Consider the following 57137-nt stretch of genomic DNA (forward strand, 5'->3'; position numbering starts at 1 on the left):
TTCACCGAACGCTGTGGCCGAGCCAACCGAGCGACATCAGCCATAGTGGACCCACCTCTTCTGGACGCGGAACTGGAACAGGGTGATGATCAGGATCAGTGCGAGGAGAACGAAGGCGATGGCGGCCGCGTACCCGCCCTGACCCTGGATGATTCCCTTCTGATAGAAGAGGAAGACCACCGTCTCCGATTTCGCGAGCGCAGGGCTGTCCTTGCCGATCATCAGATAGATCAGGTCGAACGCCTGGAGCGAGTTGATCACCGTGATCACCGTCACGAAGAACGTCGTCGGCGTCAGAAGGGGAATCGTAATCCGGAAGAATTGGCGGATCTTCCCAGCCCCGTCGATGGACGCTGCTTCGTAGTAGTCGGACGGAATCGACTGCATCCCCGCGAGGAACAGCACCATGTTGTAACCGACGGAACTCCAGATCGAGACGATGCCGATCGCGTAGATCGCGGTGCTCGAATCGGACAGCCAGTGCTGACCTTCGATGCCGAACAATCCCAGGAACCAGTTGATCAGGCCGTAGTCGCCGTTGTACAACAGTCGCCAGATCAGACCGATCGCGGCGGGCAGCGTCACCACGGGCAGGAAGTACAGCGTGCGGTAGACGCTGACGCCCCGCAGACCCTTGCGGTTGAGCAGCGCCGCCAGCCCGATCGACAGCGGCACACTGATCAGCGTCATCGCCGTGAAGATGAACGTGTTGATCAGCGATTGCCCGAGTTCAGGGTCCTGAAAGACCTGCAGATAGTTCGTCAGGCCGCTCCAGGTGTGCCCGCCGAACGATCCCCACGTGGTGAAGGAGAAGAAGAAGGTCTGGAACGTCGGCCAGATGGAGAAGACGCCCAACCCGATCGCTGTCGGTGCGATGAGGATGAATGCCCAGAAGGTCTCCCCCTTGCGGAGAGCGTTCCTCTTCTTCCGAGGTCCGTCCGGGCGGAGCACCGGCGTCGTGGGCCGGTGCTCCGGTGCCGTGACGAGTGTTTCCGTCATACGGCGTCACGCCCTATTTCTGTTCCGCGGCGAGTGCCGTGTTCATCATCGCGGTGACGTTCTTGGCGGCGGTCTCCACAGACTCGTCACCGGTCCACGCCTTGTCGAACTCCTTGGTCGCGGCGTCCTGCCAGACAGCGGTGTTGAGCGAAGCAGGGTAGGCCGTCGCCGTCTTCAGCGCGTCGACGAAGACACTGAGGTTGTAGTTGGGCAACGACTTCGCCCAGACTTCCGCGGTGCCGTTGTACGCCGGGATGACGGTGCCGGTCTCAGCCTGGATATCAGCCGCCCGCTTGGACCCGAGGAACTTCAGGAAGGCCCAGGCCTGGTCGGGGTGCGCCGTCTTGGCAGACATAACGTTTGCCAGTCCGTTGGTGACACCGCCGGCCTGTGAACCCTTGGGCATCGGCGCGACCTGCGCGTTCGCCTTCGCGTACGGCACACCGTTGAACTGTGTCGCCGCCCACGACCCCTCGTAGATCATCGCGACCTTGCCCGACTGGAACATCGTGTCCGGGTCGGTGTCCGTCATCTGCTGGAGGGTCGGCGAGACCTTGTACTTGTTGATCAGGTCGACCCAGAACTGCACGCCCGCGATCGCTTCGGGCGTGTCGTAGCCGGACTTCTTCTTGTCCGGCGAAATGACGTAGCCTCCGGCCTGGGGAATCGTCGAATAGTAGCTCTGCTGTGCCGCATCCTGTGCTGCGATGCCATACACGCCCTTCGCCGGATCGGTCAGCTTCTTCGCCGCCGTGATGAGATCCTGCTGCGTCCAGTCCGCCGTCGGCACGGGAACTCCCGCGTCCGCGAAGAGTTTCTTGTTGTACCAGAGGCCGATCGCATCGACATCCTTGGGGATGCCGAATACCTTGCCGTCCCAGCTGTCCGCCTTGACCTGAGCCTGCACGTAGTTGCTCATGTCCATCTTGTCTGCGTCGATGCGGTTCTGCAGCGACGCGATCGCGCCGCCGTTCGCGTAGTTCGGCAGGTTTGCATCGTTCATCCAGAACACGTCGGGCGCACTCCCGCCGGTGGCGGCCGTCTGGAGTTTCGTCCAGTAGGTGTCCCACGGCGTGACCTGGATCTTCACCTGGATGTTCGGGTTCTGCTTCTCGAACTCGTCCACGATCTTCTGCATGGCGGGCTTCTGCGGCGCATCCCAGATCGCATAGCTCAGCGTGACCTTGTCGGAACCTGCGTTCCCGGAGCATCCGGCCAGGGCGAGCGAGACGGATGCCGCGGCGGCCAGCACGACCACGATTCGCCTTCGGGCAGAGCGGCTACGCATTGGATGCTCGGGGTTCGAAAGTTTCATGATCTTGAGGTCTCCTTTGATTCGCAAGAGGGCGCCAGCGAGCCGCGCGGGTCTCTCTGAAATGAGAGCCCGACACGACGATGGGCGGCTGTTCGGGTAATCCTGAGGTGCGCCGACAAACGTTGGCAAGCGATTTTGCCTAAACACTCAGTTCATGTGATCACTTCGATGTTCAAAGCGCGCAGTCCAATTGAGCGATCTCGCACATTCCGTTGCGCCGCCAGCGACGGGTGTCAAAGACTGTTGCCACATCCACCGTCGGCAAGGAGAACGCAGTGTGAACAATCCGCTCGCCGACATCGCGCTTCGTGACTTTCGCCCACGCCCCGCCGTTCGTCTCGCCGCACATCACCCTGCACGTGCGACGGCACCCGTGGTGGACATCCACAACCATCTCGGCCGCTGGCATGACGGCGACTGGCGCGTGGCCGACATCCCGGCACTGGTCGGACTCATGGACGACTGCAATGTCGCAACCATCGTCAATCTCGACGGCTGCTGGTCTGATGAACTCGAGCTGAACCTCGACCGGTACGACCGGCAGTATCCGGGTCGCTTCCTGACGTTCGCGCGACTGGACTGGACGGACACCGCCACGGCGGGCTGGCCTGAACGCTTCGCCGCGTCCATCCGCGACTCCGCTCGCCGGGGGGCGAAAGGTCTGAAGCTGTGGAAAGACATCGGCCTTCGTGTGCGCGATGAGAACGGCGAGCTCATTTTCCTCGACGACACCAGGCTGGAGCCGGTCTGGACCGCGATCGCCGAATGCGGGCTGCCCGTTCTGGTTCACACCGCGGACCCTGCTGCGTTCTTCGAGCCCCTCGACGAGACGAACGAGCGCTTGGAGGAATTGCTCGAGCACCCGGATTGGCACTTCTACGGCCCCGACGTGCCGACCCTCTCGCGTCTTTTGAGCGCTCTCGAGAACGTGGTCGCCGCGCATCCTTCGATCACCTTCATCGGAGCCCACGTCGGCTGCTACGCAGAGGACCTCGACTGGGTGGACCGGATGCTGACCGACTACTCGAACTTCTTCATCGACATCGCCGCGCGGATCGCAGAGTTGGGCCGTCAGCCCCGCCGAGCGAAACAGCTGATCGAACGTCACCCTTCCCGGGTGCTTCTCGGAAGCGACGTCTCACCGCCGACCGCAGAGGCCTACGCCACGTACTTCCGGTTTCTGGAGACGGCCGACGAGTATTTCCCCTACACGAATGAGGATCCACCTGACACCGGTCGCTGGAACATCTCCGCTCTCGACCTGAACGAGGCTCAGATCGAGGCTGTCGAGGGCGGCAACGCGCGAGCGCTCCTCGCCGAACAACTCGTGTCCGGGACTCCGCACGGTGTCGGAGTGGACGTCTAGAGGAACAGCGAGCGACGGCGAGTCTCAGCGGATCCGAGGTCAGGCTTTCGACGTCAGCCAGTCGGCGGCGATCCATTCTGCGACCGCGTCGGTGTCGTGGTGATCGAGCACTCCGGTGGCGATCGCCTTCAGCTCCGGCACCGCGTTCGCTATCGCGTAGCCCTCGTCGGCGATCGTGAACATCGGGACATCGTTGTGGCTGTCGCCGAAGACGACGATCCGGTCGGCTGCGAGTCTGGCGGCGAGTCGGGTGATCGCTGCCGCTTTCGTCCCGTCGGGGCTATGGAACTCGAACCAGTCCAAGCCCGGGGTGTGCGCATCCTCGCTGAGGAAGTGCGCCGCAAGATCGAGCACGGGCGCCAGACCCGACCTGTAGGCGACGAGCGCCGGCCGCGGCGCGAGCGTCGCGACGTAGAACACCGAGCGGTGATCTGCCGGGTCGTCCGGCGTGATCGGCCGGAGTCGTCTGTCCCCTTCGCGGTAACCGACGAACCGCGCCGTGCCCGGTGTCATACCCGAGGGATCCCAGCGCAGCCAGTCCCGGCCGTCCTCGAATGTGTGGAGGATCGGCTGCACGCCGTCATGGCGCTCGCTCTCCGCGACCGCGTGTTCGACGACTTCTGCCGGTAGCAGCCGCACGTCGATAGGCACGCCCGTCTCCGCGTCGGCGACGATCGTGCCGCCGTAAGTGATGACCGGCAACGCGATGCGGAGCGATTCTGTGGCCTTCCGCGAGGATGCGAAGGAGCGGGCGGTCGCATAGGTGATGAGTCCGCCCTCGGCGATGACCTCGTTCAGCAACGCTGCTGAACGCGCACTGACGGAGTCGTCTGACCGCAGAAGCGTTCCGTCGAGGTCCGAGACGTAGAGCGTCCGCCCCGTTTCGCGAGTATCCATAAGGCTCCCCCTCTGATCGACCAGTAAACACCTCGCCTCAATGTGTTGTCGTCCAGGCGTTGCAGTCGGATTTGAGAATCGATGGAGGCGTGCAATCACTCAGACGGCAGTCGAGCCAATTCTCCGAGTCCAATCACCGCCGCAACAGGTTTGAGCAGCGCGATCTCCCCACATCGGTAATCTGCCCCACGTCGGAGCCGCGCGGCGAGGTCCGGCCGAAGCTTCCGTCATCCCCGAATGTTGGTCGATCACGTGCCGGCCATAAGCCAATCCTCGAAGCGCCGACGTCGTCGAACTCACGCCGCAGGTACTTCGGAGCCTGCACACGCCACGCCTCCGTGACGAGTTCGGCGAGATGGTCCTCCTCGATGCCGGCCATGCGGAATGCGACCTTCGGCTCGCCCCAAGGGGTCGTGGTGCGCAGGAACACGTTGGGCGCCATTTCGACAAGGGCGAGCGCGTCCAGGCTGTCGGCGACCTTCACGCCGACGACGAGCTCGGTCGCAACTATCTCGCGTATGTCTGCGGGGATGCTCGGCCAAGGATGGCACTCCCACGCATACAGCTTGCCGCGAACGAACCAAGCGGCACCGCCTGTCGTCGCGCGCTCCTCGCTACCGGGCAACCCAACGGCGGTCCGGCGCAGGTCGTCGAGGGTAGCCACACTGTGAGCCTATGGCGCACTACCGACATGAGGTCGCGAGCAGGTCCGTCTGCGTGAGTATCTCGGGCCTGAGAGGATGATGGACCCATGCCCGCTGTTCACCGTCCCGGCCTTCGGGTCGGCCCCGGACTCACGATCCCTGAGTCCGAGTTGGCTTGGCGGTTCTCGCGGTCATCGGGTCCCGGCGGGCAGGGTGTCAACACTGCCGACTCTCGGGCGGAACTCGTGTGGGATGTGTCAGGCTCCGCCGTTCTCTCGCCGTCCCAGCGGGAGAGACTCCTCGAGCGTCTGAGCAGTCGCCTCGTCGACGGAACGCTCGCGATCGCGGCATCCGAGCACCGCGCGCAATTGCGCAACAGGGAAGCTGCCCGCGCCCGGCTGGCCGAAATCGTGGCAGACGCCCTCCGGCCGCCAGAACCGTCGCGAAAACCGACGAGGCCGAGTCGCGGTGCCGAGCAACGGCGTTTGGACGCGAAGAAGCGGCGCACCGACGTCAAGCGACTGCGTCGCCCTCCTCACGACTGACCACGTGCTGGTGCAACCAACTCCGTAGCGGTGCAGGTGACCCCCTATGGGGCGGCACTAGTTTTAGGTATTTTGTGGCTTCGTCCGACGCTGGATACTGATGTGATCGAACGCAGTCACATGAGAAGACGCCAACCGCGCCGCACCCGAGCCGCCGAAAGCTGAACCGAAATGCCGACAACCGACACCATCACCGCCGACCCGAACGTCGCCGTCGCCGAAGACCTCTGTGGCTTCTTCGCCTCACCTCACCCGCACCTGTGGGAGTACACGAACGGGCATCTGGTGTGTGCGTACTGCGACTTCAAGCAGTCGCTCTCGTCGTAAGCGTTTGTCAAAGAACTCGACCGGCAAAAACGGGCTGAACAGTGTCTCTCGACAGCGCCGCGGAATCGTGTTCGCGATGGGAGATTGCACGTGTAGTGCCACGACGCATTGCTAGGAGAAACCCTCGGAGCCCATCGAGACAGGGTTCACGGGGCTTCACTATGGCGGTACCGGTGGGATTTGAACCCTGATTCGGGCGCCTGATGCCGTTGGTTCTGGTCGAACTTCCGCGGAAAATCAGCGAAGGAGCCCACTCGATCTCAGATGGTTGTAGTCAAATACAACAACCAGTGGAGGTGGAAGTTTGAATTCCGTCGTGATAACGTTAAATCGATTTACTGAATCATAAGAATCAGGTATCTATCAATGAAGATCACCGAGATCGAGATCCGCGCCTGCAGAGATCCTCTGAGCGTGAGGGCGCGGTATTAGACCTGGCCATCTGGTCGCCGGCACACTGACAAACGGTTAGGCCCCCTGTCGACGGCGACCAGATGGTCAGCAACGCTACCGTGTTGGGGGTGCGGAGGTCGACTTTCGAAGGATGAGCTCGGGTGCCGGTGAATCTATCGTGGCGTGCGAGACGGTGCCGGAGCCGTTGGAAAGTGCAGTCACGGCCGAGGTCCCCAGGCGCCGGAGGGGCATCCTGACGGTCGTGATCGGCGGCCATGTCGCGTCGGCGTACCACACATCGTGGAGGGCGACGATGGAGATGTCGGAGGGAACGCGCAGTCCGTGTGCGTGGATCTCTGCGAGTACGCCGAGTGCCGCGTTGAGGTTGGCAACCACGAGTCCGGATGGCATCGGCCCCCGCTCGAGAAGGTCGCGCACCGCCTCGCGGCCGTCCTCTCCCGCATAGCCGCGGTCGGTCATCCAGGTTTCGCGAACGGCGAGGCCCGCGTCATGCATTGCAGCCCGGAAGCCGGCCTGTCGGCGGATGCCTGTTGCGCTTCCGACCGGGCTGCCCACGAACCCGATCCTGGTGTGACCAAGTGCGATCAGGTGTTCGACCGCTTTTGCGATACCCGCTCCATCGTCGAGGACGATCGTGCTCACCGGTCCGTCGGAAACTGAGTTGATCAACACGAGCGACGTACCAGGGACGATAAGCGCCTCCACGTCCGCCGGGGTGGTGCCGTCTGGTGGCTGCAGGATCGCACCGTCGATCCGGCCTTCGCCGACAAGGCCCCGAAGCCACCCGCGGTCCTCGTCGAGGCGTTCGGCGCGTCCGAGCACGATGGCGAGGTCTCTCGACGCCGCTTCCTCCTCGACACCCCGAGTGAGCTCTGCGAACACGGCGCTCGTGATGTCGGGCACGATGAGCGCGATTGTCCGCGTACGCGATGTCCTCAGCGATTTCGCTGCGTAGTTCGGGATGTAGTTGAGCTCCCGCGCCGCGGTGACGACCCGCTCGCGTGTTTCAGCAGATACTCGCAGGGCCGTATCGCCGGAGAGGATGCGCGAAACGGCGCCGGGAGAAACTCCGGCGCGCGCCGCGACATCACGCATCCTGACCATGACCAAATCACACCCTTACTGACGAAGGCCTGTACCGAGTTGCACGACCTCGTTGGTCTCCATCGACCGATAGAGCGCGTCGACGAGCTCGATCGTTCTCACGTTATCAGCGACGGAACTGCGCGGCTCGGCACCCGATCGGATCGCCTCGAACACCGAACCCATCGACCCGATGAACGCGTTCGGAAACCACCGCTGGGTCACGGGGTAGGGGATCCAGCCGTCGGTGCCGACTATCGAGCTGGTGACGTCGAGTGTGTCTGGGCGGCCGTTCGGGTAGTCGTACAGCAGGCCGAGCGTGCCCCTGATTGCTCCGTGTGAGCCTTCGATGCGGAACTCGGCGTAATTGTCACCGCCGCTGTTGGTGTGGTTTGCATGAACCAGGGCTGAGGCGCCGTTGGCGAAGGTGTACATGCTCATCGTGCGCGTCTCCCCAACGGGGAACTGCCCTGGCTTGCGACCGGCAACCGCGTAGACGGATGACGGCTCGCCCATGAACCAACGGACCGCGTCGTGATAGTGGATCGAATGGACCATGATCTCGAGCCGTTCCATAGAACGAGCCCACTCCCATTGCGTCCAGTCGGTGTCGATGTTGACGATGATCGAAAACGAGGTGAGCGATCCGAGCCAGCCCAGTTCGATCATCCGGTGGGCGGCGGCGATGCCCTCGTCGAACCGCATCTGTTGGTTGACCGCAGCTACGAGCCCGGACCGTTCCGCCAACGAGGCGAGTTCGCGTGCCGTGACCGGGTTGTCGGCGAACGGTTTCTGCGCGAGCACGTGCTTGCCCGCCGCGATAGCGGCAGAAAAGATCGGCGGCTGGGCGCTGACCGGGACCGCGATATCGACGACGACGGCATCACTGGCCAATAAGTCCTCGAGCGTTGCGAAGACCCGCGGAATGCCGTGGCGATCAGCCACCCGCTGCGCCCTATCGAGATCGGTGTCAGTGATTCCGATCACCTCGAGCCCAGCGATCGCATAGGCGGGCAGGTGGGCACCGTCTACGATGCCGCCGGCGCCGACGATCGCGATCGGTTGGCGATCCTCCGCCGGGATTTCAAGGCGGCAGTAGTCCGAGACGTCGGCGAAGAGGTCGATCATGCTGAAGCCTTCGCAACGAGGGGGTCACGATACTTGACGGTCTGGAGGTGTTCGCAATAGAGCACCAGTTGTTCGTCGTCGGCACGAAACACTTCGTACGAGACGACGAACAGGCCCATGTCGTCGTATTTCGGCTCCTTGCGAAGCAGAGTGCGCATCGTGTAAATGGTGTCGCCGACGAAGACCGGCTTGATGAACCGCAGCCGGTCGTACCCGTAGCTGAACGTGTTCACGTTGTTGTGTGCCATCAGGCCCATGCCGTAGCTGAAGACGAGTGCGCCCGGGACGATCCTCTTGCCGAAATGGCCTTCTTCACGCGCGAAGATGTCATCGGCAACGTACGGGTGGAGGTCGACGAGGAGGCTCGAGAACAGCATCATCTCGCCCTCTGAGATCGTGCGTCGAATGGAGCGATCGACCTCGCCGACTTCGTAGTCCTCGTAGAGCTGGACGTCTTGATTCCAGACCGGTACGGCGTTTCGGGCGGCGGGGTCGGTGTTCGGATTCTTCACTGGGTTCAGCCTTTCTCTGAGAACTCGGCGCGGATCGCGGCGGTGTGCTCGCCGAGCCTTGGCGCGCCCTTGCGGTGCTTGATCGGGTGCCCGTCGAAGCGCACCGGTGTCCGGGTCGTCTGGATGGCGACCGGGGCGCCGCCCGCGGCGTTCGGTCGTTCGGTCTCTTGAGCCATGTCGAGCGCCATGAAGCCGGGGTGCGAGACGAGTTCGGGCAGGCTGAGCACCGGAGCGCACCAGATATCGGCGGCATCGAGGATGCAGAGCCAGTGCTCGGTCGACTGCGTCGCCAAATGAGCTGCGAGTACTTGGGTGATTGCTGCCTGGTCGGTCCACCAGCTTTCGGGATCGGCGTACTCGTGGAGATCGAGACCGACGAGTGTTCCGAGTTCGGGCACCGGTGTCATTGCGATCGCGAGGTACCCGTTGGAGGTGGGATATACGCCATAAGGCGCTGGCAGGAACGCGTGCGCGGTGTTCTTCGCTCCGCGTCGAACCTCGATCGACGAATCCCCGAGGCGCGAACTCAACAGTTCGAACTGAAGGTCGAGCAGCGACTCCAACAGGCTCGTGTCGACGCGACCGCCGACACCCGTACGTTCACGTCGAAGCAGCGCGGCCGTGACACCGCTGGCCAGGTGGATGGATGCCATCACATCCGCGAGCGCGATACCTACTGGAACCGGCGGGTCGTCGGAGCTGCCGTTGAGCCAGGGAAGCCCCGATAGAGACTGGGCGAGCAGATCCTGCCCCGGCCGATCCTTCCACGGGCCCTGGTCCCCGTACCCGCTCACGCTTGCGTACACGACGCGCGGGTTCACAGCGGCGACGGCCTCATAGCCGAAGCCCAGGCGTTCCATGATTCCCGGCCGGAAGTTCTGTACGATCACGTCGGCCTTGGCTACGAGCGCACGAATTCCTTCAAGGTCGTCCTCATTCTTGAGGTCGGCGGCATAGCTTTCCTTGTTCCGGTTGGTGATGTGGAAGGAGAGGGTGTCGCCGTCCTCCACGATGCCGGCGAACGCGAGACGGCGACCGATGTCGCCGCTTTGAGGACGCTCGATCTTGATCACGCGGGCGCCCAGGTCGCCGAGGCGCATCGCCGCCATGGGCCCGGAGAGGAACTGGCTGAAGTCGAGTACGAGCATCCCGTCGAGGGGAAGCGCCGGCTGTGTCATGCGATGTCCAAGTTGTAGGCGCGGATGGCAGTGCGGTAGAAGATGTCGTCCTGTTCGTCAGGGCTGTAGCGGCCGATCACTTCGCGCTGCGCGAGCCAGACACCCTGGAAGTCGCCGGCCAGCGTGGACACGGGCCAGTCACTGCCGAGCATCATGCGATCGGAACCGAAAGACGCGAGGGCGTGGTCGACGTAGGGCTTCCAGTCCTGCCACGTCCAGTTGGCGGCGGAGGCGGTGTTCAGGCCGGAGATCTTCACATTCACGTTCGGTCGGCGGGCGGCGTCAGCGAGCAGCGACGCCCATGGCTCCCAGCCCTTATCCGCGATTGCCGGCTTTGCGAGGTGGTCGATCACGATCGTGAGATCCGGATGCCGGTCTGCGAGCTCGGCGACGGTCTCCAGGTGCTCCGGAACCACGCTGACCACGTCGAGAGCCAGCGAATGCTTCGGAAGCGCATTGATCGTCGCCTCCACGTCGTCGCGCAGCAGCCAGCGCGGGTCTGCATAGGTGTGGTTCAGCACGCGGACGCCGCAGACGGCCGGGGACTCAGCGTACAACTCGAGCGCTGCCGTCGCTTCGGCTTCGCGGTCGAGCGGCACCCAGGCCACGACGCCCTTGACCACCGGGACGCGCGCAGCGACACTCAGCATGTAGAAGGTGTCGTCATAGGTGTCAGTGGCCTGCACAAGAACGGTGTCGGTGATTCCAGCCGCGGCTACGTCGTCAGCGACATCCTCCGGGCCGAAGTCCGCATCGAGCGGCGCTCCGAAGGCGTCCAGCCATTCGTAGCGGCGCTCCGACGGTTTCCAGAGGTGCTGGTGAGTGTCGATCATGCGTGCCGGTTGATAAAGCGCGCTCATTGTTGTCTCTCCTTGCTGTGGGTACTGACCAGGTAACAATGCACAAAGGCGAGAACGATCTCGCCCCGTTGATTTCGGACTTCGACGGTCTCCTCGACGATGCCGAACTCGTCCGGGCGCTTCGGATACGGGCGGGTTGCCGTGATGGCGCTGCGCGACGTGATGGTGTCGCCGATGTGGACGGGTTTCACGAATCGGACACGGTCGTATCCGTAGCTCACGGCGTTCTCATCGACTTCCCCGGCGAGCAATCCGACCGCGATCGACAGGATGAGAGTGCCGTGTGCGATCCGCTGACCCCCGGGAAGTGTCTTCGCGAACTCGGCATCCATGTGGTGGGGGTAGAAATCTCCGGATTGCCCCGCGTGCAACACGATGTCAGCTTCTGTGACGGTCCGCCCTCGGCTGCGTCGCGCCGTTCCCAACTCGAACATTTCCATGATGGTCATCGGATGTCCTCCCTCAGGTGCACTCCCGGAAGACGTTCGATACGGTCGAGGACTGTGTCGTCGACTTTGCGGGCAATGATGGCGTCGCGCACGATGTGCGACAACGCGAATTGGAGATCGGGCCAGCCCAGGACACGGGGTCGCACCCATGCGTTCTCCAGCGTCCTGAGCGTGTTCCGGAAGAACCCGTGGGTGAGCTGGTTGGTTCGATCGCTCTTCCACGCCCGAAGGTTTCCGGGCTGCCCGCCGCCGATGGTGTACTCGTTCGATTGCAGTTCGGATCCGGCGAGTGCGGCGGCGACGGCAATGGCCTGCTCCGGGTGGGCGCTCGACGCGGACACTGCAATACCCGCACCTCCCAGCGTGGAACCGGTTGCTCGGCCGTCGAACGAAGTGATGTCGTCGTAGGCGAGTAGACGTCGTCGGAACCCGCTACGTGAGTAGTTCGAGTATCCGTAAAGCCCGATGCCGACGCTGTAATCGTCGCCGTCGATGAGCGCTTCGGCCACATCGATAGGATTCGCATCGGCACACCACCCGGGCACGGAGTCAGCCAGCCGGATCATGAATTCGAGCACGTCTCCGGCGGCCGCGCGATCGACGAATCGCTTCCGGGTGGCCAGAGGTTCGCCCCATTGAGCGAGCAGTGTTGCGAACGTGCTGAACGCATCCACCGGCTTCCACGGCCACAGCAGCTTGCCCCGCCTGGCGAGCTCGAGCACATCCGACCAATATGTGGGGCCCCCGTCGCACAGGTCCGGCCGGAACGCGCTCACCTGCGCAGCTGCGTCGATCGCGAAGGCCCACTGCGCCTCGTGGTATTTGTACGAGTCGTGGGACGCGCCGACGCTCTCGAGCTCCAGCGCCTCGTTCTGAGGGGAATCGGTGAGAGGGAGGAGAGCTCCGGCTGCGACCGCATCCGCAACGTGGGGGTGGTCGATGACCATCAGGTCGAAGCCCGGGGCGAAATCGGCGATGTGCTGGTCACCGAAGGCGAGCAGTGAGCGTGCCTCCCACTCGATTACCACATTGTGGTGGTCGAGGAGCTGCAGTCCGGACCGGCGGAGCCCGCCAACGCCACGTGGGTGATCCCACGTCATTCCTTTGAGCACCAGCGGAGGTGCGATCGTCGACTTCATCGTCATGAGAGGGACCTTACGTTAAATCGATTTACCATGTCAAGTCGAGATAGATAACGAAGCGGCCACAATCAGTCCAGGTGGAAGATCTCGGGAAGCTCTTTCCACCATTCGCCCTCGAGGCGGTCGTCGACCGGCCTCTGAAGGGGCATGCAGACCGCCCACCATTCCTGGGTCACCGGGTCTGCAGCCATCGAGGCCATGTCACGATCGAAGTCGCTGCCCGCGTACTCCATGTACGAGAACAAGAGCTCGCCGTATCGGTAGATCGAGTAGTTGACCACGTTGTTCGCTGACAGGCACGCGAGAACGCTCGGCCACACATGCGCATGTAGGCGCTCGTACTCCTCAACGCTCTCGGCGGGCAGTCCTATGACCGAGGCGATCCGTTTCATCAACGTTCCTTTCTGGCGGCTGACATCAGGTCGGCGAGCGCTTGCGGTGGCCCGTCCAACCATTCACCTTCCCACCCGACGCCCGGGAGGGTCGGTACGTGCACGAAACCGTCCGCATCGACTTCGCTGGGCCGGCGAACGGGATTCGAGTCGATGAGGGATTCGTAGTATGTGGTGTTGCTGATCGACATGCAGAGGTGGCGGTTGGCGATGCCTCCGCCATGCACCTCGGCACGCAGAAGGAAGGACTCCGCAAGGTGCGCTGTGCGCATCGCGCCGGTGAAGCCGCCGCGAAGGTGGGTTCCCGTTCGCACTGCTGCCGCGCATCCCGCAGCGATGAAATCGGCCGTCTTCATGTGGGCTCCTTCAGCGACTTCAGCGACGATCAGCGGCACGTCGACCCGCTCGGCGAGCCGCTGATAGGCCGTGACGCTGAATTCGCGCATCGGCTCCTCGTACCAGAGGTAGTCCGCAGAGCTGAGAGCCCTACCCAGGTAGGTGGCGTCGAGCAGGTCGAAACCGGCCGAGCCGTCGTACATGAGCGGCACCTCCGCGCCGACGTGCTCACGCAGCGCTTCGGCGAGGCGGGCGTCTCGCCGTACATCCCCCCACGCGTGGAGCTTGATCGCCGAATATCCGAGTCCAAGGCACTGGTCGGCGACAGCGAGATACTCTTCGATCGAACCGAAGGTCACTGTCGACGCGTAAGCCGGCAATGATTCGCGGAATGAACCCAGCAGCTTGTAGACCGGCAGACCGACATCCTTTCCAGCGAGGTCCCACAGCGCGACGTCGACGACACCCTGCACCCAGACGGGGAACCGCTCGATCCTGTCGAGCTCCCAGACACGGTGCCACAGGAACTCGCGTGCGATCGGGTCCTGGCCGAGCAGTTCCCCGCATAGCCTTCGGTCGACGACATCCTGGAGGATCGCGCCGCGCAGGGTGAACCCCAGCCCTGCCACCCCTTCATCAGTGCGGATGACAAGCCAGGCACCGTCGAGTTCCGGCTCGGATCCTGGCAGGCCGTCGCGCCAGATGAACGCGGGGCTGTGGGCCGGGATGGTGACGCGCACGACGTCGACTGCAGTGATCTTCACAGAGAATGCTCCGATCAGCTCTTGACGGATCCGGCAAGTACGCCACGCACAAGCAGCTTCGACGACGCCAGGAAGACAATCAGGATCGGGATGCTCAGGATCAGACCCGCGAGCGCGATCTCCGGTCGCCCGATCACGCTCTGCTCGGCCCCGTTGCCCGGGTTCAGTGCGGGCGTGGAGCTGAACAGCACGCCGAGTCCGACCGGGAGGGTGAAGTTGCTGGCGGAACCGAGGAGAACGTAAGGGAGGAAGTAGTTCACCCACGTCGCGCTGAAGCTGAAGAATGCGAGCATCCCGAGCAGCCCTTTGGACAGGGGCAGGGCGACCCTGAAGAACGTCGCGAACTCCCCCGCGCCGTCCACGCGCGCAGCCTCGTACAGTTCAGTGGGAATCGAGGTCGTGAAATAGATGTACGCGAGGAAGACACCGAACGGGTAGAACGAACTGGTGAGGATGACTGCCGCGGGCGTGTCGAACAGTTGCAGGTTCGAGATCTCGATGAAGAGCGGGAGCACCAGCGCGACCGGTGGAATGATCATCGCGATCAGCGTGGTGACGAGCAGGGTCCGCTTGAACGGCAGTGCCGTCGCAGCGAGCGCGTACCCGGCGAGGATCGCGGTGATGCAGGAGATTCCGACGATCGCGACCGTGTACAGCACAGAGTTGAGGAGCCACTGCAGCACGACGCCGTCCTGGAAGGTGAGCAGGTGCTGCCACGCGACCCCGTAGTTGCCGAAATCGCCGAAGGAGAAGGGGTTGTCGTCGTTGAGCTGCGTGGCGGACTTCGATGGCGCGAGGAGCAGCCAGATCATGGGGATGATGCTGAAGAGGCTGTAGAGCACCAGCACCACCCATACGCCGGCGCGTCCCGCGTTTCCGGCTGGGGTTCGCTTCTGTCTTTCCCTGGGCCGAGTTGTTGGCCGCTGGGCTGATGGGGCTTCGTCGAGGATGGTGGTTGTCATTTCTCTTTCACTCCTACGCCGTCGAAGAAATCTGTGCGGAAGATGACGACGAGTGCGCCGACGAGGCAGACCAGAAGGAGCATGAGCGACAGGGCGGCTGCTCCGCCGAGGTTGTTCGACTGGAATGCGAAGGTGTAGCTGAGCTGGTTGAGCGACCAGTTCGAGGCCAGGCCGGGATACACCGACGCGGAGATGAGCTGCGGTTCGACGAACACCTGCAGGCCCGCAGCGAATACCAGGATGCCCATGTACACGAGGTATTTGCGGATCAGCGGCAGTTTGATCCGCCAGCCGATCTGCCAGGCATTCGCCCCGTCGATCCGCGCGGCCTCGAGGATGTCGTCAGAGATCGACTGCAGCGACCCGTACTGAACGACGATCCAGTTGCCGGCGCCCGTGAAGAAGGCCATCAACACGAAGATCCAGGCGAGGTTCTCAGCGCGCCAAATCTGGCCGCCCTGGGTGATGCCCAGTGCGTGGAGCACGTCGCGGTACGGGCTCAGGTTCGGCTCGAGAAGGAAGTACCAGACGAGAACGGACGTGGCGCCGGTGAGGGATGCGGGCACGATGTAGACGAGTCGGAGCGGGAGGTTCCAGCGGCCCTGCACAGTGTCAAGGAGGAGAGACATGAGAGCGACCACGATGAGCATCAGTGGCACGTAGAGGAGCAGGAAGATACCGACATTGACGAGTGCGGGCAGGAAACGGAAGTCCTGCAGGACGTTCAGAGAGTTGAGGATGCCGCCGTCGGGGTTGATAGGGGTCGCTTTTACTGAGGTGGTGGCCGATACGACAATCGGAACGACACCGAACGCCACGAGCAGCACGAGGTACGGCGTGAACATGATCGCCCCGGCGAGGAGGCTCTTCTTCGTTGCTTTCGAGCGCGACACTGCGACCCTTTCGTTGAGGTAGAACTGTGCGGCGCCGGGAGCCCGACCCCCCGGCGCCGCACGGTCGATCTATTCGGTGACGACCTTGTACCCGGACTGCGGGGCGAGTTGCTGCAGCGAGGTTGCGAAATCATTCAGCGCGGTTTCGAGGGACTTTCCGCTGTTGATGTCCGCCTGCAGCTTCGTCCCGACCTGAGCCTCGAACGCGAAGCGGACTGGGCGGTTGACCTGGTCGATCTTCGGCGCCTGCTCCGACATCGGCGTGTAGACGTTGCTCGCGTAGTAGGGGTCGGCCGCGATGCGCGTCTCCCACAGCTTGTTCGCCGGTCCGTAGGCCGGGAACGTCGGTGACGGGGTGGTCGCCGCAGCCGATGTGGTCAGCCATACCGCCGCGTCGGCGGCAGCCTGCGGGAATTTCGAGTGCGAGGAGACCGTGAAGACTCCGCCGCCCCACGCGCCGGACGTGTTCGTGTCTGCGCCATCCCATTTCGGCTGCGGAGCAGCGGCGATCTCGCCGGCCGGAACGCCCCACGACGTCGGCGCCTTGATGACGAAGTCACCGAACCACGACGGGCCAAGCGTCATCGCCACCTTGTCCTTCTTGGCGACGTTCTTGATGAATCCAGCGTCGAAGCTCGAGCGCTTGTCTAGAACCCCCGCATCGAGAAGGGGCTGGGCCAGTTGCGCGACTCGCGTGCACTCCGGAGCGTTCGGGGCGATCCGCACGGTGTTCTTCGAGGGGAGTGCCGACAGCGGGCACGAACTGGACTGAAGGAACGATGCCCAGTAGTTCTCGTCGCCGATCGCGCCTGCGGAGTATCCCGTGCCCTTCAGCTTCATCGCGGTGGCCGCGAATTCGTCCATTGTTGTCGGCACCGTCAGGCCGAGCTGTTTGAAGATCTTGGTGTTGTACCAGAGCACCGTCTGGGCCAGATCGTTCTTCAGGCAGTAGAACTTTCCGTTGAACTTGCAGTAGTCGTTTGCGACGCCGAAGCCGTCCATGACCTTCTTCGAGACCAGGTGGGTCAGGTCGGCTGCATAGCCGTTGCTGGGATCGACGAACTGCGCCGTGTCCGAGGCCGTGCCGAAGATCACGTCGGGCCAACCGCTCTTGGTCTGGTTGTGGAGGGCGATTTTGGTCTGCGCGTCGGCCTGGGCGATGACCTCGATCTTGATGTCCTCTTTGCCTGCCATGAGCTTCTTGTAAGCCTGGGCCTGTGGGACACGCGGCGTGTCCACCCAGAGCAGGAGGCTCGGCTTGGCGCCGCTTGTTCCTGAGGTTGTCGTCGGTGCGCACGCCGCGAGGCTTAAAGCCAGGATCGCAACGAGCCCGATGGCCAGTTTCTTCATAGGTGCTCCCGTTCGTGCTGTGAAGGAACGAAAGAAAGCACCTTCGCTCCGATTCGTAATACTACATGATTTCTCGAAATCCTATAGTCTTTTGTTTATCGACCGATCGTGAGCGTAACTCTGCGATCTACGAATCGCGCGATAGCTTTGATGATGAGAAGTGAGACAGGAGACGCATTGGCTACCGATTTGGCCAGACGCACCGCAGCCGGCCCCCGCCGCCAGGTTTTGGCCGACGGCACCTACGGCGCGATCAAGGCGATGATCCTCGACCACGAGATCGCGCCAGGCGAACACGTCGGTATCGATGAGCTGGCCCGCGACCTGTCCGTTTCGCAGACGCCCGTGCGGGAAGCGCTCGCACGGCTCGAATCCGACGGGCTCGTGACGAAGATTCCCCTGCGCGGGTATGAAGCGACGAATCTTCTCTCGGTTCAGCAGTTCGACGAACTCTTCCACTTTCGCACTCTCATCGAGCCGTGGGCCGCTGCCGAGGCGTCTCATCGCAGCACCCGTCTCGAAATCGAAGCCATCAAAGCCGAACTCGATCGCGCCCAGCGCGGCTCGATCGATCCTGAGACAGCCACCTACGCTTCATTCATCGAACACGACACCCGGTTCCACACCCTGGTGGCGAAGGCTTCGGGCAATCCATTCGTTGAAGACGCTTTCATCCGAACTCACTGCCATCTCCACTTGTTCCGGGTGTACAAAGCGGCGATGAGCGAAGACCAAGACCGACGCAGCGACGCCAGCTTCGTGAGAAACATGTTCGAGGAGTATTACAGCGCAGGCAGGTTCCCGCTTGCGCTGACAGAGCACGCGGAGATCGCCGCTGCGATTGCAGGAGGCCGCGCTGACACGGCGCGCGATCTCATGCTCGACCACATCGAGTCATCCCGGCTCCGATTCATTCCGGCGGTCGAGGCGCTCAACGCACGAGGCTGACTACAGGACGCGGTGCCGATCCCACACCGCACGCAGTGATGCACCTGCAAGGAGTTCGGCAAGGACCGTGGATTCGCTCGACGCTCGCGCACGAGCGATCGCCAGGACCTCCTCCTCTTGCCGCTGTGGGATCACCACTGTTCCGTCGTCGTCCGCCATCACCAGATCGCCATCGCCGATCGAGACCCCTCCGATGGTGACCGCGGCGCGCGTCTCGATGATCCCCATTCGACGGCGGTAATCGATCGGGCGACGGGAACGCGAGAAGGCCGGAAAGCCCATCGCCGCGATCTTTTCCGTGTCACGCAGGTTTCCATCGGTGACCACGCCGAGCGCGCCGGCGCCGATCGCTGCTGCACTGAAAAGCTCCCCCAGAAGGCGGACTCATTGCTTTCTCCGGTTGCGATCACCACGACTTGTCCGGGTCCCAGTGAGTCGATGAATTCGATCGACGTACCGTATGGGTCGTTCGGCTCATCGTGCTCGCTCGGCCCGAACCGCGCTGTTGCCGCACGTCCGAAGGTGCGCGATCCGGCCACTAACGGGGCGAGGCGAGTCTCGAGCACTTGGGTTCGGAGTCCGCAGCTGTCAAGCGCATCGCTCACCATGGCCGTCGTCAGGCGAGCATCGCGTATCTGGTCTTCAAATTTCTTCATACGCCCTCCAGAGACAATCGATTTAACGACAAACATTGCAGTCGTCGAGTTGTTTCCTATAGCTTTAGCCAAAATCCTATAGCAATGCTGAGGATGTCACTACCGCACTGTTCGAACTACAAGGGGGTAGCTCATGAAGAACCATCCGCGCACTCGCGCATTGATCACCGCAGTGGGGCTTGTAACCGCACTGACCGCGATGGCTTTGGTGGGAGCCTCGCCCGCCATCGCCTCAAACGCAGTCCAGGTCACCTATTACGCTTCTCCGTCCGGATCTGGAACGGCATGTGCGAGCGCCCACCCGTGCTCGCTCGAGGGCGCTCGAGACCAGGTGCGCTTGGTCGACTCGAACATGACAGGCGACATCGTCGTGAAGCTCGAAACCGGCACCTATCTGGTTGGTTCGACCTTTCAGCTGGCCGAGAGCGGAACAATCCACGACTCCGGGACGAACGGTTTCACCATCCGCTATGAAGCGGATGCCGGAGCCACCCCGTTATTCAGTGGCGAACGATCAATCACGAATTTCACGGTCTCCAGCGGAACCGGGACGTCGACGATCTATCAGGCGTCACTTCCCTCCGCCGATTTTCCGTCGAACTTCAATTCGCGCGACCTGTACGTGAACGGAGTGCGAGCGATCCGGGCGCGTTCCAGTATCAATCCCGCCGGATTCTCTGTCGGTGACGATATCAACACCCCGGCCTGGACCGTTGCGACGACCGGCGAGTTCACTGGCATCGCATCATGGTCGAATCAGAGTGACATGGAGATCGTCAGCCAGCACTCGTGGAAGCTCAACCGCTACGAGATCTCCTCGATAAGTGGTTCTACGGCCACGATGGCGACGGCAGGTTGGACTGACGCGTTCACGCAGGCCGGGTACCACCCCGACAACTCAGGAGTCTCCTGGGTGGAGAACGCGAAAGCCTTCCTCGACGCTCCCGGTGAGTGGTATCTGGACCGAACCGCGCACACGTTGTACTACATGCCTCGGGCAGGCGAGAACCTGTCCACGGCGAATGTGGACTTCGGCGGCACGCCCGAGCTCGTCGACGGCGCTGGCTCCTCCGCGACCCCCCTGCACAACGTGACGTTCGACGGCATCACCTTCGAATACGACAGCTGGATCGGTCCGAACGACGGAAGCGGTTACGCCGACTTCCAGTCGGGTGCGATCTATCACGCCCCTGGTGACTGGGCGAACGCGAACTACGAGACACCAGCCGGCGTCAGCTTCGAATACGCCGCCTACGTCACTGTGAAGAACTGCACATTCAGCCACATGTCGAACGCGGCAGTCTCCTTCGGCGCCGGCGTGAAGGACAGCCGGATCGACTCCAATGCATTCAGTGACATCGGTGGCAACGGTATCGATCTCGGAGGAATCACTGTCGCTGACCACACCCCAACGGATGCGGCGGCAATTACTCGGAACGACACCGTCTCGAACAACACGATCACCACCGTGGGAGCTGCCTACTACGACAACTCGGCGATCGCCGTCGGCTACACCCAGGCGGCAGACATCGCCCACAACACCCTCCACAACCTGCCATACACCGGCATCACGCTCGGCTGGGGCTGGGGCTACGAAGACACACTCGGAGCCCCCATCCCCAAGAACAACCTTGTGCGCGGCAACCAGATCTACGACTTCAACAAGGCTCTCAACGACGGCGGCGGCATCTACACACTCGGCGACCAGCCCGGAACCATGGTCGTCGACAATTACATCTACGGCGACGTTCTCCAATACTCGAACCTCTACCGAGACAACGGTTCCGGCTTCATCACGGACACAAACAATGTGGTGAGCAAAGTCGGTACGAGCATGAACACGTGGTATTTCACCAACGTCGGGAGCGGCGGATACTGGAACGCACACGACAACGTCAGCCAGGGGAACTACTTCTCAGCCGGCATGACGAACAGCGGAGCCAGCGGCCAGAACACGGTCGGATCCAACACCTCGGTAGCAATGTCGGGGGGCGTTTATCAATGGCCGACAGGAGCGTTGAACGTCATCGACCAGTCGGGTGTGGGCGGCGCGAATATCACCCCAGTCGGCGAAGTACCGCTCTCGCAGGGTAAGGCCGCGACCGCATCCTCGATGTACTCATCGACGTACGATGCGTCCAAGGCGGTGGATGGGGACTCGACCACGCGCTGGGCTCAGGCGAGCGGCGCCGCTGATCCCTCCTGGCTCCAGGTCGACCTCGGCGCCACGTATTCGATCACTCGAATCAATACAGCCGCGTACATGATGAGCGGGCACGGTATGAAATACAAGATCGAATCCTCCACCGATGGAACGACGTGGGCCGATTACGCCACCCATACCGCGCAGTACACGGCTCCAGCCGAAGACATGCCCGCCGGCCAGGTCCTGGCACGCTACGTGAGGATCACCTTCATCGACACGCAGCATCAGGGCGGGAGCATCTACCAGTTCGACGTCTACGGGACGAGCCCGCCACCGCTGTCTCAAGGAAAGACCGCGACCGCATCCTCGATCTATTCGTCGACATATGACGCATCCAAGGCGGTTGATGGCGACACGACCACACGGTGGGCGCAGGCGAGTGGGGCAGCAGACCCATCCTGGCTCGAGGTCGATCTCGGTGCGAACCATTCAGTGACGAGCATCACGACGCTCGCGTACCTGACCAACCCCGTCCGCTACAAGATCGAGTACTCGACGGACAACTCGTCCTGGACCAGCTTCGCCGACCACCAGGGTACAGACACCACGCCCGGAACGGATGCGGCGCCAGGCGGATCGGTGACAGCCAGGTACCTGAGAATCACCCTGACGAACACGCACAGCCAGGGAGGAAGCATCTACGAATTCGACGTCAACGGCACCTAGAAAGACGAGTAGGGAAGGACCTCGTGATCGCGAGATCGCGGGGTCCTTTTTCGCAGGCGGTTCCCAGTCACAGCATCACCTCGTTCCGGCACACCTGTGTGGTTCTTGTGTGGACGGCCATTAGGACGATCGACCACGATGATCCGAATGGAGAATCGAGCGATGACATCGGTGGCGGCCCCAATACGGCGCGCTGATGGTGCCGCTGACTGTTCTTACACTTTCGCGTCCTGAGGCGCCAGCGAACTCGATAGGACGCCGTATTCGCTTCGCACCCGAACCGTTGTGCCGGCTCGTTTGACCACGTCCCCATCGATGAGGAGCTTAGTGCCGCTCACAATTATGGCCTCTATTGCGATCGACCCGCCTTTGACCGTGAGCTCGCCGGTGACGACGTCGCCGCGCGCGCCCTGTGACCAGGTGCCCCATGCTGAACCCGTCGACCAGAAGGTACCTCCCTCTGGGGCGGCAAGATCGATCGTGAAAGTGCGGGATCTTCCGTTGTACTCAAAGCCGTTCCATGCGACGAATGCAGACCAGCTCGCCATTGCCCGCGAATAGTGGTGACCGCATTCTGCCTCGTTGAAAGGATTGCGGCGGAGGCCGTTGTAGCGCGACCGAATTGCGTCGATCACGGTTACCGCGTCTTCTCGGTTGCCATCTTGGATCATGCCGACGGCGGCGGTGTATTCGAATCCAGTCATGACCTCGCTGAAATAAGGAAAGGGACGCGATGGCCGCTTGCCTTCCTCGTAGGTGCACATCAGCAGGCCTGACTCGTCCCCGAGAACAAAGCTGCGCATGTGGTTGAAATGATCATGGAAATCGCGCCGGAAATTACGCTCGAAAATGGTGTTCAGAGTGGTTGCCACGTGGTCCGAGTCGAGAACTCCTCCGAGCCCCGCCAGACGCGACGCGTATTGGCCAACCAGTTGGTCGACGAGCACGCCATCGCCGAGTTGGAGGTCGGGGTCCTCCAGCGACCTGGAGCCCATGGTCGCATGACGCAAGCCGTTGGCAATGAAACCATCGGGCCCCACGGGACGGATCTCGTGTCGATAGTAAGAACCGGTAAACAGCGAGTCATCAATCCACTTGGATCCCGACACAAAGAGGTTGTGGCATTTGTCGGCGAACTCGTCGTCCCCCATCGCTCGCGCCATTTCGGTACACGCGCGGAGTGCTGCCAGATACCAGGTCCCCATCTGTGGATTGGGGCCGAAATACTCGACATCCATCGTGTTGTGCTGGCAGCCCTCCATAACTCCGTCCTGGTCGGCATCCCAGCCCCCCGGAATCCATGCGAACTCAAGTGATTTTCGCGCTGCGGGCCAGAGCCGAGCTAGACGCGAGTTATCGCCGCTCAGCGTCCAGTCGTGATAAAGGTGAACAAGAGTGGCCATCTGACCATCTGCTGCAGCAGTTTCCCACTTCTGACTCTCGGATATCGGCAGTCCAACGCGGAAGGACATCAGCCCATTGTCATGGGTGGCGAGCTCGTACTGTGTCTCGCGAAAGGACCATGCCAGATCAGCGAACCAGTAGGAGGTTGCAAATTCGTAGGCCCAGACATGGTTGCACGTTCCAAAACATGATCCCACCTTGTCCATGACTCCCTCCCAGGCATAGAACCGGCCGTCCGAAGTTCGAAAGACCGTCGGGCTTCGCAAGGTGCTCAAGTTGAAAAGTGCTGCCTCCCGAATTGCGATCGGGGTTGACGAGTCGACGATGCTGGAGATCGCGGCGACCGTTTCGGCTTCTAGTTTTGGCAATGCGTCGACGGCGTCGAGCGCCGTCTGCCATGGGTCGGGGTAAGCGATCGAATAGTGGTTGCCAACTATTTCATCGGTGTAGTCGGTCTCGTCGAACAGCACGGACTCGCTATTCCAAGCGCGTCGATTTGGGAATGACCACGTTAGAAGCACGGTAAACGCGTGACTTTCACCTGCATTGATCGTGGTCGAGCTTGCCAGGGATGCAATCGGGCGCTGCGCCCTTGACTCGCGCTCGTGAAGTGCTCCGTCAGCAATGAAATCGTCCCAGAAGTCGAGAAGGGGGTTGCCCCAGGATCCATCCGCCCAGCTGGTGCGTATGGATGTGGCTGAACCCTCAGCGTGGACCATTGCCATGACGAATTCCCCGCCAGCTTCGGATCGCGGATCGAGTTCGGGTGCAGTCATACTCACGCCGATGATTCCATTGCCTCTTCTGACCTCGTTCCGATTCGCGCCGACCGATGAGTCGGTTCCATTAGCCCCAACGAAGTTCTCAATGACGCTGGCGACAGACGCAACGATTGCAGTATCGAATGTGTTGGTAACGGTGACGCGGATCGCCGCAAGTGGCCAACTGCTGGCTTCGAGGTCACCCGGAACGAGCGGATTGAAACCTCCAAGTGTTACGGCGGGGAGCGCTGCATCCTCCAGATGCACCTGCCCAAAGGGATATGCGGCCTCAAATCGGGCGCTGGAGAACCGGGGAAGCCCATGATTCGACGCGGGCGAACCCTCCATTCCCTCGAACTCGCCGTCGCCGAGTGGCCCCTCGAGAACGCGCCCGACAGTTGGAAAGCCTTCGCGCTCGATTCTGATCGCGAGGAAAGCATAACTCGGGCGGAATCCTTTGGCCGGCCTGTTACCGACTTCGAAATCCCTCAGATCGCCCCGGCCTCCTAGGCCGATAGTGCCGGTCCCGATCCCGCCAATTGGGAGGGAGATCCTGTCGAGGTGACGTCTATCGTAGCTCCGGAGGCTAGGCCAAATCGGATTGCCGGGGATCGACCGGTTTGGGGCCCGGTTGCCGTCTTTGGCGTTCATCTAACCTCTTTTGCTTCTAAGGCGAACCGCATACGCGATCACGGATGTCACGTGTTACTTCTTTGAATGAGAGGCCGCTGGTGTCCGTGACTAGGAGAGGCGCCGGAGTACCGTAAGGGCGCTGGAGTAGTCCGCCTGAGAGGCGGACATCACATCGCGCGAAGTGTCCGGGTCAGACACAATGGGGATGCCCCAGCAAGTGAGGAGCGCGCCGCGATATTCGGCGCTTCTTGACTCGTCGCGGTACGTCGCGTTGGGGTCGAGGCCGCGCAGCCGCAACCGCCGGGGTGTCTCCGAAAGCGACCGATGCGGCTCGTAGGACAGGACGACGACCTGATCCTCGTCGATGTACTGGAGTGCGGAGTAGTCGCGTCCCGGCTCGCCGCCGAGTCGATGTAGCGTACCCAGCTGCACGGTCTTGCGGATGCGCTTGTACGCCTCGATGTGCTCAGCGCTGCGTGCGAGATCGGTCTCACTCCACGACCTCAGGTCTCCGCCAAGGCCCATGCTGCCCGCCATGGCGACGTGGAAGCGATAGTCGAGGGGAATTCGTCGTCCCGTAAGCGGGTTCACCTCATCAGTCACCCAGGCGTACATAACCTGCGCAGGGTAGATCTGCGAGAACCCGCTCTGGATCACCTGCCGGTCAAGAGCGTCGGTCGCGTCGCTCGGCCACACCTGGTCGGTGCGGGCCAGGATGCCGAGATCCACCCGTCCCCCACCACCCGCACATGACTCGATCGTCAGCCAGGGATGGGCACGACGCAGTTCATCCATGATCCAATAGACCCCCCGCGTGTGTTCGATCCACACCCAATCCTGTCGGTCCGGGTCCGCGGGCCAGCCCGCTTGGGTGAACGAACGGTTCATGTCCCACTTGAGGAAGTCGACGTGGTGTTCAGAAACGAGCGCGCTGAGCCACGAGAACGCCCACTCGCGCACGTCGGGGCGCGCGAAGTTGAGCACAAGCTGTTTGCGCTGCTCGTCACGTCGGCGGCCGGGCCAGTGCAGCACCCACTCTGGTTTCTCGCGGTAGAGATCGCTGTCCGGGTTCACCATCTCGGGCTCTACCCAGAGCCCGAAGTTCATCCCCAATTCCCTGATCGTGGTGACGAACGGAGCGACACCATTGGGGAACTTGGTCGTATTGACCGTCCAATCACCGAGCCCGGATGCTGAACTGTTCCGACTGCCGAACCAGCCATCGTCCAGGACGAAGGTTTCGACGCCGATGGCTGCGGCGCGGCGAGCGAGGTCGCTCTGATTCTCCTCTGTGACGTCGAACCACGTGGCTTCCCATGCGTTGTACTCGATCGGTCGCACATTCTCTGGGCGCGGAAGGACGTGAGCTCTGACATAGTGATGCCACGCCTGGCTTGTGCCGCCGAAGCCTTCCGCGCAATAAAGCCCGAGGAAGCGCGGTGTTTCGAGCCGTTCCCCAGGCTCCAAGCGCCAGGAAAGGCCATCGTGTCCGAAGCCGCCCGTGATAGACACTCCGCCTTCAGCTCGTCGCGTTGTCGTGATGCGCCAGCTCCCACTCCACGCCAACGTAAGTGAGTGCACCTCTCCGTGCTGCTCCGTGGCTGTGCCATCGTCGATCATGACCCAGGGATCCGACTGGTGTCCTGTCGTGCCGTGCCGGCTGCCGATGGTGTGTTCACCCCGGCCGACCTCGCGTCGTTCAAGCTGATTTTCGCCGGCCCAATATCCGTGGGCGGTGGACTGACGATAACCGGTTTGGTCAGGAATGACCCAGTTAGCCGAATCGGCCCTCAGGATCTGGATAGGCTCGGGGCCCCCGTTTGCGACGGTCACCCAACGCTCGATCACGTTGCTGTCTTGGTGCACGGTGTACCGCAACTCCACTTGCAGCCCAAAGCTGCGGTCGACAAGGTGGAGCGTGAGCGTGCGGCCGACGACTTCCGAGCGTTCGTATGACAGCTCCACCGACCGCACTCCGCCGGCGAAGACAACCTGAAGCGAGGGCACTCCCCAGTGCACACCGCCGTCGACGGGCAGTTGTTCGTCGATTTCACTTGGACGCTGAAAACTGGAGAACATCCTGGTCCGCTCGCTCGGCGCGAAGTCGTTCTCCACCCCCGCCGGAAGGGTGGCGCCCCAGTACTTCTGTACAGGTGTTCCCTCTGCATCAAGGCCGACAATGTAGCTGGAGCCGGGTGTGCGCAAGTGCCACACCCTGGCGTCGCTACTCGTCAGAATCCATTCATTCAATCTCAGTCTCCTCGCAGTGGTTCAGGTCGTTCGGTGTCTTGCGCGTCGGCGCCCATCAGCGCGTTCAGAGTTCCGTCCAATCGAGGATGACTTTGCCGCCGTGTGCCGATGCTGCTGCGGCGAACCCGTCTTCCCAGCGGCTCGCCGGGAACCGGTCGGAGACGATCGAGGCGATCGCGGTGCGCAGCGTCGCGCTGGTCTGCAGCATCGCGCCCATCGCGTTCCAGGTCTCGAACATCTCACGACCGTAGATGCCCTTGAGGGTGAGCATGTGGGTGACCACGATTCCCCAGTCGACGGCGATCTGGGTCGACGGCAGGCCGAGCATCGCGATCCGTCCGCCGTGGTTCATGTTCTCGATCATCTGCGGCAGCGCGGTCGGGGCGCCGCTCATCTCGAACCCGACGTCGAAGCCTTCGCGCATGCCGAGCGCGGTCTGCGCATCCCGGATGGTCGCGTTGCGCACATCGACGGTGAAATCGGCGCCCATCCCTTCGGCGAGCGCCAGCCGGTCGGGGCTGATGTCGGTTCCGACGATGAACCGGGCGCCCACGTGGCGGGCGACCGCGATCGCCATCAGGCCGATCGGTCCGCAGCCGGCGACCAGCACATCCTCACCCACCACCGGGAACGCGAGAGCGGTGTGCACCGCGTTGCCGAGCGGGTCGAAGAGCGCACCGACGTCGGGCTCGATCGAGGAGTGATGCACCCACGCGTTGGTCGCAGGCAGCGTGAGGTATTCGGCGAAGGCGCCGTTGCGCTGCACGCCGAGGCCCTGCGTGCGGATGCACATCTGCCGGCGTCCGGCACGGCAGTTGCGGCAGGTCCCGCAGACGATGTGGCCCTCGCCGGAGACCAGGTCGCCGACAGCGACGTCGTGCACCAGCGGGCCGACCTCGACGACCTCGCCGAAGAACTCGTGCCCGGGGATCAGCGGAGCCTTGACGGCCGAGGCCGCCCAATCGTCCCAGCGCAAGATGTGCAGGTCAGTCCCGCAGATACCGGTGCGCAGCACGCGGACCTTGACATCTTCCGGCCCGGTCTCGGGCTCGGGAACGTCGATCAGTTCGAGGCCTGCTGCAGCCTCGGCTTTGTACAGCGCTTTCATTGCTTTTCCTCGCCTCGCCGGCCGAACTCAGCCGTCGTTCGATCATGACCTTGCGTCATCAGCTGATGACGCGGGTGGGCTGTCCTGCGTCGAAGTACGCGATCAGGTCCGGGTCGAGCGCGGGGACGTCGAGCGCGCATCCCGCGCCGCGCAAGGACTCGGTGGCGCATACCCCGGCAGCAACGGCAGCCCGTGCCGCGATGGGCGACGTCTCCGTGGTTCCACCGCCACGCACGAAGTCGACGAACTCACTGATCAACAAATCATCGGCACCCCCGTGACCGCCCTCAGCCTCGGGAACGACGAAAGTCTCATCGGCTGGGGCACTCGAGGCATGCCTGCGGTTCCATAACCTGACTTCGGCATTGGACTCGTCGCCGACGTTCTCGATGCGTCCTTCAGTGCCGATCACGGTGTAGTTGCGCCAGTAGTCGGGGGTGAAATGGCATTGCTGGTAGGAGGCGAGAACGCCGTTCTCGAGCACCATGTTCATCATCGAGATGTCTTCAACGTCGACCACCGGGTTGAGTCCGGTCTGTGTCGTTGGAGGCCAGTTGTCCAGACTGAACCAGTCGCGCATCCGCTCACCGGATCGGTCGCGCCTGTCGTCGATGCCGCCGTAAACACTCAAAGAGCCGAACGCCTGTACCCGGGTGCTGTACCCGCCAGCCAACCAATGGATCACATCGAGGTCATGCGCGCCCTTCTGCAGCAGGAGGCCGACAGAATGAGACCGGTCGGCGTGCCAGTCCTTGAAGTAGTAATCGCCGCCGTTGCCAACGAAATGCCGGCACCACACAGCCTTGACATCACCGATTCTGCCGTCCTGGATCAGCCGACGCATCAGAGTCACTACCGGCATGTGCCGCATGTTGTGACCCACGTAGAGACGGCTGCCCGAGCGATATGCGGCCTCCAGGATCTTGTCGCAATCCTCGATCGAGGTTGCCAGGGGCTTCTCGCAGAACACAGCAACCCCAGCCTCCAGGGCGCGGACCGCCACCGATGCGTGCTGATCGTCGGGCGTGAGAACCATCACCGCGTCCACCCCGGACGCGAGCAACTCGTCCAAGTCCGCGGTGATCATTGCATCGGGGAATGTACTGTGGGCCTCTGCCCGCGACCTCTCGTTGAGGTCGCACACCGCCGTGACTCGCGAGCCTCGTCCCGGTCTGTGCGCCTCGAGCGCGAGATGCCCCCTCAGACCGAATCCGACGACACCGATCTTTACGTCCACGAGTGTTCACTTCCTTCTTGTTTGCGATTCTGTTTGGTTGCGGTCGATTCCCTCACGATCAGCGACCACGGGAACTCGTGCACACGCCCGGGCTCCCCCTCTAGAGCGGTAGCCCTACTCACGATCACTTCGGCCTGACGGCGGTAGAAATCCTCCGGGCCGACGGTGCTCAAGGACGGCTGGATCAGACTTCCGTCCGGGGTGTTGCCGACGCCGATGACCGCGACGTCGTCGGGAACCCGCAAACCAAGCCAATGCGCAGCGCTGATCGCCGCTATCGCGGCGAAGTCAGTTGTCGCATAGACAGTTGCTGGCCGGTCATCACCCGAGAGGAGGCCAACAGCGGCGGTGAATGCACTGGCTTGGGTGTCCTCGAAGAAAGCGACGCGATCGTCGCGCACGGCCAGGCCTTTCTCGGCGAGGACATCTGCGTACACCGTGAACCGGCTGGGTACTCGGCTGTCGTAGGCGGTCCTGGTTGTCAGGCAGGCGACATCGGTGTGTTCAGTAAGGATGTGCTCGACGGCGAGACGGCAGCCGGGCAGCGCTTTCGAGCGGATCACATCAAATCCGTCCGGTTCAAGCGTCTCATCGAACACGACAAGACGCTGACCGCGAGCAACCAGGGACGCGAGCTTGCTCCGCGCACTTTCGACGTCACCGACACGGTCGACATACGCCACGTCGCATTGCAATTGCTCCAACGCGCCGAACCAGTCACCGTCGGCCTGGATCACCGTTGTCAGACTTTGGTCGTTAGCAGCGCGATTAACAGCGTCGGCGACGGCGAGCGACCACGGGTCGCTGAGCATATGTAACGACAGTTGCACAAGCCCGTTGCGGCCCGTCCGCACCGCTTGCGCTGACCGGTTTGGATGATAGTCCAAGGCGCGCGCGGCCTCGCGCACGCGTTGAGCCGTGGTCTCGGAAACCCCTGGAGCGCCTCCTGAGCGTCCGGAGAGTACGTACGAGACGGTTGCCGTCGATACGCGCGCTTCCTCGGCAACCATCCGAAGTGTGGTTCGCTTCTGTGTCATCGGGCTCATCCTTTCGTCCCTGAGAACGCGATTCCCTGGATGAACTGTTTCTGCAGTATCGCGAACGTGATCAGCATCGGAATCGTCGCGAGCAGCGCACTGGCCATCAGAATAGGGAAATTCGTCAGGTGGATCCCGACCATCTGGGCGAGGCCAACCGATAGGGGCATCTTGTCGGGATCCGTTGTGATCACGAGCGGCCAGAGCAGATCGTTCCACGACCACAGCACGGTGAAGACCGTGAGCGCGACGATGCCCGGTTTGGCCAGGGGTAGCATCACCCTCCAGAACGTCTGCCAGACGTTAGCTCCGTCTATCCGCGCCGCTTCCTCCAATTCGACCGGCATCGACATGAAGAACTGGCGCATCAGGAACGTGCCGAATGCACTGAAGATCCCAGGGACGATCAAGCCCTGAAGAGTGTTCAGCCACCCGAGAGCCTGGACGATCTCGTACTGCGGCAGCAAGTAGAGCTGTGACGGCACCATCAGTACCGAGAGGAAGACGATGAAAACGACATTGCGCCCCTTGAACGGAATGCGCGCGAACGCGTAGCCCGCCATAGTGCACAGAACCACCTGACCCAAGGTGCGGCCCACCGTCAGTACCACGGAGTTGAGGAACATCTGCCCGAAGGGTATCGATTCGAAGACGGCGGCGAAGTTGGTGAAGAGCCAGGGGCTGGGAATGATCTGCGGCGGCACCTGGACAGAGCCGGCGAAGGTCTTGAATGCGGTCAAGACTTGCCATACGAACGGGAAAACCATGATCAGGGCACCGACGCTCAGCAGAACGTGCACCACGACCGGCGGCCTGCTTCTACGCACCGGCTGTCTGCTGGCGGGCGCTGCCGCTCGGGATCGCGTCGAAGCGCTATTCATAGTGCACCCACTTCTTCTGCAGCCGGAACTGAATCACGGTCAGGACGAGGATGATTATCAAGAGGAGAAACGCGATCGCCGCCGCATATCCCCGATCGTTGTCGAGGAACCCGGCTTGGTAGAAGAGGTAGACGATGGTTCGGGTATCCGGCATGGCCGGGTTGGTACGTCCGATCATCATGTAGACCAGGTCGAAAACCTGTAGCGCGCCGATCACACTGATCACGCTGACGAAGAAGATGCTCGGGCTCAGCAGCGGCACAGTGATCGAAAAGAACTTCCGCACAGGCCCCGCGCCATCGAGGTCCGCCGCCTCCATCACCGTGTCAGGAATGCTCAGGAGTCCTGCCATGAAGATCACGATGTTCGTTCCGAGTCCTGCCCAGATCCCCACAACGGCCACCGCGATCAGTGCTGTTGCCGGATTGGTCAGCCACGAGGTGCCCTGGATACCCACCAAGCTGAGCGTCTCGTTGAGGATTCCGTAGTCGCCGTTGTAGAGCATCCGCCAGACCAGGGCAATTGCCGCTGGCATGGTGACGACCGGAAGGAAGTACAGCAGGCGATAGAAGCTTCGCCCCCTTAACCCTTTTGTGTTCAGTAACGCCGCGATCGCCACAGCAATCGGCACACCGAGTAGAGCGACGAACGTGTAGATCGCGGTATTGCGGAGCGCGCCGAGCAGGTCCGGGTCGCTGAACAGCGATGCGTAGTTGGCGAATCCCACCCATGTCGAACCGCCGAAGGCGCCCGACTTGGTAAACGAGAGAATGAACGTACGAATTGTGGGCCAGAGGTAGAAGACGGTCAGACCGAGAGCGGTGGGGCCGATGAACAGGAGCGCCCACCACGGCGACTGCCTCGGTCCCCGACGGCGCGACGCCGCCCGGGGGCGCGCCCCGCCCGGCGCCGGGATGGTACCCGACGCCGGAACGGAACGCTCCAACGGCCTTGTGGTTGCAACGGACACGAGTGACTACTCCTTGTCCAGCGCGGCCTGCATCTGCCTGGCGAGCTCCTTGAGGCCAGCCTCCGGGGTCACGCTGAGTGCCCACACCTGCGAGAGGATGCTGTCTTCGCTGCTGTTCCACGCGGCCGTGTTCTTCGAGACCGGGTATGGAACGGCCGTCTTGAGCTCATCGATGAATGTCGAGAGATGGTAGTTCGGCATTGAGTCCACCCACAGTTGCTGCGTACCGTTGTATGCGGGTATGACGGCACCGACCTTGGCCGTGATGAGCGCGGCCTGTTTGCCACTGGCGAACTCAGCGAACTTCTTGGCGAGATCCAGGTGCGCGGACTTTGCGTTGGCCACGTTTGCGAGGCCGTGAATCACGCTCTGGCTTCCGTCATGCCCCTTGGGCAGCGGCGCGACATCGATGTCGTTCTTGATGGCGTCATTGCTGTTGAAAGTGCCCGCGCTCCACGAGCCACTCCAATACATCGCGACCTTGCCCGAAGTGAACATGTCCTCCGGCGCAGTATCGGTCATTTGCTGCTGGGTCGGCGAGACTCCGTCTTTGATCTGGTCAACCCAGAAGTCGATGCCTTTGAGTGCCTCGGGCGAACCGTAACCGGACTTCGTGCCGGCCTTGTTGATGACATAACCGCCAGCCTGGGGAATCGTGTTGTAGTAATTCTGCTGGTTATTCAGCGCTGCTGCGCTGCCCCAAACTCCCTTGGCCTTGTTGGTCAGCGCTTTGGCGTCCGAGAGGTAGTCGTCCCAAGTCCAACCCGCTTTGGGGTAAGCGAGACCAGCAGCATCGAACAGCTTCTTGTTGTACCAGACACCGATTGTGTCGAAGTCCTTCGGCGCTCCATACTGCTTGCCGTCATAGGTGTAGAGGTCGACCAGACCTTTGGGGTAGTTGCTGGTGTCAAAAGTCAGCGGGGCCAGCTGCCCATTCGACGCATAAAGCTGGAAGTTCGGGCCATTCATCCAGAACACGTCCGGGCCGCTGCCCCCGGAGAGCGACGTCTGAAGCTTGGTGAAGTAGTCGGCGTGCGGGGTCATCTCCTCCTCGACCGTAACGTTCGGGTTCGCCTTCTCGAACGCGGCAATGATCTGATCCTGCATGGGCGACGGCGACTTGTCCCAGCTCGCATAGCGCAGAGTGACATGAGCGTTGGTGTCACCGGCTTGCGATGAGGAGCAGGCCGAGAGGCCCGCCAGGCCCAGCACGGCGGCGGCGAGTATGGCTGCCGTTCGGTGGTGTTTTGATAGGTGGCGCATCTATTTCTCCTTTGACTGTAGGTGGCACGGACTTTCAGAACTTGCGTAATCATTGCGGTTAAACGTTTAACAAACGGATCACTCGAATGAGCCCGATCGGAGTTGATGGTCAGTGTTACTGGCCCCCGACGACGACGATGAACTCCCATGGCCGCAAAGGTTCGCTGAGCCGCACCACTCCGCCGACCCACGTCCCTGCCGCGCGGCTGCCATCGCGGCGGACGTGCACAACAGTCGTCTGCTCCTCTCGCACGTTCATGCGGAGTGGGAACTCGGCGGGCGCGTCGTCGCCTCCAGCGTTCCATACCGCGACAGCCTCGCGGTCGCCGTCGGCGAGTGAATACGGGACAAGCCACGGCGCTCCCGACGCGCGCACGCCGCGACCGCCGAGCCAGTCGACGATCGCAGTCAGCTGCGCGGCGAGCTGCCGGCTGAGAACGAGGTTCGGCCGGTCCGCCGGCCACGGGACCGTGGCGACGCGGCCGCCGCGATCGTTCTCGAAGAGAACGGCGCCGTGTCCGGCCGGCCGGCCGGCCGCGTCCACCAGGGAGCTGATGATGCGCGCGCCCTCAGCGGGCACGCCTTGCATGATCCGGCAGGGGGCGCCGCCTGGGACCTCGGGCCACGTGGCCGGGTCCACCGAGAACGAGGCGCCGGGGCGAAGCGTGAAGGGCGCGTCGTGGCAGACCTCGCGAGTCGCGACGATAGCGGCCGGGCGTTCGACGAACTCCGCACCGTCGAGGCCGATGAGATGGCCGAAGCCGCGCCGGGCCAGCACGACGGCCGCGCCGGCATCCAGCAGCAGGCCTCCCCCGAGCATCCGACCGAGCTCGTCGTCGTCGAAGCCCCAGGCGGACTCCCCGGACAGCGCGTTCACCGCACTCGCCGTCGCAGTCGTGGCGTGCCCTGTGCCGAGCAACGCGTGCGCCCAGCCGCGGTTGTGCACGACGAGGGACTGCCAACGGGGCGTCGAGCGGTCGAGCGCGACGTCCCGCCCAGCCGACATCGACCACGGCAAACCGACCCCGGTGCTCCGCATCGTCTTGGGGAAGCTCTCGGATAGCCAGTCCATGGTGCCGCGCCACTGCGCGAGAAAGCCGGAGAGCCCTGGCTCGTCGTCAGGATGGTTCGCCAAGAAGTCCGTCACGCTCAGCGCCAGCCCGTCACTGCCGGCGACGTGCGCCAGCGCCATCTGGGCGGCCGTCTGAGCGTATGACTTGTTCCAGGCGCCGTACGGCCAGCACTCGATCTCCGGGTATGACTCGAGCCCGGCGGGCTGAACGCCGCGTTGCTGGTCGATGAGGACGACGGAGCTGGCGAACTCGCGCCCAGTCACCTCGGAGTAGCCCCAGAAATGCGGGCGGTGTGCCGCGGGGATCTCCAGCCATGCGGGCCAGTCGCGACCCTCGGCGGCATGCTGCTCTGTCCGGCTCGACATGAGGCCGAGCCGGCTTCCTTCGGCCGCGACGGCGGCGCGACACAGGGCGAGCAGTTCCCGACCCGTCTCATCCCACATCCGCATCCACTCGGAACGCCAGGGACTCGGGGTGCCGGGCGCGGTGCACGTGGCCACCAGCTCCTCCCGGGATGTCTCGATGCCCGTCCTCACCGCGAACTCCTGCAGGTGGAGCGGGCAAAAGCAGCCGCCCCAGTCCAGAGGCATGTGGTTGTGGAGGCGGATGTCGTCCTCGATCCACACGGTTCCGTACCCGTCCCGGGCGCACCGGGACAGAACGTCGACGAAGTAGTCGCGCCACGTCGGGTCGAGCGGGCACACCTGCGCGGTCGCGGCACGTCCCCGCTGATCGACCATCGGCTGCCACCTCTGGTCCGCGTGGAAGGTCCGGTCCCAGTCGCCATGGCCGAGCGTGTTTGCGGGATTGAGGCTCACGTCGATGCCTGCCTCGAGGAGGGCGTCACGCCAGCCGCGGGCTGCCCCCAGCCAGCGCTCCAGCTCCTCGACAGTGACATGGCCGTCCCAGAACTCCATGTTGCACAGGAACAGGCACACCTCGTCGGCGCGCGAGTCCTTGGCGAACCGCGCGAGCCGCTCGCCGACCTCGCGTGAGTCCTCCGCCACATCGGGCTGGATCCGGAGTATGTAACGGGTGGGCATGTTACTTGACGCTCCCTGCGGTGAGACCGGCGCGCCAGAACCGCTGCAGGCAGAGGAAGGCTATGACGAGCGGGATGATCGAGAGGAAGGCACCGGTGATGGTCACGTTGTACGGAACACCGTTGTTGAACTGCGAGCGCCAGCCGGCCAGCCCTACGGTGACTGGTTGGAGAGACGCATCCGAGAGCATGATTGCCGGCAGGAGGTAGTTGTTCCAGATCGCCACGAACTGGAATAGGAAGATAGTGACGAGCGCCGGCGCCATCACCGGCGCCGCGATGCGCCAGAAGGCGCCGCCCTCGCTCGCCCCATCCAGTCTCGCGGCTTCGATCATCTCGTCGGGGACTGACGACGATGCGTAGACGCGCGACAGGTAGACCCCGAACGGGCTGACGATACTCGGCAGAGACACCGCCCAGAACGTATTCACAATCCCGATCGACGTGAACATGAGGTAAAGCGGCAGCGCGAACATCGGCGCCGGTATCAGAACGGCGGCGAGGATGACGTTGAAAACGGCGTTCTTGCCGCGGAAACGGTATTTCGCCAACGCGTACCCAGCCATCACCGACAGCGCGGTGCCGACCGCTGCGCCGAGGACGCTGTAGAGGGCGCTGTTGAGCATCCATCGCGCGAACAGGCCGCCCTGCATCGTGAACACCTGTTGGATGTTGTTCCAGAGGTCGAAGTGGGAGAACCAGAAGCCGTTCGTCGAGAAGAGGTAGCCGTTGTTCTTCGTGGCGGTCACCAGGAGCCACCAGACCGGAGCGAGCGAGTAGATCGCCGTGATAAGCAGAACCAGCCCGACGACGACCTTGCTCGGCAGGGGGGCCTGGGTTGGCGTGTATCCGCCGGAGGATCGCCGCCGGCGAGGGGCTGTGACGCTTGGCTTCAGTGTGGCAGTGGTCATCTCATACCTCGTTCGCGCGGCGCTGCGTCAGCTTCAGGAAGCCGAACGAAAGGACGCAGGTGGTCAGGGCGAGCACGAGCGACATCGCGGCTGCCAAGTTGTAGTTGTTCAGGTCGGCCGCGTGCTGGACCACCATGATCGGCGTGAAGGTCGACGTAACGGAGGGCGCGATGTGGCTGCCAGGTCCGAGGATCTGCGGCTCGTTGTATAGCTGGATGGTGCCGATGATCGAGAACACACCGGTGAGGATGAGCGCCGGCCGCACGAGCGGAACCTTGATCCTCCAGGCGATTCGCCACCCGGAGCAGCCGTCGATGGTCGCCGCCTCAATGAGCTCGGCCGGGATCGCCTTGAGCGCCGAGTGGATGATGAGCATGTTGTAGCCGGTCCAGGCCCAGGTGATCATGTTCGCGATCGAGAAGAGCACGAAGTCGGGCGACACAAAGTCGAGGTGGATGCCCAGCGGCGCAAGCAGGTCCTCGAACGGGCTGACGCCGGGCGCGTAGAGAAAGGACCACATGATTGCGGCAATCACCCCGGGCATCGCGAAAGGCAGGAAGTAGATCAGCCGGTAAGCCGCCCCGAACCGGGCGGACTTCGAGTCAAGAAGCAGCGCCAGCCCAAGGGCCACTCCAAGCATGATCGGCACCTGGATGATCCCGACGAGAGCCACGCGACCGATCGACTGGAGAAAGTCGGCGTTCTGGAACGTCGCGATGTAGTTCGCGAGCCCGACGAACACTGTCACGGGAGCATCGAAGCCGAGCCCGGAACGGCGCTGCTGGAAAAAGCTCTGGTAGATGGCGTAAGCGATGGGCGCGAGCATCACGAATGCGAACAGGGTTCCGAACGGCAGCAGGAATCGTGCCGCGTGCTTCGCATCGTGTGACTTACGGCGCCGTCGTCCACGGGCCACACGGGCATCATCGTTCCGACTCATGGCGGAGACCGTTGTTGTGGTTGAAGTAGAAGTTGTCACTTCGTTACCTGACGTTTTCGCGATGGGAGGACGCTCCGAACCACGGCGGGCCCGGAGCGTCCCGAGAGGATCTATTGGGTGACCGATAGACCCTGCGACTTCATCGCAGTGACCGTCGATTTCTGCACGGCGGTGACGACGCCGGGGAGCGTGTCGCTACCTGTGGTCGCCTTTCCGATCCCATCTGTGAAGTCCGTCTCGACCTGGGTCATCGTCGGACCCCATTTCCAGCTGGTGTCGGTGTTCGCCGCGGCATCCTTGAACACCTTATAGATGTCCTGGCCGCCGTAGAATGCCGAGGGCTGGTTCAGTTCGGGCATTTCGAGCGCCGCCTTCGACGCGGGGTAGATGCCTGTCTTTTTGATCAGATTCGCGACGCTCGACTTGTCGGTGCTGAACCAGGTGGCGAACTGAGTCGCCTCTTTGAGGTTCTTGCAACCCTTGAGGACAGCCGTCGTCGAGCCTCCGTTGTTGCCGGCCGCGGTCTCTCCGGCCGTCCACTGCGGCATCGGGGCGACAGCCCATTTGCCGGCCTGGGCGGGCAGGCTGGACTGGATGAGCGGCGCTGCCCACACCGCGGAGATCATGATCGGAATGTGGTCGGCTGCGACGTCCTTGATCCAGCCCTCGGCCAGCGTCGGCTCGCTCTTCACCAGGCCGCCGGCGACGAGGTCCTGCCAGTACGCGGCCACCTTCTGCGTCTGCGGGTTGTCGATCGACACCTTCCAGGAGTTCCCGTCGATGCCGAACCACGGTCCGCCGGCCTGCCACGAGTATGCGGCGACGTCGTATGCGTCCTGCGGCGAGGTCGTGAGGTAGTTGGCCGCACCGGTAGCCTTGAACTTCTTCGCGGCGTCAGCGAACTCCTGCCAGGTGGTGGGGACGGCGATGCCGTCCTTCTTGAGGATGTCCGTGCGGTAGAACATCGCCATGGGACCGGTGTCGACCGGGATCGCGACGATCTTGTCTGCGACGGAGACCTGGTTCCAGGTCCACTTCACGAATTTGTCCGCGCTGGCCTTCGCGTACGGAGAAATATCGGCGAGCGCGCCGGATGCGACGAACGTCGGCAGCGACTCGTCCCCCACCTGCGCGAGGCAGGGCGCCGTGCCGGCCTTGACCGCTGCCTGCATCTTGGCGTATCCGCCGCCCGATCCGGACGGGATCGTATTGAACTTGACCTGGATCTCCGGATGGCTCGCGTTCCAGAGCTTCACGGAGTCGTCATATCCGGGAGCCCAGCCCCAGAAGTCGAGAGTGATGTGCCCCCCGGAGGCCGCATCGCTGGATCCGGCGCCGCTGCACGCGGTCATTGCCAGAAGGGGGACCAAGGCGGCCACCGCCAGGGCGGTTCGCGCTCGAGTGGACTTCATGGTTCGACTCCTCATTGGGTCAAGGTCAGTGTGGCTGTGTGCCGGGTACAAATATCGAGTATGCACATCGAATTCCGTCTGGTCAACATATAATACGATTACTTCAGTTGGACTGCTCATTTGTCCAAACCACGGGAAGGACGAACGATGAACCCCACCACCTCCGAGGCGAGTTGGGCCGGCCGGGTCGCGCTGATCACTGGCGCGACAAAGGGAATCGGCCGCGCATGCGCGCTCCGCTTCGGCCGAAACGGGGCCGAGGTCGTCGTTCACGGCCGTGACGCGCTGGCCGCGGCCCGCGTCGTGGAGGAGATCAGTGTTGCCGGTGGCCGGGCACGCGCCATCCTCGGTGACCTCCGCGACGCCGAATTCTGCAAGCGGCTCATCGATTCAGCGGGAGAAAGCGCCGGACGTATCGACGCGCTGATCAACAATGCGGGTGCGAACGTCTTCAAGGGCACGCTCGAGGCCACGCTTGACGACTGGAACGACTGCCTCGACCTCGACCTGCGGGCGGCGTGGCTGTGCTCGAAAGAGGCCGTCGCGCATATGAGACCGGGTTCCGCGATCGTGAACGTCTCGTCGAATCACGCCGGCTCCACCCTTCCCGGGGTGTTCCCCTACAACGTCGCCAAGGCCGGACTCAACGCATTGACCCAGTCGCTCGCCATCGAACTGGCAGATCGCGGCATCCGCGTGAACACCGTGGCGCCGGGATACATCGACACCCCGATCAACGATGCCTACTTCGCGACATTCCCCGATCCAGAGGGTGCCCGCGCGGACGCCGAGAGACTGCACCCGATCGGCCGGCTGGGCACGGCTGACGAGGTCGCCGCTGCAATCGAGTTCCTCGCCGACGACCAGAGCTCAGGGTTCACCACCGGCACAACACTCACCATCGACGGCGGCCGTGCGGCTCTGCTGCAGGACCCGCGATCGACGGAGGCGACCGCGTGAGCCCCGCAGTCAATCTCGGAAGCACCGGTGCGGCCACCCCGCCACAGTCGCCCCGCCGCAGCGCGGCCTGGTTGGGCGACGGCGGGAAGAACGGCTTCATCGCCCGCCACCATCTGCGCCAATCAGGGTTGTCCGGCAGGCAGTTCGACGGCCGGCCTGTCATCGGCATCGCGAACTCGTGGTCAGAGCTGACCCCGTGCAACGCGCATCTGCGCGACTTGGCGAACGACGTCCGCCGCGGCATCCAACAGGCGGGCGGTCTCGCCCTGGAGTTCCCGTTCGTCTCTCTGGGCGAGCCGTTCATGCGGCCGTCCACGATGTTGTATCGCAATCTGGCTGCGATGGAACTCGAGGAGCTCATCCGCGCGAACCCGTTGGACGCGGTCGTGGTGCTCACGGGATGCGACAAGACCACTCCGGCGGGGTTGATGGCCATGGCGAGCGTCGACCTCCCGGCCATCCTGCTCACCGGCGGGCCGATGCTGAACGGACGCTTCCGCGGGCGCTCCGTCGGCTCGGGGACCGACATCTGGCGGATGACCGAGTCGTTGCGCGCCGGCGAGGTGACGCAGGCAGAGTTCACGGAGTTCGAGAGCAGCCTGAACCGGTCGGCCGGTCACTGCATGACGATGGGTACCGCATCCACCATGGCCTGTCTCGCCGAGGCACTCGGGATGCAACTTCCCGGCACGGCGGCCCTCCCCGCTGTCGACTCACGGCGTCGGGTGCTCGCAGAGGACACGGGGGCCCGCTCCGTCCAGCTTGCCGAAGAGGGTCTGCGGCCCTCGCACATCCTCACCCGGGCCGCGTTCGAGAACGCCATCAAAGTCAACGCGGCGATCGGTGGCTCCACCAACGCGATCCTGCATCTTCTGGCGATCGCCGGCCGGGCCGGGGTGGACGTCACGCTCGACGACATCGACGTACTGGGACGAAGCGTGCCTCTGCTCGTAGACCTGATGCCGAGTGGCCGATTCCTGATGGAGGAATTCGCTTACGCCGGCGGCGTCCCTGCACTGCTGTCCCGGCTCGGCGACGTGCTGGCCCGCGATGCGCTGACCGTGACCGGCCGGCCGATCGGCGACACGATCGAGGTCGGACGCGTCGACGACGCGGACGTCATCCGGCCGATCGAGGATCCCGTGCAGGCGGCGGGATCCGGCACGGCAGTCCTCCGCGGCAATCTGGCACCGGATGGCGCCGTCATCAAGATAAGCGCGGCCGATCCACGGCTTCTCAGTCACGAAGGACCCGCTCTGGTCTTCGACAGCCTGGAGGACTATCTCGCGGTGATCGACGACGACCTCGACGTCACCGCAGACACCGTGCTGGTGGTTCGGAACCTCGGCCCGCGAGGCTACCCGGGGATGCCCGAGGTCGGGAACCTGCCGCTGCCGAAAAAGCTTCTCGCGCAGGGTGTTCGCGACCTGGTCAGGATCTCGGACGCCCGAATGAGCGGGACCGCTTACGGTGCATGCGTCCTCCATGTCTCTCCCGAGGCGGCGGTGGGCGGCCCGCTCGCCCTCGTTCACACGGGCGACCGCATCCGGCTGGACGCTGACGCCCGCCGCCTCGACCTTCTCGTGCGTGACGACGAGCTGGCGACTCGCCGCGCAGAGTGGACGCCTCCCCCTGCGCCCGCGGGAAGCGGATGGATGCGCCTCTACGTCGACCACGTGCAGCAGGCGGACCGTGGGGCGGACTTCGACTTCCTCGTCGGAGTCCGCGGGGATGCTCCGGCCAAGGCGGCCTTCTGATGACCGGCGTACTGGGAACCGTCGCGCCGCCGGTGCGCGGCATCTGTCCAGTTCTGGAGACACCCTTCAACGACGACGAGTCGGTTGATTACGCCAGCTTCGACCGGTTGGTCGAACATGTGGTCGGCACCGGGGTGCGAAGCGTGATGTTCCCGGGATTCGCGTCGGAGTTCTACAAGCTCGGAGACGAGGAGCGCACCGAGCTGACCGAGCGGCTACTGAGGCGGGTCGCCTCGATCCAGGGTTTCACCGCTGTCATCTCGGTACCTGACCACGCCACCCGGCTCGCTGTGACGAGAGCAGTAGCGGCCGCGGAGGCCGGCGCCGGTGCGATCAATATCCTGCCCCCACACCAGCTGGGTCCAAGCGGGTCCTCGGTGCGCGAACACATCCGTGCCGTGGCGCGCGCCGTCGCCCCCGTGCCGGTCGTGGTGCAATACGCACCGGCCCAGACCGGCACCGCACTCGACGCAGCGACCATCGCTTCCCTCGCCGCAGACGAGCCCAACGTGAGCCAGGTCAAGGTGGAATCCACGCCGCCAGGCTCGCTCATCAGTGCCCTTCTGAACCAGACGCCATCGTTGAGCTCTGTCGTCGGCTATGGCGGCGTACAGCTGATCGACGCGCTCCGCCGTGGGGCCGTGGGCGCGCAGCCGGGCTGTTCCTTCACCGAACTCTACGTGGCCATCTGGAACGCGTGGGAGGGCGGCGATCGCGACGACGCGGTCCGCCTCCACACCCGCCTGCTGCCGTACATCTCCTATTGGATGCAGAGCGTGGAACTCATCATCGCGGCAGAGAAGAGGATCTCGCAGCGACGCGGGATCATCGCCTCCGACCGATGCCGCTCTCCTCTCCGTAGGCTCGACTCCGAGGAGGAAGCGATGATCGACCGGTTCCTCGCCGAGTTCGCCCACCATCTTCCGTCCCCGGCCTTCCAGAAGGAGATCCAGTGACCATCGATCGACAACACCCCGGCGCCACGGACCCAGCCATCATGGACCCGGTTCCTCTCCGCGGGCTGCACGGACATCTCCTTGAGCGGCTGGGCACAGCGATCGCTGACGGGTCGCTGGCTCCCGGCGAGCAGATCGTCCCTGAATCGCTCGCCCACTCCGTGTCCGTCTCCAGGACCGTCGTCCGGGAGGTGCTGAAAGTGCTGGAATCGAAAGGCCTGGTGACGGCCCGGCAGCGCAAGGGTACGCGGGTGTCTCCGGAGCACGAGTGGAATGTCCTCGATCCTGATGTGATCCGCTGGCGATCGAGCGGACCCAGCTCAGCACGCCAGCTTGCCGAACTGCTCGCGCTCCGTGGCGCCATCGAGCCGCTGGCCGCACGCACGGCGAGCGAGGCCGCTACCGAGGACGACCTCCGCACCCTCGACGGCTGGTTGACCGAGATGGATACCGCGGTCACCAACCAGGACTGGGCGGCGTTCACGGACGCCGACGTCTCGTTCCATCGGGCGCTGCTGCACGCGAGCGGCAGCCTGGCGATTGAACGCATCGCCGATCCGATCGAGGCCGCGATACGTGTCCGGCACCGGCTCCAGCTCGTCCCGGCGACGCTGTCCGCCGAAATGACCCAGCGCCATCGTGACATCGTCGACGCCATCCGTGACCACGACAGCAGCAGCGCCGAGGCCGCATCGCGGCGGATCGTGGATGTCGCGGGTTACGAAACGATGACCACGCTCTCCGCCCGCCTCGGCGGTACGGTCGCCCCGTGAGCCTCCGACTCGACGCGGTCTGCCTCGGCGAGACAATGGGGCAGTTCGTCCCCACCGATGGGCTCGGCGTCCAGGACTCGGTGGCCTTTGCACTGCACCAGGCCGGTGCGGAGTCCAACGTGGCGATCGGATTGAGCCGGCTGGGTCATCGCGTCGCCTTCTCGAGCCGTGTCGGAGACGACGCCATCGGGAGACGGGTCACCGCTGCGATCGCAACGAGCGGGGTCGACACCTCGCTAGTCCGCGTCATGCGCGACCGCAGGACAGGCGTGTTCGTCAAGGATCCGGGAGGCGGCTCCAGTGTCGTCGCCTACTATCGGTCAGGGTCCGCGGCGTCGTGTCTGAATCGCGACGATGTCGATGCCGCACTTCACAGGTCCCCCCGGCTCGTGCACCTGAGCGGGATCACCCCGGCTCTCTCCGCGAGCTGCGACGACGCCGTCGGCTACGCGATCGACCGGGCCAAGGGTATCGGTGCGACAGTGTCGTTCGACGTGAATCACCGGCCGGCACTGTGGCCGGGCGCGAACGCCGCACGCAGGCTCCAGGAACTCGCAGACGCGAGCGACGTGTGTTTCGTCGGTCTGGATGAGGCTGAGGAACTCTGGGGGATCCAAGATCCCAACGAGTTGCGCGCCCTTCTCCCCGGCCCTCGGGCACTCGTCGTGAAGGACGGGCCCCGGCGGGCAATCGCGTTCGAAGCCTCTGGCCCCGTCGTGGTCCCGGCGCTGCGCGTCGAGGTCGTCGAGGTCGTTGGCGCAGGCGACGCTTTCGCAGCAGGTTTCCTCTCGGCGTTTCTCCGCGGGCGTGGTGCCGGCGACTCGCTGCGCTCTGGGCACCTGCTCGCGCGCGCCGCGCTGCTGTCGCTCTCCGACCAAGGGGAGGCCCCGACGCCTTCTGAGCTGGCAGCATCCATCGACGACGGCTCACTCTGGGGAATTCAGTGAATCTCGAAGAATCCCAAACCTATTTCGATAGCGGATTCGCCGATCGGAAGACGATGGTGATCCTGCGCGGATTCGATGTACCGACGACCATCGAGCTCTGCCACCAGGCATGGGACGCCGGAATCCGGCTGGTTGAGATCCCGTTGCAGAACGAGGAGAGCGAACGCGCGCTTCGTGCGGCATGCGCAGAGGCCGCCTCGAACGGTCTCGACGTCGGTGCGGGGACGATCGTCTCGACTGAACTCGCCGACCGCGCCGCGGCCGCGGGTGCCGCCTTCACGGTCGCTCCCGGGACGGACCGAGACGTGTTGGCTTCGAGCGTCGGGCTCGGGCTGCCGCACCTTCCGGGCGTCGGCACGGCAAGTGAAGTGCAGGCGCTCGATGCAATCGGCATCCGCTGGGTCAAGGCCTTTCCTGCCGACGCCCTGGGCCCCGCATGGGTGAAGGGGATTCTGGGACCGTTCCCGAGCGCTCGGATCGTCGCCACCGGCGGCATCGACGGCGACAACGCCGACGCATTCCTGACCGCGGGCGCGGCGGCCGTGTCGCTAGGCTCCTCGTTCGCAAAGCTCGACAGGGAGCGACTGCGTACGATCGGCAGATGATCGGCTGATGACATCGGAGATCGGTGAGAGCTGCAACCCGAACGGACGGGTCGCAGCTCTCACTACTTCTACCTCAGCTCCCGCAGTGGAACATCGCATTCGCCCAGTCGCCGTGGTCGTTTCCGTTTCCGTCGCCACCATCGTTCGTCTGAAGTTGCACCGTGTGCGCACCGGTCAGCGGCACAGTGATCGTCTGTGGCGCCGTGGCTGGGGTGAAAGCGCCGCTCGAGAAGACGGTGGCGCCGTCTGCGACAACCGCGAAGGCGACCGAGCCTCGTGCCGGCTCCTCGTGGTCGAGCCCGATCGTGGCGGTCAGCGAAGTGCATTTGCCGCCCAGGTCGTAGGTTATGACCGCTGGCGTTCCCGCAAATGGCGCGGCACCGAGGCCTTTGGGGTAGACCGTGCCGCCGAGCGTGATGGCGTTACCGTCGCCGGCGAGGTCCTCTCCGAGGCTGTGATCGCGTTCGACCGAGCCCCATCCGTTCGTTGTCGACGTCCATTGCAGATCGCTGGCGTAGACGTCTGCCGTGGGTGGCGGGGACGTGAACTTCTTGGTCGTCATTGCGAACAGGTGCAGATTCGGCGCATCAGGCAGTGTGACCGCCTTTACCGTCTTCCCGTCGTCGAGCGGGACGGTGTTGTAGAAGACGTCGTAGTGCGTGCCTTGGTGGGTGTGGCCGGCGGGGCTGTTGTTGCCGTCGCTGTCGATCACGACCTGGGAACCGAAATGGCTGAGGTTGTCGCCCGTCCAGCTCGGCAGGCCGACGACCGCACTGGACGATGAGCCGTCCGTATAGGTGACGATGATAGTTCCTTGTACTGCGGTGGTGGCCGACCCGAGAACGGCCAGCGCCCCACTTCCGTTGATGCTGATGGTCTGGCCCTCCGCACTGACATTGTCCGGCTCACCGGACGGCACGTCTGGCCAGGAGAAGGCGGTGCCGTCGTGGGTGATCGTTGCGCCCGGGGTTGCCCCGGCGGCCGCAAGGGACTGCGCTGAGAAGCTGTCCCCACCGCTGCCGTCGAACGCGCCGGACGCGGTTTTCGCATCATCCGTGATGCCGACGTTGTTATACGCGTCGGCCAGGGACCCGTACGCTACCTGCGCATTGGTCGACATGGCGACGCCGATCGCCTTCCCGTTCCAGCTGTAATCGGCGCGGGCCGTCAACACATTGTCACCCGCACTCGCCTGGCTCGGTACAGCGACATCGTAGGTGGCAGTTGCCGTGCCACCGTCTGGAACGTTCGCCGCCTTGCCGCTCGAGGTTGGGTTGGTGGCCCAACCGTCAGGTGCGGCCAGAGAAAGATGGACACTCGTTTCCGGTTCCGTACTCGTGTTGGTGAAGGTGACGGTCACCGTGCTGGTCGTGCCCCCGGGAAGCTGGTTCGGCGTTACCGTCAGAGTTGACAGTGCCTTGCCTGCGTCCGTCGGAGCGGCAGGCCCGAGGTCGTCCACGACCAGGTTGTCGATCGTCGATGCGCCGTTGGTGTCGGAGTTCTGATTGAGCGCCAGGTAGGCGGGCTGCGATCCAGCGACGAAGGTTGTATCGATGGACGCGTGCGGTGCTGACGTCTGAGGAGGCAGACTATCCGTCCAACCGGCCGGTTTCGGCCCATCTTTCGGCGCGGACGTCAAGCCACGATCGGTTGTCTGGGCGAGAGGTACATCCACGATCGGCGCGTCTGCACCATCGGCATCGACCTGGAAGTCATAGAGGCCCGTGGCGTCGGACTGGTAGTCCAACCGGACTCGGTAGGCGTGCCCTGGCTGAAAGTTGATCGTTCCCGGCCAGGTTCGGTACTGCAGCCCGGCACCGTTGTTGATGCTCTCCAGCGAATACTTTCCACTGATCGTGTCGCGCGTGTAGCCCGGATTGGTCTCCGAAAGGATCAGACTGGGCTCGCTCGATTTGCCGATGATGAAGGGCCCGAAGCTTCCTCCGTCGGGGTGTTCGAAGTCTTCGGTGTAGAAATGCCCACCGATCTGGTGGTTCGCGCCGTCGTCCAACTGCACGCGAACGTCAGTGAACTGCACGACGTTCGAACCGGAACTGGCGGCGCCGATCAGGCGAAGGTTGGCCTCGGAGCTGCCGCTGCTCTTGGGTAGGGTGAACAAAACCTTGAGCTGCTGAAATTCTTGTCCAGCAAGTCGGTTGTCAAGGTCGTCTTGCACGGGCGGGGGCGCGTCGATTGACGCGCTGACGGCTTTTCCGCCGAAGCCACTGACGCTGATCGTGGCCGTCCGATGCCCTTGCACGTTGACATAGGCGGACGCGGCATAGGTGTGCCCCGGTTTCAGCCCGGTGAGTTTTTGGCTGACCTGCCCCTCGGCGGCTCCACTGATCTTGAGGTTTTGGAACCCGTTCGAGTCTGTGACGATCTGTACGCCCTTGGTGTTTCCCGCAGAGGACGCTGGCGTCCATGCCTGGAAAGAGCCGCTGAAGAACTCTCCATCCTTTGCGATCGTTCCCGCCCCGAAATCGACCGACTGGGCGGTGCTCCGCGTGATCACCGGGGAACCAGTGTTGCTTCCGTTCGCCGTGGGGTCGGTGATGTGCGGTGCGTCGATCGGGCGCTGTGGATACAGCACGTACGGCGTGTTCGCTGCGATCTGTACGCTGACCGTGCCGTTGTGTACCGGCAGAACTCCCGCCTTGACTTTCCCGGTGTCCGTTAGCCGGTACAGCGTGACCTCGTGCTGCCCCGACCAGCTCTTGGGCAGCGTCCAGGTGCGGGATTTGCCGCTGTCACTCCAGGCATAGATCTTCTGCTCGCCTTGCGCCGACCAGGGCAGGAAGATGTTGTTGCCGTCGCGTTCGAGCGTTCCGTCCTTCCAGATCTGGGGTGTGGGTCCGTTCATCGTGGCCTTGACGCCGCCGGTGAAATCGATCTCGTTCGCGGCCCACTTGGTGATCTGGAAGTTTTGCAGGTACTTGGTCGGGAGATTGTTTGTGAAGACTTGAGCGATCTCCTTGCTGACGGAATTGGCGCTGTGCCAACCCATGAAGCTTGCGTTGTTCTGCTCGCCGCCGAGCATCGGCTGACTGTTCTGGATCCAGGCATCAGCGTTCGAGTTATCGATGAAGCGGAGGATCTGGCTGTTGATGCCGACATCGTTGTATTCGTTGGAGTCGTGGTACCAGGTGGCGTCAGGCCACATGTAGGTGGGGAATTCGGTGTAGATCGGGATGCCGTGGGAGTTCACAGCGTTGGCTCCCTTCCAGGCGTTCCAATCCTCGCCGAAGAACGCATCTGAGTAGATGAAACCCAGGTCGGGGACCTGCTGCAGCAACGCGCCGATCCGTGCGGCGTAGTCCCCGTTGGCCTGATCGGCCGTCATGTCCATTGCGTACTGGGTGTCCCCGTAGATGTAAGCCGGAGTCGGGGCGGTCGGATCAGTGGTCTTGTCCCACCGGAAGGCATCCGAGCGCGGCGCCTCGGCGGTGTCGTTGATGTGCACTCCGACGATCGCGTTGTACTGCTTGGCGTGGCTGACGACGTACTGGATGTCGGAAAGGCCGCCGGCGGCTTCGTTGTAATGGCCGGCGAAGTCCGGGTGGGCCGAGTCGTGGCCTTGGTCCTGGTATCCCTTCAGTTCGATCGATTGCCCGAGACCGTCTGTGAGGAGGCTCACCTTCTTGATGTCGTCCAGGGTTTTGATGAACGGATTCTGGGCCTGGCTCTCGAAGTTCAACGCGATCTGCGAGACGACGTTGTTCTTCGTCGCAGCGGCGCCCGTCGGTAGCGGCTGAATCTCGCGATAGGCAATCGCCGCGTCCTGCCAGTCCAGAGTCCTGTCGCCGTTGCGGTCACCCGTCACGACAACTTTCACTTCAGGCAGGGCGACGACTTTGCCGTCCGGTCCACGGTACGTCCAGGTATTGCTCGCCGCGCTCGTCTGCTTCCCCGAGCTGGCCTGGGTCGTTTGGACCAGCAGGTTGCCGTAGGTCTGGATGGCGTTGGAAACAACGCCCGCGGCGATATCTTTCGTGTTGAAAAGGGCGACGCTCGACTGATGTGGCGCGGTCTCGACGCTGCGATCCGCGACGGATTTCAGGTTGTCAAGGTCGGGACCCGGTGCGTAGTTGGTCCGGTAGACGGTCGCATCCGAGACGGTTGCTCCGGTCTGATCGCTGTTCAGCGAGATCAGCTGCTGGCCAGGGATCCCGATCGTCGTGACCTTCGTCGCCCCTGTCTCATCCACCTTGGTGATCTTGAAATCGACGACATCGTCTCGCACGGACAAGCGCGCAGTCAGGGTGACTCCGATCGATTCGATAGCCACGACGTAGTCAACGTGATCCTTCGCTGGCGCGGAAGTAACGGATGGCGTGTACATCGTCCCGTTGATCTGAACTTGCGGCGCGGTTCCTTCGTGTCCGGAAAGCACCCCACCGGTCGGCAGCCAGGTGTACTCGAGAACATCGGGGAAGTCTGCTGCAAGCTGAACCGAAAGTCGGGGCGACGCGATGGTCAGGGTGGAATCGTCTGCCGCGTCAGCGCGAGACGGCGATTGCACGCCCACCACCGCGGAGGCGATGAGCCCGAGACTGAGGACAACGGCTGTACTGCGTGCGGGACGGAGCCAAATCATGATCAATGATCCTCACCATTTAATCGTATTGTCAGATTATATGGATTGTGGCGTTGTCTTCCGTGTCTGTCAACAGTCAATCCCTCGCCCAATTGCCCGGGTGGACTTGCCGCACGCCGGGAGACGCGTACCGTCGGCCTCATTCCGGACCCCATGCGGGCCGGGCCACCTCGATCGAGAACGGAGAGAACAATGGACGGCACGCACGAAGACGAACCGGTCGCCGACTTTGACCAGACGAACGGGCGGGCGCCCGGCCTCGACGGAGAGGACGGAGCGATCGCGGACAGCGACACCGAGAAGCACGGGGTGCTCGCCGACCTGATCCAGGACGTCGAGACCGGGTTCCAGGACCGCGACGACGACACGACAGACACGGACGCGGAGACCACCTATAGCGGGGAAGGCAAGCCCTGAGAATCAACCTCCGTGCGGCCAACCAATTCGCCGGTCCTCGTCCACCACGCGACGACGATCCCGGAGCTGGGAAGCATCGAGAATCTCGGTCAGGCCGATCTGGAGCTAGAGGCCAACCCGGACGGTCCATCGGCTACCCCATAATCGAACCGGCTAGGGTCACCTCGCATGCTCCTACTCCTGATCGCGGCTGATTTCGCCCCCTGCCCGCCGACCGGATGCGCGGCTAGCCTATGGGCATCACGCCAGGCGACCGGCCGGACCACATGATGCGGGCGGCAGTTACGGCTCCGCGGGCGTGCTCGGCTCGGGCGCGACGTGGTCTCGCGTCGCGCCCGAGCTTCTCATCTGTGATGTCAGCCCATAATCGACGAATCTTCACTTACCAAGTCCTTCAAGCCGGGCTACCGTTCGCTTCATGGCGGCACACATGTTCGAAGGCTTCCTCGAAGACAAGATCGACGTGGGGAGCGCAACCTTATTCGTGCGCCACTGCGACGGTGAGGCGCCCGTGGTGCTGCTCCACGGGCATCCCCGCACGTCGGCCACCTGGCACCGAGTTGCTCCGATGCTCAAGGACCACGGCTTCGCCGTCGTCTGCCCCGACCTCCGCGGCTACGGCCGCTCGAGCAAGCCGCCCACGACATCCGACCACGCGCCATACTCGAAGAGAGCGATGGCGAATGACATCGCGACGCTGATGACAACGCTCGGCCACAACACGTTCGGTGTGGCCGGACACGATCGCGGTAGCTATGTCGCGCTCCGGCTCGCCCTCGACCATCCCGAGCGCGTGTCTGCGTTGGCCGTGCTCGACGGCGTTCCGATCAGTGAAGCCCTCGCCCGGTGCGACGCGACCTTCGCGGAGGCCTGGTGGCACTGGTTCTTCTTCGCGCAGCCCGACAAGCCCGAACGCGCGATCAACGCTGACCCGGTGGCCTGGTACCGTCCCGATCGCGACCGGATGGGTGAGGAGAACTATGCAGAATGGCTGGCGGCGGTGAGCGACCCGCGCACCGTCACCGCGATGCTCGAGGACTATCGAGCGGGCCTCGGAATTGACCGGGATGTCGAAGAAGCGGACTTGGCGGCGGGTCGCACCATCGCATCACCCGTTCTGCTTCTCTGGTCCACGCGAGACGACCTGGAAAGTCTTTATGGCGACCCGCTCGCTGTCTGGCGCGGATGGGCGACCGACCTTCGTGGTCGCGGCATCGACTCAGGCCATCACATGGCAGAGGAGGCACCAGAACAGCTCGCGGCAAGTCTCACCGAGTTCTTCCGTTGATCCGCGAGCCGAGGCCGAACATCAGCGCTGAGTACCAACGCGAGGCGGATTGTCGAGACGATAGCAGGGCCTCGACCTGGTCCTCGTCAATCACCTGCATGCCGCCGGTCCGCGCCGAGACGGCTGATCGGAGGCTCCTGCCTGAGTCGCCCCGTGCAGAAGCCTCTTGAATCCGAATCAGTTCGTCGGAGATTTAGTGCTTGAAGGCGTCCTTGACTTTCTCGCCTGCCTGCTTGAGATCGGCTTTGGCCTGGTCGCCCTTGCATTCGGCTTCAAGGCTCTCGTCACCGGTCGCCTTGCCTGCCGCTTCCTTCGCCTTGCCGCCGGCGTTCTCCGCCGAGTTCTTGATCTTGTCGTCCAAACCGCCCATCGCAATCCCTAGCCGAACTAGCGAACGAGGAGTACGGTCCCCGGAAGATGGCCCGCTCTCGCTGCGGGCATAGAACCGAAGGGAAAGAAGAGCATGACACAGGTAATCGAAACGATCGATGTCGATGTGCCCATCGCCGTCGCGTACAACCAGTGGACCCAGTTCGAGTCCTTCCCGCATTTTTTGGACTTCGTCGAGTCGGTCGCGCAGCTCGATGACACTCACACGCACTGGAAGGTGAAGATCGCCGGGGCCGAGCGCGAATTCGACGCAGAGATCACGGAGCAGCACCCGGACGAGCGCGTTGCGTGGAACAGTATCGGCGGAGACGAGAACCATGCCGGTGTCGTCACGTTCCACAAACTGTCCGACTCCACGACCCGCGTGACGGTACAGCTCGACTGGGAGGCCGAAGGCTTCGCCGAAAAGGTTGGTGTCGTCTTCGGGGTGGACAACCACGCGATCAAGAAGGATCTCGAGAACTTCAAGCAGTTCATCGAGCAGCCGGCCAACCGGAGCGGCGCCTGGCGCGGGGATGTCGCGCGCTGAGCCGACCTGACGAGCCATGTCAACCTCTTAACTTAGGGGGACGGGAGGCGTTATGTGGAAGCTAAAGTCCGCTCCAGTGGGAGGTCGTCGTGTCATTTCCAGAACAGCAGCAGGAACCGCCGGGGCACACGGGCGAGATGTCGCCACGTCCCGATCACGGTGAGGAGAGTTACACCGGGTCGGGAAGGCTGGCCGGCAAAGTAGCACTCATCACTGGGGGTGACAGCGGCATCGGCAAGGCCGTAGCAATCGCCTACGCCCGCGAAGGTGCGAGCCTCGCCATCAGCTATCTCAGCGAAGACGAGGACGCCGAGGACACTGCGAAGTGGGCTCGAGAAGCCGGTGCATCGGTGATCCTCATTCGGGGCGATCTCGCCGACCCTGCGCACTGCCGCGCCGTCGTCGACCGTACCGTCCAGGAGTTCGGGCGGGTCGATGTGCTGGTCAGCAACGCTGCCTTCCAGATGACTCACGAGACGATCGAAGAGATCACCGACGACGAGTGGGACCACACGATCGCCACCAACGTCTCGGCCTTCTTCCATCTCGTCAAAGCCGCGCTGCCCCACATGAGGTCCGGGTCGTCGATCATCGGGTCTTCCTCGGTGAACTCCGATTCACCGTCTCCGACCTTGATGCCATATGCAGCGACCAAGGCGGCAATCGCCAATATGACGGCGTCTCTGGCGCAATTACTCGGGGAGCGGGGCATCCGCGCGAACAGTGTCGCGCCGGGCCCGATCTGGACACCCTTGATCCCGTCAACGATGCCCAACGAGAAGGTCACCCACTTCGGCGAGGACACCCCCCTCGGCCGAGCAGGTCAGCCGGCCGAGCTTGCCCCCGTCTACGTGCTGCTGGCATCAGACGAAGCCAGCTACATCTCCGGAGCCAGGGTCGCCGTCACGGGTGGCCGCCCCATCCTGTAGTCACACCCTCCGTGGGTCCGTCAACCATTCCGGCGTGTCCTCGGGATGCCAACTTCGGAACGACAGGAAGGGGCGGCGTACGGCGAGACGCCGGGCATCACGCATCCGGAGCTGATCATCCAGTTGCTTCGTCATCGGAGCTCTTCCCCGCAGGGTCCAGGGAATGGAAGCGACAGACATGCGAGGCCGCGGACGTAGTCCGGAGGTCGCGGCGAGCGACAAGCTGCGGCACGCGTTCGAGGAAATCGCGCAGCATGGATACGCGGTCCGCGCCTGACCCCGTGGAATTGAGATGAGCGACACGATGCGACGCGCTCCCCACTTCTCAACCGGTGGGGAGCGCGAGTCACACCTTGAACAGCTGGACCTGGCGGACGACCCGGTCGAGCAGCAGACGTTGGAACAGGATTCCGGACTTCTCATAGACGGAAACGTGGACAGGATCTCGGACCCGCCACGGACGCGCTGAACCGTCGTCGAGAGTCACATCGCCTGTGCGGTCGATCGCGCAGTCTCCAAGTCGGCGACGAAAGCGTCGAACGCGGCATCCCACCCCGACTCCCCTCGCAACCGGAGAAGTGCGGACGGATGAATGGTGATCAGAACCGCCCACGGGACTGCCCCCCGCTGGTCCGGCGCGATCACTCTTCCGCGCTCGGCTCCGATCCGTACCGGGCGGCCCAGCACCGAGCGCGCAGCCGTCGCGCCTAGACAGACCACCAGGCGGGGGCGCACAGCTTGAAGTTCAGCGTCAAGCCACGGATGGCAGGCGACGATGTGGGCGACGGCCGGTTTGTCATGGATGCGCCTCTTGCCTCGCTGGTCGAGATGGTGCCGAAAATGCTTCACGGCATTGGTGACGTACAGTTCGCTGCGATCGATTCCTGTCACCTCAAGTGCGTCGTCGAGAACCCGGGCCGCCGGCCCGACGAAGGGTTCGCCTTCCCGGTCCTCCACATCCCCTGGCTGCTCACCGACGAGCATCAGGCGAGCGGATGCGGACCCGCGTGAGAAGACGACCTGCGTGGCATCCTTCCACAGTTCGCAGCCCCGGCATCCGGCCGCCGCCGCCCGCAAAGCGTCGAGATCGTGGGCGACAGGCATGAACCCCTCCGCCCCGGCGGATGTCATGCCGCGAACTCTACGCCGCTGGCAACCCAGGTCAAGCTGTTCGGTCGCGGCCCGATTGTCTGGCTCGACTGAGGGGGGTACCGTGAACGCCGGTCGAACGCATCTCAGTGAGGAGGATGTTCGATGCGCGCTCTGAAGGCCAACGGAGGGGGCAGGAATCGTGCGATCGTATTCGGTCCGGTCCTGTGCGTGGCGATCCTGCTGACCGGATGCTCGTCTGACGGCGCCGTTCGCAGCTCGCTTTCCCAATCCGCCTCCGTCGCCGCGTCGGCCTCGCGCGCGGCGGGCCTCGTTCTCGGCCTGAACGAGAACGACCAGATCCTCGGCACCGTAGCTGACACCGGACTCTCTGATTCTGCCGACCGGCTGGCCTCGGAGGCCAAGTCAGTCGCGGTCGTGACTGCTGTCGGGGGCATTGCGACCGAGCGCGACCGCATACTCGCCGACATTCGGGCAGCGCAGGACACACTCATTTCGGCTCGGGATGCCGCATCCGCTGGTAAGGACGGTGGCGACGCCCTCGACAAGCAACGGGCCCGCCTTGACGAGCTAGCTCAAGAACTCGACGCGCTCGCAAAGAAGTTGGAACACCAGTGAAGGGCCTATTCGCCGTCGCCCTCGGCGTCCTGACCGCGATCGGTGGATTCGTTGACATCGGTGACCTGGTCACCAGCAGCGTTGTCGGCTCGCGCTTCGGGCTGACACTGACCTGGGCGGTAGTCATCGGCGTCATCGGAATCTGCCTGTTCGCCCAAATGTCAGGGCGTGTGGCAGCCGTGAGCGGTCGCGCCACCTTCGAGATCATCCGCGAACGCCTCGGCGCCCGCGCCGCATTGGCCAACCTGGCGGCCTCATTCCTCATCAACTTGCTGACACTGACGGCGGAGGTCGGTGGCATCGCCCTCTCACTGCAACTGGCCTCCAGCATCGACCCCGCCCTGTGGTTCCCCGTCGCCGCGATCGCGGTCTGGATCGTCGTCTGGCGGGTGAAATTCTCCTTGATGGAGAACATCACCGGGCTTCTGGGGCTCGCCCTCGTCATCTTCGCCATTGCCCTCTTTCTGCTGCATCCCGACTGGGCCTCTCTCGGGTCGCAAGTGCTGCTGCAGCCGTCGCCGCACACCGACGAGTCGGCTCCCACCTACTGGTATTACGCGATCGCCTTGTTTGGGGCGGCGATGACACCGTACGAGGTGTTCTTCTTCTCGTCGGGCGCGATCGAGGAGAAGTGGACGGCCAAGGATCTCTCCCAGTCGCGTCTCAACGTACTGGTCGGCTTCCCCCTTGGCGGGCTGCTCTCCCTCTCGATCGCTGCATGCGCTGCCGTCGTGCTGCTACCGAAAGGAATCGCTGTCGACTCGCTGTTCGAGACCGCCCTACCGATCGCGCAGGCCGCCGGAAAGATCGGCCTGATCGTCGCCATCCTCGGGTTCGTCGCCGCGACCTTCGGTGCAGCGCTCGAGGTGACACTCTCCAGCGGCTACACCCTGGCGCAGTTCTTCGGCTGGCCGTGGGGCAAGTTCCGACCGCCGGCGAGGGCATCCCGCTTCCACGTTGTAATGATCCTCTCGCTGGTCGCCGCACTCGGCATCCTCTTCACCGGCGTCGACCCGGTGCAGGTGACCGAATTCTCAGTCGTCTTCTCGGCAATCGCGTTACCACTGACCTATCTACCGATCCTGATCATCGCCAACGACCCCAAATACATGGGCGAGAACGTCAACGGTCGCGTCACGAACTTCTTCGGCTTGATCTTCCTGGCCATCATCCTGATCGCCTCCATCGCTGCCATCCCCCTCATGATCATCACCGGAGCAGGACAATGAAGAACCTCCCACGCCCGCCGGCCGTCGCGGGGCGCATCCTCGACGCCCAACTCGACCTGCTCGATCGTCAGATCATGGACCGCGACGGCGTGCCCGTCAGCACAGTAGACGACCTAGAACTGACCACCCCGAACGACCTCGGCCACCTTGACCCCGAGCGGCCGCCGGTGATCGAGGCGCTGCTAACCGGTCCGATCCTCGCCACCCGTATCTTCGGAGGCCGGCTGCCTGATTCTCGATTCATCCGCATTCCGTGGCGGGTGGTCTCCGACCCCGGCATCGTCATCACGGTCGGCGTGACGGCCGACTCGCTCGACGCGAGCTGGCTGGAACGCTGGATGCGCCACCACGTGATCGCACACATCCCGGGGGGCCGCCATGATCCTGAGTGACGTGATGGGCGCACCGGTCATCGCGGCCACCGGCAAGCGACTCGGCGTGGTCGTCGATGCCCGGCTCGCCCTCGACGGGCCGCCCGACGGTGTCCTCGCCGCCGCCCGGCTGCACGGCCTCGTTGTCGGAAGGCACGCCCACGGCTCGTTCATGGGGTACGAGCGCACAAACGTGAACTCCCCCGCCCTCATCGCGCGGTTCCTCCGCTGGCGGGCCCGCGGCTCCTTTCTGGTGCTCTGGCCCGACATCGCGTCACTCGCCGACGACGTCGTCCAATTGCGGCCCGACGCTACGCAGTATTCGCCCAAATTCGACGACTCACAGATCTGAGATCCCCGGATAAGGTGACGGACCCCCGTTGACGCCGTGAACACACGGTGATTCTTTGTCTCGGTCGCCATAATCAATGCGACCCGAACCACAGGAGCCCCGCATGAGCGACACATCGAACAAAGACCCAGCCGAATTCAATCGCGGCAAGAAGGCCGATGCTGGTGGGCTTCCTGATGGCTCGTCCTCAAACGAATCCGAGGACACCGACCGGGACACGGCGTCGGGAGGGCCGGCCGACTAGTTGTGCCGGCGGCTTCGTCCGCAGCCGCCCTACTCGGTTCCCGCCGCCCCCAAAGCGTCCGACGCCTTGGATTCAACGTACGAGAGAGCATCGCTGGCCGACGCTTCCGTC

General features: G+C 63.5%; 53 protein-coding genes and 1 pseudogene (1 of these 54 running past the window's edge). 20 read left to right on the forward strand and 34 right to left on the reverse strand.

Features of this window, described 5'->3' with window-relative positions; translation table 11 throughout:
- The 3 genes in view from AAYO93_RS15505 to AAYO93_RS15515 are tightly spaced (at most 13 nt apart) and all read right to left on the reverse strand, a layout consistent with a single transcriptional unit that may run on beyond the window.
- Positions 1 to 44: the 5' portion of a carbohydrate ABC transporter permease gene (locus AAYO93_RS15505; RefSeq protein WP_345762060.1), read on the reverse strand. It extends 817 nt beyond the left edge of the window; 44 of the gene's 861 nt are visible here — the first part of the coding sequence; its start codon is at positions 42 to 44; its stop codon lies off the left edge, out of view.
- Positions 37 to 999: a carbohydrate ABC transporter permease gene (locus AAYO93_RS15510; protein WP_345762061.1), complete on the reverse strand. Its 963-nt coding sequence runs from the start codon at positions 997 to 999 to the stop codon at positions 37 to 39. Before AAYO93_RS15510 ends, AAYO93_RS15505 begins: the two co-directional genes overlap by 8 nt.
- Before the next feature lie 13 nt (positions 1000 to 1012).
- On the reverse strand, positions 1013 to 2314 hold the full coding sequence (locus AAYO93_RS15515; protein WP_345762062.1) for an ABC transporter substrate-binding protein: 1302 nt from the start codon (positions 2312 to 2314) through the stop codon (positions 1013 to 1015).
- A gap of 277 nt (positions 2315 to 2591) precedes the next feature.
- Here AAYO93_RS15515 and AAYO93_RS15520 point away from each other — a divergent pair, with 277 nt between their 5' ends.
- Positions 2592 to 3680, forward strand: a complete 1089-nt coding sequence (locus AAYO93_RS15520) for an amidohydrolase family protein (protein WP_345762063.1) — start codon at positions 2592 to 2594, stop codon at positions 3678 to 3680.
- A 39-nt stretch (positions 3681 to 3719) separates the two neighbouring features.
- Here the strand turns inward: AAYO93_RS15520 and AAYO93_RS15525 are convergent, their stop codons facing one another.
- Together AAYO93_RS15525 and AAYO93_RS15530 are read right to left on the reverse strand one after the other, a co-directional pair.
- Positions 3720 to 4577, reverse strand: a complete 858-nt coding sequence (locus AAYO93_RS15525) for an HAD-IIB family hydrolase (RefSeq protein ID WP_345762064.1) — start codon at positions 4575 to 4577, stop codon at positions 3720 to 3722.
- A 133-nt stretch (positions 4578 to 4710) separates the two neighbouring features.
- On the reverse strand, positions 4711 to 5241 hold the full coding sequence (locus AAYO93_RS15530) for an MmcQ/YjbR family DNA-binding protein (protein ID WP_345762065.1): 531 nt from the start codon (positions 5239 to 5241) through the stop codon (positions 4711 to 4713).
- A gap of 87 nt (positions 5242 to 5328) precedes the next feature.
- Here AAYO93_RS15530 and arfB point away from each other — a divergent pair, with 87 nt between their 5' ends.
- Together arfB and AAYO93_RS15540 are read left to right on the forward strand one after the other, a co-directional pair.
- Positions 5329 to 5766, forward strand: a complete 438-nt coding sequence (gene arfB / locus AAYO93_RS15535) for an alternative ribosome rescue aminoacyl-tRNA hydrolase ArfB (protein WP_345762066.1) — start codon at positions 5329 to 5331, stop codon at positions 5764 to 5766.
- Positions 5767 to 5937: 171 nt separating this feature from the next.
- On the forward strand, positions 5938 to 6093 hold the full coding sequence (locus AAYO93_RS15540; RefSeq protein WP_345762067.1) for a hypothetical protein: 156 nt from the start codon (positions 5938 to 5940) through the stop codon (positions 6091 to 6093).
- A 507-nt stretch (positions 6094 to 6600) separates the two neighbouring features.
- Here the strand turns inward: AAYO93_RS15540 and AAYO93_RS15545 are convergent.
- The 12 genes from AAYO93_RS15545 to AAYO93_RS15600 form a co-directional block, all read right to left on the reverse strand.
- Positions 6601 to 7611, reverse strand: coding sequence for a LacI family DNA-binding transcriptional regulator (locus AAYO93_RS15545; protein WP_345762068.1), 1011 nt, complete (start codon positions 7609 to 7611; stop codon positions 6601 to 6603).
- Positions 7612 to 7626: 15 nt separating this feature from the next.
- On the reverse strand, positions 7627 to 8718 hold the full coding sequence (locus AAYO93_RS15550; protein ID WP_345762069.1) for a Gfo/Idh/MocA family protein: 1092 nt from the start codon (positions 8716 to 8718) through the stop codon (positions 7627 to 7629).
- Positions 8715 to 9230, reverse strand: coding sequence for a MaoC family dehydratase (locus AAYO93_RS15555; protein ID WP_345762070.1), 516 nt, complete (start codon positions 9228 to 9230; stop codon positions 8715 to 8717). The genes AAYO93_RS15550 and AAYO93_RS15555 overlap by 4 nt, the downstream gene beginning before the upstream one ends.
- Positions 9231 to 9235: 5 nt before the next feature.
- Complete coding sequence (locus AAYO93_RS15560) at positions 9236 to 10408, reverse strand: CaiB/BaiF CoA transferase family protein (protein ID WP_345762071.1); 1173 nt, start codon at positions 10406 to 10408, stop codon at positions 9236 to 9238.
- Positions 10405 to 11268 (reverse strand): amidohydrolase family protein, encoded by an 864-nt coding sequence (locus tag AAYO93_RS15565; protein WP_345762072.1) that lies wholly within the window; start codon positions 11266 to 11268, stop codon positions 10405 to 10407. The genes AAYO93_RS15560 and AAYO93_RS15565 overlap by 4 nt, the downstream gene beginning before the upstream one ends.
- Entirely contained in the window at positions 11265 to 11717 is a 453-nt protein-coding gene (locus AAYO93_RS15570; protein WP_345762073.1) for a MaoC/PaaZ C-terminal domain-containing protein, read from the reverse strand. Before AAYO93_RS15570 ends, AAYO93_RS15565 begins: the two co-directional genes overlap by 4 nt.
- On the reverse strand, positions 11714 to 12862 hold the full coding sequence (locus AAYO93_RS15575; protein WP_345762074.1) for an extracellular solute-binding protein: 1149 nt from the start codon (positions 12860 to 12862) through the stop codon (positions 11714 to 11716). The genes AAYO93_RS15570 and AAYO93_RS15575 overlap by 4 nt, the downstream gene beginning before the upstream one ends.
- A gap of 65 nt (positions 12863 to 12927) precedes the next feature.
- A complete protein-coding gene (locus AAYO93_RS15580; RefSeq protein WP_345762075.1) occupies positions 12928 to 13251 on the reverse strand; it encodes an L-rhamnose mutarotase in 324 nt (107 codons plus the stop codon).
- Positions 13251 to 14351: an enolase C-terminal domain-like protein gene (locus AAYO93_RS15585; RefSeq protein ID WP_345762076.1), complete on the reverse strand. Its 1101-nt coding sequence runs from the start codon at positions 14349 to 14351 to the stop codon at positions 13251 to 13253. Before AAYO93_RS15585 ends, AAYO93_RS15580 begins: the two co-directional genes overlap by 1 nt.
- Positions 14352 to 14365: 14 nt before the next feature.
- Complete coding sequence (locus AAYO93_RS15590; protein ID WP_345762077.1) at positions 14366 to 15313, reverse strand: carbohydrate ABC transporter permease; 948 nt, start codon at positions 15311 to 15313, stop codon at positions 14366 to 14368.
- Complete coding sequence (locus AAYO93_RS15595) at positions 15310 to 16206, reverse strand: carbohydrate ABC transporter permease (protein WP_345762078.1); 897 nt, start codon at positions 16204 to 16206, stop codon at positions 15310 to 15312. The genes AAYO93_RS15590 and AAYO93_RS15595 overlap by 4 nt, the downstream gene beginning before the upstream one ends.
- 69 nt (positions 16207 to 16275) lie before the next feature.
- Positions 16276 to 17556 carry an ABC transporter substrate-binding protein gene (locus AAYO93_RS15600; RefSeq protein ID WP_345762079.1) on the reverse strand — a complete coding sequence of 427 codons (1281 nt, stop codon included), beginning with the start codon at positions 17554 to 17556 and terminating at the stop codon, positions 16276 to 16278.
- A 177-nt stretch (positions 17557 to 17733) separates the two neighbouring features.
- Between AAYO93_RS15600 and AAYO93_RS15605 the strand changes: the two genes are divergently transcribed.
- Positions 17734 to 18504, forward strand: coding sequence for a GntR family transcriptional regulator (locus AAYO93_RS15605; protein WP_345762080.1), 771 nt, complete (start codon positions 17734 to 17736; stop codon positions 18502 to 18504).
- Here the strand turns inward: AAYO93_RS15605 and AAYO93_RS20220 are convergent.
- Positions 18505 to 19196, reverse strand: a pseudogene (locus AAYO93_RS20220) (RraA family protein).
- A 316-nt stretch (positions 19197 to 19512) separates the two neighbouring features.
- On the opposite strand from AAYO93_RS20220, the gene AAYO93_RS15615 reads away from it, so the two are divergent.
- Entirely contained in the window at positions 19513 to 22032 is a 2520-nt protein-coding gene (locus AAYO93_RS15615; protein ID WP_345762082.1) for a discoidin domain-containing protein, read from the forward strand.
- A 215-nt stretch (positions 22033 to 22247) separates the two neighbouring features.
- On the opposite strand, the gene AAYO93_RS15620 is transcribed toward AAYO93_RS15615, so the two are convergent.
- From AAYO93_RS15620 to AAYO93_RS15675, 12 genes are all read right to left on the reverse strand, one after another.
- The gene (locus tag AAYO93_RS15620) at positions 22248 to 24848 is read right to left on the reverse strand and encodes a GH116 family glycosyl-hydrolase (protein WP_345762083.1); all 2601 of its coding nucleotides are present in this window, start codon (positions 24846 to 24848) and stop codon (positions 22248 to 22250) included.
- A gap of 90 nt (positions 24849 to 24938) precedes the next feature.
- The gene (locus AAYO93_RS15625; RefSeq protein ID WP_345762084.1) at positions 24939 to 27035 is read right to left on the reverse strand and encodes an alpha-galactosidase; all 2097 of its coding nucleotides are present in this window, start codon (positions 27033 to 27035) and stop codon (positions 24939 to 24941) included.
- Positions 27036 to 27144: 109 nt separating this feature from the next.
- Complete coding sequence (gene tdh / locus AAYO93_RS15630) at positions 27145 to 28188, reverse strand: L-threonine 3-dehydrogenase (RefSeq protein ID WP_345762085.1); 1044 nt, start codon at positions 28186 to 28188, stop codon at positions 27145 to 27147.
- A gap of 58 nt (positions 28189 to 28246) precedes the next feature.
- Positions 28247 to 29425: a Gfo/Idh/MocA family protein gene (locus AAYO93_RS15635; RefSeq protein ID WP_345762086.1), complete on the reverse strand. Its 1179-nt coding sequence runs from the start codon at positions 29423 to 29425 to the stop codon at positions 28247 to 28249.
- On the reverse strand, positions 29416 to 30462 hold the full coding sequence (locus tag AAYO93_RS15640) for a LacI family DNA-binding transcriptional regulator (protein WP_345762087.1): 1047 nt from the start codon (positions 30460 to 30462) through the stop codon (positions 29416 to 29418). Before AAYO93_RS15640 ends, AAYO93_RS15635 begins: the two co-directional genes overlap by 10 nt.
- A gap of 5 nt (positions 30463 to 30467) precedes the next feature.
- Positions 30468 to 31265, reverse strand: coding sequence for a carbohydrate ABC transporter permease (locus tag AAYO93_RS15645; protein WP_345762088.1), 798 nt, complete (start codon positions 31263 to 31265; stop codon positions 30468 to 30470).
- Between the two features lie 70 nt (positions 31266 to 31335).
- Positions 31336 to 32070 carry a carbohydrate ABC transporter permease gene (locus AAYO93_RS15650; protein ID WP_345762089.1) on the reverse strand — a complete coding sequence of 245 codons (735 nt, stop codon included), beginning with the start codon at positions 32068 to 32070 and terminating at the stop codon, positions 31336 to 31338.
- Positions 32071 to 32319: 249 nt separating this feature from the next.
- Positions 32320 to 33576 carry an ABC transporter substrate-binding protein gene (locus AAYO93_RS15655; protein ID WP_345762090.1) on the reverse strand — a complete coding sequence of 419 codons (1257 nt, stop codon included), beginning with the start codon at positions 33574 to 33576 and terminating at the stop codon, positions 32320 to 32322.
- Between the two features lie 115 nt (positions 33577 to 33691).
- Positions 33692 to 35692 (reverse strand): hypothetical protein, encoded by a 2001-nt coding sequence (locus tag AAYO93_RS15660; RefSeq protein ID WP_345762091.1) that lies wholly within the window; start codon positions 35690 to 35692, stop codon positions 33692 to 33694.
- A gap of 1 nt (position 35693) precedes the next feature.
- Positions 35694 to 36602 carry a carbohydrate ABC transporter permease gene (locus AAYO93_RS15665; RefSeq protein ID WP_345762092.1) on the reverse strand — a complete coding sequence of 303 codons (909 nt, stop codon included), beginning with the start codon at positions 36600 to 36602 and terminating at the stop codon, positions 35694 to 35696.
- Position 36603: 1 nt separating this feature from the next.
- Complete coding sequence (locus AAYO93_RS15670) at positions 36604 to 37542, reverse strand: carbohydrate ABC transporter permease (protein ID WP_345762093.1); 939 nt, start codon at positions 37540 to 37542, stop codon at positions 36604 to 36606.
- A gap of 110 nt (positions 37543 to 37652) precedes the next feature.
- On the reverse strand, positions 37653 to 38954 hold the full coding sequence (locus AAYO93_RS15675) for an ABC transporter substrate-binding protein (protein ID WP_345762094.1): 1302 nt from the start codon (positions 38952 to 38954) through the stop codon (positions 37653 to 37655).
- Between the two features lie 147 nt (positions 38955 to 39101).
- On the opposite strand from AAYO93_RS15675, the gene AAYO93_RS15680 reads away from it, so the two are divergent.
- From AAYO93_RS15680 to AAYO93_RS15705, 6 genes are read left to right on the forward strand one after another with little or no spacing between them, the layout of a single operon-like run.
- The gene (locus tag AAYO93_RS15680) at positions 39102 to 39914 is read left to right on the forward strand and encodes an SDR family NAD(P)-dependent oxidoreductase (protein WP_345762095.1); all 813 of its coding nucleotides are present in this window, start codon (positions 39102 to 39104) and stop codon (positions 39912 to 39914) included.
- Positions 39911 to 41671, forward strand: a complete 1761-nt coding sequence (locus tag AAYO93_RS15685; protein WP_345762096.1) for an IlvD/Edd family dehydratase — start codon at positions 39911 to 39913, stop codon at positions 41669 to 41671. The genes AAYO93_RS15680 and AAYO93_RS15685 overlap by 4 nt, the downstream gene beginning before the upstream one ends.
- The gene (locus tag AAYO93_RS15690) at positions 41671 to 42627 is read left to right on the forward strand and encodes a dihydrodipicolinate synthase family protein (protein WP_345762097.1); all 957 of its coding nucleotides are present in this window, start codon (positions 41671 to 41673) and stop codon (positions 42625 to 42627) included. Before AAYO93_RS15685 ends, AAYO93_RS15690 begins: the two co-directional genes overlap by 1 nt.
- Positions 42624 to 43400: a FadR/GntR family transcriptional regulator gene (locus AAYO93_RS15695; protein WP_345762098.1), complete on the forward strand. Its 777-nt coding sequence runs from the start codon at positions 42624 to 42626 to the stop codon at positions 43398 to 43400. The genes AAYO93_RS15690 and AAYO93_RS15695 overlap by 4 nt, the downstream gene beginning before the upstream one ends.
- Positions 43397 to 44347, forward strand: coding sequence for a sugar kinase (locus tag AAYO93_RS15700; protein ID WP_345762099.1), 951 nt, complete (start codon positions 43397 to 43399; stop codon positions 44345 to 44347). The genes AAYO93_RS15695 and AAYO93_RS15700 overlap by 4 nt, the downstream gene beginning before the upstream one ends.
- A gap of 53 nt (positions 44348 to 44400) precedes the next feature.
- On the forward strand, positions 44401 to 44952 hold the full coding sequence (locus AAYO93_RS15705) for a bifunctional 4-hydroxy-2-oxoglutarate aldolase/2-dehydro-3-deoxy-phosphogluconate aldolase (protein ID WP_345762101.1): 552 nt from the start codon (positions 44401 to 44403) through the stop codon (positions 44950 to 44952).
- A gap of 73 nt (positions 44953 to 45025) precedes the next feature.
- Here AAYO93_RS15705 and AAYO93_RS15710 read toward each other — a convergent pair whose 3' ends face one another.
- Positions 45026 to 49549 (reverse strand): endo-alpha-N-acetylgalactosaminidase family protein, encoded by a 4524-nt coding sequence (locus AAYO93_RS15710; RefSeq protein WP_345762102.1) that lies wholly within the window; start codon positions 49547 to 49549, stop codon positions 45026 to 45028.
- 192 nt (positions 49550 to 49741) lie between these two features.
- Here AAYO93_RS15710 and AAYO93_RS15715 point away from each other — a divergent pair, with 192 nt between their 5' ends.
- Both AAYO93_RS15715 and AAYO93_RS15720 read left to right on the forward strand, forming a co-directional pair.
- Positions 49742 to 49966 (forward strand): hypothetical protein, encoded by a 225-nt coding sequence (locus tag AAYO93_RS15715; protein ID WP_345762103.1) that lies wholly within the window; start codon positions 49742 to 49744, stop codon positions 49964 to 49966.
- Between the two features lie 418 nt (positions 49967 to 50384).
- Positions 50385 to 51254: an alpha/beta fold hydrolase gene (locus AAYO93_RS15720; protein ID WP_345762104.1), complete on the forward strand. Its 870-nt coding sequence runs from the start codon at positions 50385 to 50387 to the stop codon at positions 51252 to 51254.
- A gap of 193 nt (positions 51255 to 51447) precedes the next feature.
- On the opposite strand, the gene AAYO93_RS15725 is transcribed toward AAYO93_RS15720, so the two are convergent.
- Entirely contained in the window at positions 51448 to 51624 is a 177-nt protein-coding gene (locus tag AAYO93_RS15725) for a CsbD family protein (RefSeq protein WP_345762105.1), read from the reverse strand.
- 93 nt (positions 51625 to 51717) lie between these two features.
- Between AAYO93_RS15725 and AAYO93_RS15730 the strand changes: the two genes are divergently transcribed.
- Entirely contained in the window at positions 51718 to 52173 is a 456-nt protein-coding gene (locus AAYO93_RS15730; RefSeq protein ID WP_345762106.1) for an SRPBCC family protein, read from the forward strand.
- Positions 52174 to 52262: 89 nt separating this feature from the next.
- Positions 52263 to 53102: an SDR family oxidoreductase gene (locus tag AAYO93_RS15735; protein ID WP_345762108.1), complete on the forward strand. Its 840-nt coding sequence runs from the start codon at positions 52263 to 52265 to the stop codon at positions 53100 to 53102.
- 346 nt (positions 53103 to 53448) lie between these two features.
- Here AAYO93_RS15735 and AAYO93_RS15740 read toward each other — a convergent pair whose 3' ends face one another.
- Complete coding sequence (locus AAYO93_RS15740; RefSeq protein ID WP_345762109.1) at positions 53449 to 53589, reverse strand: hypothetical protein; 141 nt, start codon at positions 53587 to 53589, stop codon at positions 53449 to 53451.
- On the reverse strand, positions 53586 to 54233 hold the full coding sequence (locus tag AAYO93_RS15745; RefSeq protein ID WP_345762110.1) for a UdgX family uracil-DNA binding protein: 648 nt from the start codon (positions 54231 to 54233) through the stop codon (positions 53586 to 53588). Before AAYO93_RS15745 ends, AAYO93_RS15740 begins: the two co-directional genes overlap by 4 nt.
- Positions 54234 to 54356: 123 nt before the next feature.
- Between AAYO93_RS15745 and AAYO93_RS15750 the strand changes: the two genes are divergently transcribed.
- The 5 genes from AAYO93_RS15750 to AAYO93_RS15770 all read left to right on the forward strand — a co-directional run bounded on the left by AAYO93_RS15750 (position 54357) and on the right by AAYO93_RS15770 (position 57026).
- Positions 54357 to 54830, forward strand: coding sequence for a hypothetical protein (locus tag AAYO93_RS15750; protein WP_345762111.1), 474 nt, complete (start codon positions 54357 to 54359; stop codon positions 54828 to 54830).
- Positions 54827 to 56059 (forward strand): NRAMP family divalent metal transporter, encoded by a 1233-nt coding sequence (locus tag AAYO93_RS15755; protein ID WP_345762112.1) that lies wholly within the window; start codon positions 54827 to 54829, stop codon positions 56057 to 56059. The genes AAYO93_RS15750 and AAYO93_RS15755 overlap by 4 nt, the downstream gene beginning before the upstream one ends.
- Positions 56056 to 56451, forward strand: coding sequence for a hypothetical protein (locus AAYO93_RS15760; protein WP_345762113.1), 396 nt, complete (start codon positions 56056 to 56058; stop codon positions 56449 to 56451). Before AAYO93_RS15755 ends, AAYO93_RS15760 begins: the two co-directional genes overlap by 4 nt.
- On the forward strand, positions 56438 to 56782 hold the full coding sequence (locus AAYO93_RS15765; protein ID WP_345762114.1) for a PRC-barrel domain containing protein: 345 nt from the start codon (positions 56438 to 56440) through the stop codon (positions 56780 to 56782). Before AAYO93_RS15760 ends, AAYO93_RS15765 begins: the two co-directional genes overlap by 14 nt.
- 103 nt (positions 56783 to 56885) lie before the next feature.
- A complete protein-coding gene (locus AAYO93_RS15770) occupies positions 56886 to 57026 on the forward strand; it encodes a hypothetical protein (RefSeq protein ID WP_345762115.1) in 141 nt (46 codons plus the stop codon).
- Positions 57027 to 57137: the final 111 nt, after the last annotated feature.

Source organism: Diaminobutyricibacter sp. McL0608 (assembly GCF_039613825.1).
In the GTDB taxonomy this organism is placed as follows: Bacteria; Actinomycetota; Actinomycetes; order Actinomycetales; family Microbacteriaceae; genus Diaminobutyricibacter.

Excerpts from the sequence above, each read along its gene's own strand:
- AAYO93_RS15720 (WP_345762104.1), top strand. The coding sequence starts at position 50,385 with ATGGCGGCACACATGTTCGAAGGCTTCCTCGAAGACAAGATCGACGTG.
- AAYO93_RS15675 (WP_345762094.1), bottom strand. The coding sequence starts at position 38,954 with ATGAAGTCCACTCGAGCGCGAACCGCCCTGGCGGTGGCCGCCTTGGTC.
- AAYO93_RS15590 (WP_345762077.1), bottom strand. The coding sequence starts at position 15,313 with ATGACAACCACCATCCTCGACGAAGCCCCATCAGCCCAGCGGCCAACA.
- AAYO93_RS15600 (WP_345762079.1), bottom strand. The coding sequence starts at position 17,556 with ATGAAGAAACTGGCCATCGGGCTCGTTGCGATCCTGGCTTTAAGCCTC.
- AAYO93_RS15655 (WP_345762090.1), bottom strand. The coding sequence starts at position 33,576 with ATGCGCCACCTATCAAAACACCACCGAACGGCAGCCATACTCGCCGCC.
- AAYO93_RS15680 (WP_345762095.1), top strand. The coding sequence starts at position 39,102 with ATGAACCCCACCACCTCCGAGGCGAGTTGGGCCGGCCGGGTCGCGCTG.
- AAYO93_RS15750 (WP_345762111.1), top strand. The coding sequence starts at position 54,357 with ATGCGCGCTCTGAAGGCCAACGGAGGGGGCAGGAATCGTGCGATCGTA.
- AAYO93_RS15765 (WP_345762114.1), top strand. The coding sequence starts at position 56,438 with ATGATCCTGAGTGACGTGATGGGCGCACCGGTCATCGCGGCCACCGGC.
- arfB (WP_345762066.1), top strand. The coding sequence starts at position 5,329 with ATGCCCGCTGTTCACCGTCCCGGCCTTCGGGTCGGCCCCGGACTCACG.
- AAYO93_RS15725 (WP_345762105.1), bottom strand. The coding sequence starts at position 51,624 with ATGGGCGGTTTGGACGACAAGATCAAGAACTCGGCGGAGAACGCCGGC.
- AAYO93_RS15545 (WP_345762068.1), bottom strand. The coding sequence starts at position 7,611 with ATGGTCAGGATGCGTGATGTCGCGGCGCGCGCCGGAGTTTCTCCCGGC.
- AAYO93_RS15710 (WP_345762102.1), bottom strand. The coding sequence starts at position 49,549 with ATGATTTGGCTCCGTCCCGCACGCAGTACAGCCGTTGTCCTCAGTCTC.
- AAYO93_RS15550 (WP_345762069.1), bottom strand. The coding sequence starts at position 8,718 with ATGATCGACCTCTTCGCCGACGTCTCGGACTACTGCCGCCTTGAAATC.
- AAYO93_RS15540 (WP_345762067.1), top strand. The coding sequence starts at position 5,938 with ATGCCGACAACCGACACCATCACCGCCGACCCGAACGTCGCCGTCGCC.
- AAYO93_RS15640 (WP_345762087.1), bottom strand. The coding sequence starts at position 30,462 with ATGACACAGAAGCGAACCACACTTCGGATGGTTGCCGAGGAAGCGCGC.
- AAYO93_RS15660 (WP_345762091.1), bottom strand. The coding sequence starts at position 35,692 with ATGCCCACCCGTTACATACTCCGGATCCAGCCCGATGTGGCGGAGGAC.
- AAYO93_RS15690 (WP_345762097.1), top strand. The coding sequence starts at position 41,671 with ATGACCGGCGTACTGGGAACCGTCGCGCCGCCGGTGCGCGGCATCTGT.
- AAYO93_RS15565 (WP_345762072.1), bottom strand. The coding sequence starts at position 11,268 with ATGAGCGCGCTTTATCAACCGGCACGCATGATCGACACTCACCAGCAC.
- AAYO93_RS15715 (WP_345762103.1), top strand. The coding sequence starts at position 49,742 with ATGGACGGCACGCACGAAGACGAACCGGTCGCCGACTTTGACCAGACG.
- AAYO93_RS15730 (WP_345762106.1), top strand. The coding sequence starts at position 51,718 with ATGACACAGGTAATCGAAACGATCGATGTCGATGTGCCCATCGCCGTC.
- AAYO93_RS15745 (WP_345762110.1), bottom strand. The coding sequence starts at position 54,233 with ATGACATCCGCCGGGGCGGAGGGGTTCATGCCTGTCGCCCACGATCTC.
- AAYO93_RS15515 (WP_345762062.1), bottom strand. The coding sequence starts at position 2,314 with ATGAAACTTTCGAACCCCGAGCATCCAATGCGTAGCCGCTCTGCCCGA.
- AAYO93_RS15560 (WP_345762071.1), bottom strand. The coding sequence starts at position 10,408 with ATGACACAGCCGGCGCTTCCCCTCGACGGGATGCTCGTACTCGACTTC.
- AAYO93_RS15705 (WP_345762101.1), top strand. The coding sequence starts at position 44,401 with ATGGTGATCCTGCGCGGATTCGATGTACCGACGACCATCGAGCTCTGC.
- AAYO93_RS15510 (WP_345762061.1), bottom strand. The coding sequence starts at position 999 with ATGACGGAAACACTCGTCACGGCACCGGAGCACCGGCCCACGACGCCG.
- AAYO93_RS15670 (WP_345762093.1), bottom strand. The coding sequence starts at position 37,542 with ATGAGTCGGAACGATGATGCCCGTGTGGCCCGTGGACGACGGCGCCGT.
- AAYO93_RS15760 (WP_345762113.1), top strand. The coding sequence starts at position 56,056 with ATGAAGAACCTCCCACGCCCGCCGGCCGTCGCGGGGCGCATCCTCGAC.
- AAYO93_RS15620 (WP_345762083.1), bottom strand. The coding sequence starts at position 24,848 with ATGAACGCCAAAGACGGCAACCGGGCCCCAAACCGGTCGATCCCCGGC.
- tdh (WP_345762085.1), bottom strand. The coding sequence starts at position 28,188 with ATGAAAGCGCTGTACAAAGCCGAGGCTGCAGCAGGCCTCGAACTGATC.
- AAYO93_RS15580 (WP_345762075.1), bottom strand. The coding sequence starts at position 13,251 with ATGAAACGGATCGCCTCGGTCATAGGACTGCCCGCCGAGAGCGTTGAG.
- AAYO93_RS15575 (WP_345762074.1), bottom strand. The coding sequence starts at position 12,862 with ATGACGATGAAGTCGACGATCGCACCTCCGCTGGTGCTCAAAGGAATG.
- AAYO93_RS15615 (WP_345762082.1), top strand. The coding sequence starts at position 19,513 with ATGACAGGCGACATCGTCGTGAAGCTCGAAACCGGCACCTATCTGGTT.
- AAYO93_RS15525 (WP_345762064.1), bottom strand. The coding sequence starts at position 4,577 with ATGGATACTCGCGAAACGGGGCGGACGCTCTACGTCTCGGACCTCGAC.
- AAYO93_RS15570 (WP_345762073.1), bottom strand. The coding sequence starts at position 11,717 with ATGACCATCATGGAAATGTTCGAGTTGGGAACGGCGCGACGCAGCCGA.
- AAYO93_RS15770 (WP_345762115.1), top strand. The coding sequence starts at position 56,886 with ATGAGCGACACATCGAACAAAGACCCAGCCGAATTCAATCGCGGCAAG.
- AAYO93_RS15665 (WP_345762092.1), bottom strand. The coding sequence starts at position 36,602 with ATGACCACTGCCACACTGAAGCCAAGCGTCACAGCCCCTCGCCGGCGG.